The 56,739-nt window shown below is 63.5% G+C and carries 50 protein-coding genes, 1 other RNA gene and 1 pseudogene (2 of these 52 running past the window's edge); 18 read left to right on the top strand and 34 right to left on the bottom strand.

The genetic code is table 11. The annotated features are described in order from the left end of the window. Positions 1-240, bottom strand: the 5' portion of a protein-coding gene (locus AC5ZGW_RS07500; protein ID WP_130227676.1) for a YciI family protein. 114 nt of this gene lie to the left of the window's left edge; only the first 240 of its 354 coding nucleotides appear in the window; its start codon is at positions 238-240; its stop codon lies off the left edge, out of view. Positions 241-389: 149 nt separating this feature from the next. Here AC5ZGW_RS07500 and rnpB point away from each other — a divergent pair. The 3 genes from rnpB (at position 390) to AC5ZGW_RS07515 (ending at position 2,770) form a co-directional block, all read left to right on the top strand. Next, positions 390-815, top strand: an RNA gene (rnpB, locus tag AC5ZGW_RS07505) — RNase P RNA component class A. Between the two features lie 202 nt (positions 816-1,017). Next, positions 1,018-1,761, top strand: a complete 744-nt coding sequence (locus AC5ZGW_RS07510) for a sulfite exporter TauE/SafE family protein (RefSeq protein WP_130227688.1) — start codon at positions 1,018-1,020, stop codon at positions 1,759-1,761. Between the two features lie 73 nt (positions 1,762-1,834). Further along, on the top strand, positions 1,835-2,770 hold the full coding sequence (locus tag AC5ZGW_RS07515) for a DMT family transporter (RefSeq protein WP_130227689.1): 936 nt from the start codon (positions 1,835-1,837) through the stop codon (positions 2,768-2,770). Positions 2,771-2,842: 72 nt separating this feature from the next. Here AC5ZGW_RS07515 and AC5ZGW_RS07520 read toward each other — a convergent pair whose 3' ends face one another. The 3 genes from AC5ZGW_RS07520 to AC5ZGW_RS07530 form a co-directional block, all read right to left on the bottom strand. Further along, positions 2,843-4,645 (bottom strand): ABC transporter ATP-binding protein, encoded by a 1,803-nt coding sequence (locus tag AC5ZGW_RS07520; RefSeq protein ID WP_130227677.1) that lies wholly within the window; start codon positions 4,643-4,645, stop codon positions 2,843-2,845. Positions 4,646-4,960: 315 nt separating this feature from the next. Next, positions 4,961-6,547: a DHA2 family efflux MFS transporter permease subunit gene (locus tag AC5ZGW_RS07525; protein ID WP_130227678.1), complete on the bottom strand. Its 1,587-nt coding sequence runs from the start codon at positions 6,545-6,547 to the stop codon at positions 4,961-4,963. Positions 6,548-6,589: 42 nt separating this feature from the next. Further along, entirely contained in the window at positions 6,590-7,888 is a 1,299-nt protein-coding gene (locus tag AC5ZGW_RS07530; RefSeq protein ID WP_130227679.1) for an HlyD family secretion protein, read from the bottom strand. Between the two features lie 186 nt (positions 7,889-8,074). Here AC5ZGW_RS07530 and AC5ZGW_RS07535 point away from each other — a divergent pair, with 186 nt between their 5' ends. Further along, the gene (locus tag AC5ZGW_RS07535; RefSeq protein WP_130227680.1) at positions 8,075-8,716 is read left to right on the top strand and encodes a TetR/AcrR family transcriptional regulator; all 642 of its coding nucleotides are present in this window, start codon (positions 8,075-8,077) and stop codon (positions 8,714-8,716) included. Between the two features lie 288 nt (positions 8,717-9,004). Here AC5ZGW_RS07535 and AC5ZGW_RS07540 read toward each other — a convergent pair whose 3' ends face one another. The 7 genes from AC5ZGW_RS07540 to AC5ZGW_RS07570 all read right to left on the bottom strand — a co-directional run bounded on the left by AC5ZGW_RS07540 (position 9,005) and on the right by AC5ZGW_RS07570 (position 18,121). Further along, entirely contained in the window at positions 9,005-10,060 is a 1,056-nt protein-coding gene (locus AC5ZGW_RS07540) for an ABC transporter substrate-binding protein (protein WP_130227681.1), read from the bottom strand. A gap of 4 nt (positions 10,061-10,064) precedes the next feature. Beyond that, positions 10,065-10,397 (bottom strand): hypothetical protein, encoded by a 333-nt coding sequence (locus tag AC5ZGW_RS07545; protein WP_130227682.1) that lies wholly within the window; start codon positions 10,395-10,397, stop codon positions 10,065-10,067. Then, on the bottom strand, positions 10,394-11,152 hold the full coding sequence (locus tag AC5ZGW_RS07550) for an ABC transporter ATP-binding protein (RefSeq protein WP_028168081.1): 759 nt from the start codon (positions 11,150-11,152) through the stop codon (positions 10,394-10,396). The genes AC5ZGW_RS07545 and AC5ZGW_RS07550 overlap by 4 nt, the downstream gene beginning before the upstream one ends. Continuing rightward, the gene (locus tag AC5ZGW_RS07555; RefSeq protein ID WP_130227683.1) at positions 11,149-11,955 is read right to left on the bottom strand and encodes an ABC transporter permease; all 807 of its coding nucleotides are present in this window, start codon (positions 11,953-11,955) and stop codon (positions 11,149-11,151) included. Before AC5ZGW_RS07555 ends, AC5ZGW_RS07550 begins: the two co-directional genes overlap by 4 nt. Then, a complete protein-coding gene (locus AC5ZGW_RS07560) occupies positions 11,952-12,773 on the bottom strand; it encodes an ABC transporter permease (RefSeq protein ID WP_130227684.1) in 822 nt (273 codons plus the stop codon). The genes AC5ZGW_RS07555 and AC5ZGW_RS07560 overlap by 4 nt, the downstream gene beginning before the upstream one ends. A 248-nt stretch (positions 12,774-13,021) precedes the next feature. Next, positions 13,022-14,245 (bottom strand): extensin-like domain-containing protein, encoded by a 1,224-nt coding sequence (locus tag AC5ZGW_RS07565; RefSeq protein ID WP_463327849.1) that lies wholly within the window; start codon positions 14,243-14,245, stop codon positions 13,022-13,024. A gap of 348 nt (positions 14,246-14,593) precedes the next feature. Beyond that, entirely contained in the window at positions 14,594-18,121 is a 3,528-nt protein-coding gene (locus tag AC5ZGW_RS07570; protein ID WP_496113893.1) for an autotransporter outer membrane beta-barrel domain-containing protein, read from the bottom strand. A 223-nt stretch (positions 18,122-18,344) separates the two neighbouring features. Here AC5ZGW_RS07570 and AC5ZGW_RS07575 point away from each other — a divergent pair, with 223 nt between their 5' ends. Beyond that, positions 18,345-19,175: a tetratricopeptide repeat protein gene (locus AC5ZGW_RS07575; RefSeq protein ID WP_245474756.1), complete on the top strand. Its 831-nt coding sequence runs from the start codon at positions 18,345-18,347 to the stop codon at positions 19,173-19,175. 253 nt (positions 19,176-19,428) lie between these two features. Then, a complete protein-coding gene (locus AC5ZGW_RS07580; protein ID WP_130226436.1) occupies positions 19,429-20,388 on the top strand; it encodes an amidohydrolase family protein in 960 nt (319 codons plus the stop codon). Between the two features lie 206 nt (positions 20,389-20,594). Here the strand turns inward: AC5ZGW_RS07580 and AC5ZGW_RS07585 are convergent, their stop codons facing one another. From AC5ZGW_RS07585 to AC5ZGW_RS07595, 3 genes are all read right to left on the bottom strand, one after another. Then, complete coding sequence (locus AC5ZGW_RS07585) at positions 20,595-21,011, bottom strand: ester cyclase (RefSeq protein WP_130226437.1); 417 nt, start codon at positions 21,009-21,011, stop codon at positions 20,595-20,597. 82 nt (positions 21,012-21,093) lie between these two features. After that, complete coding sequence (locus AC5ZGW_RS07590; RefSeq protein ID WP_165435258.1) at positions 21,094-21,489, bottom strand: tetratricopeptide repeat protein; 396 nt, start codon at positions 21,487-21,489, stop codon at positions 21,094-21,096. Between the two features lie 232 nt (positions 21,490-21,721). After that, complete coding sequence (locus AC5ZGW_RS07595; RefSeq protein WP_130226439.1) at positions 21,722-23,317, bottom strand: hypothetical protein; 1,596 nt, start codon at positions 23,315-23,317, stop codon at positions 21,722-21,724. Positions 23,318-23,837: 520 nt separating this feature from the next. Here AC5ZGW_RS07595 and AC5ZGW_RS07600 point away from each other — a divergent pair. The 4 genes from AC5ZGW_RS07600 (at position 23,838) to AC5ZGW_RS07615 (ending at position 28,353) form a co-directional block, all read left to right on the top strand. Further along, positions 23,838-24,824: an MBL fold metallo-hydrolase gene (locus AC5ZGW_RS07600; RefSeq protein WP_130226440.1), complete on the top strand. Its 987-nt coding sequence runs from the start codon at positions 23,838-23,840 to the stop codon at positions 24,822-24,824. Between the two features lie 310 nt (positions 24,825-25,134). Beyond that, a complete protein-coding gene (locus tag AC5ZGW_RS07605) occupies positions 25,135-27,483 on the top strand; it encodes a TonB-dependent receptor (protein WP_130226441.1) in 2,349 nt (782 codons plus the stop codon). 164 nt (positions 27,484-27,647) lie between these two features. Beyond that, positions 27,648-27,908, top strand: coding sequence for a GlsB/YeaQ/YmgE family stress response membrane protein (locus AC5ZGW_RS07610; RefSeq protein WP_028168090.1), 261 nt, complete (start codon positions 27,648-27,650; stop codon positions 27,906-27,908). A 52-nt stretch (positions 27,909-27,960) separates the two neighbouring features. Next, positions 27,961-28,353 (top strand): hypothetical protein, encoded by a 393-nt coding sequence (locus tag AC5ZGW_RS07615; RefSeq protein ID WP_349645087.1) that lies wholly within the window; start codon positions 27,961-27,963, stop codon positions 28,351-28,353. Between the two features lie 26 nt (positions 28,354-28,379). Here the strand turns inward: AC5ZGW_RS07615 and AC5ZGW_RS07620 are convergent, their stop codons facing one another. Both AC5ZGW_RS07620 and AC5ZGW_RS07625 read right to left on the bottom strand, forming a co-directional pair. Continuing rightward, positions 28,380-29,042 carry a hypothetical protein gene (locus tag AC5ZGW_RS07620; protein WP_035692188.1) on the bottom strand — a complete coding sequence of 221 codons (663 nt, stop codon included), beginning with the start codon at positions 29,040-29,042 and terminating at the stop codon, positions 28,380-28,382. Between the two features lie 53 nt (positions 29,043-29,095). After that, complete coding sequence (locus AC5ZGW_RS07625; RefSeq protein ID WP_028168093.1) at positions 29,096-29,284, bottom strand: hypothetical protein; 189 nt, start codon at positions 29,282-29,284, stop codon at positions 29,096-29,098. Positions 29,285-29,534: 250 nt separating this feature from the next. On the opposite strand from AC5ZGW_RS07625, the gene AC5ZGW_RS07630 reads away from it, so the two are divergent. Further along, entirely contained in the window at positions 29,535-29,867 is a 333-nt protein-coding gene (locus AC5ZGW_RS07630) for an SMR family transporter (RefSeq protein ID WP_130226442.1), read from the top strand. A 14-nt stretch (positions 29,868-29,881) separates the two neighbouring features. Here the strand turns inward: AC5ZGW_RS07630 and AC5ZGW_RS07635 are convergent, their stop codons facing one another. From AC5ZGW_RS07635 to AC5ZGW_RS07660, 6 genes are all read right to left on the bottom strand, one after another. Continuing rightward, positions 29,882-30,577 (bottom strand): ABC transporter ATP-binding protein, encoded by a 696-nt coding sequence (locus tag AC5ZGW_RS07635; RefSeq protein ID WP_028168095.1) that lies wholly within the window; start codon positions 30,575-30,577, stop codon positions 29,882-29,884. After that, positions 30,577-31,326 (bottom strand): ABC transporter ATP-binding protein, encoded by a 750-nt coding sequence (locus AC5ZGW_RS07640; protein ID WP_028168096.1) that lies wholly within the window; start codon positions 31,324-31,326, stop codon positions 30,577-30,579. Before AC5ZGW_RS07640 ends, AC5ZGW_RS07635 begins: the two co-directional genes overlap by 1 nt. Next, positions 31,323-32,627: a branched-chain amino acid ABC transporter permease gene (locus AC5ZGW_RS07645; RefSeq protein WP_130226443.1), complete on the bottom strand. Its 1,305-nt coding sequence runs from the start codon at positions 32,625-32,627 to the stop codon at positions 31,323-31,325. Before AC5ZGW_RS07645 ends, AC5ZGW_RS07640 begins: the two co-directional genes overlap by 4 nt. Further along, entirely contained in the window at positions 32,624-33,571 is a 948-nt protein-coding gene (locus AC5ZGW_RS07650) for a branched-chain amino acid ABC transporter permease (protein ID WP_130226444.1), read from the bottom strand. The genes AC5ZGW_RS07645 and AC5ZGW_RS07650 overlap by 4 nt, the downstream gene beginning before the upstream one ends. 131 nt (positions 33,572-33,702) lie before the next feature. After that, positions 33,703-34,935 (bottom strand): branched-chain amino acid ABC transporter substrate-binding protein, encoded by a 1,233-nt coding sequence (locus tag AC5ZGW_RS07655; protein ID WP_130226445.1) that lies wholly within the window; start codon positions 34,933-34,935, stop codon positions 33,703-33,705. Positions 34,936-35,204: 269 nt separating this feature from the next. Next, a complete protein-coding gene (locus AC5ZGW_RS07660) occupies positions 35,205-35,918 on the bottom strand; it encodes a hypothetical protein (RefSeq protein WP_130226446.1) in 714 nt (237 codons plus the stop codon). Between the two features lie 245 nt (positions 35,919-36,163). Here AC5ZGW_RS07660 and AC5ZGW_RS07665 point away from each other — a divergent pair. Further along, positions 36,164-36,298, top strand: a pseudogene (locus AC5ZGW_RS07665) (DUF2147 domain-containing protein); the annotation flags it as partial. Positions 36,299-36,478: 180 nt separating this feature from the next. Further along, positions 36,479-37,801 carry a FecR domain-containing protein gene (locus AC5ZGW_RS07670; protein WP_130226447.1) on the top strand — a complete coding sequence of 441 codons (1,323 nt, stop codon included), beginning with the start codon at positions 36,479-36,481 and terminating at the stop codon, positions 37,799-37,801. Positions 37,802-37,939: 138 nt separating this feature from the next. Here the strand turns inward: AC5ZGW_RS07670 and AC5ZGW_RS07675 are convergent, their stop codons facing one another. Next, positions 37,940-38,656 carry an NUDIX hydrolase gene (locus AC5ZGW_RS07675; protein WP_130226448.1) on the bottom strand — a complete coding sequence of 239 codons (717 nt, stop codon included), beginning with the start codon at positions 38,654-38,656 and terminating at the stop codon, positions 37,940-37,942. Between the two features lie 189 nt (positions 38,657-38,845). After that, the gene (gene asd, locus AC5ZGW_RS07680) at positions 38,846-39,715 is read right to left on the bottom strand and encodes an archaetidylserine decarboxylase (RefSeq protein WP_130226449.1); all 870 of its coding nucleotides are present in this window, start codon (positions 39,713-39,715) and stop codon (positions 38,846-38,848) included. A gap of 34 nt (positions 39,716-39,749) precedes the next feature. On the opposite strand from asd, the gene AC5ZGW_RS07685 reads away from it, so the two are divergent. Further along, the gene (locus AC5ZGW_RS07685; RefSeq protein ID WP_130226450.1) at positions 39,750-41,414 is read left to right on the top strand and encodes an aminotransferase class III-fold pyridoxal phosphate-dependent enzyme; all 1,665 of its coding nucleotides are present in this window, start codon (positions 39,750-39,752) and stop codon (positions 41,412-41,414) included. A gap of 227 nt (positions 41,415-41,641) precedes the next feature. Here the strand turns inward: AC5ZGW_RS07685 and AC5ZGW_RS07690 are convergent, their stop codons facing one another. From AC5ZGW_RS07690 to AC5ZGW_RS07700, 3 genes are all read right to left on the bottom strand, one after another. Further along, positions 41,642-42,271, bottom strand: coding sequence for a hypothetical protein (locus tag AC5ZGW_RS07690; RefSeq protein WP_130226451.1), 630 nt, complete (start codon positions 42,269-42,271; stop codon positions 41,642-41,644). A 283-nt stretch (positions 42,272-42,554) separates the two neighbouring features. After that, positions 42,555-43,247, bottom strand: coding sequence for a class I SAM-dependent methyltransferase (locus tag AC5ZGW_RS07695; RefSeq protein WP_130226452.1), 693 nt, complete (start codon positions 43,245-43,247; stop codon positions 42,555-42,557). A gap of 126 nt (positions 43,248-43,373) precedes the next feature. Then, a complete protein-coding gene (locus AC5ZGW_RS07700) occupies positions 43,374-44,429 on the bottom strand; it encodes a glycosyltransferase family 4 protein (protein WP_130226453.1) in 1,056 nt (351 codons plus the stop codon). Positions 44,430-44,564: 135 nt separating this feature from the next. On the opposite strand from AC5ZGW_RS07700, the gene AC5ZGW_RS07705 reads away from it, so the two are divergent. Beyond that, positions 44,565-45,998: a TAXI family TRAP transporter solute-binding subunit gene (locus AC5ZGW_RS07705; protein ID WP_496113894.1), complete on the top strand. Its 1,434-nt coding sequence runs from the start codon at positions 44,565-44,567 to the stop codon at positions 45,996-45,998. A 134-nt stretch (positions 45,999-46,132) separates the two neighbouring features. Here AC5ZGW_RS07705 and AC5ZGW_RS07710 read toward each other — a convergent pair whose 3' ends face one another. The 5 genes from AC5ZGW_RS07710 to AC5ZGW_RS07730 form a co-directional block, all read right to left on the bottom strand. Beyond that, entirely contained in the window at positions 46,133-46,840 is a 708-nt protein-coding gene (locus tag AC5ZGW_RS07710; RefSeq protein WP_028168965.1) for an ABC transporter ATP-binding protein, read from the bottom strand. Continuing rightward, positions 46,827-47,570, bottom strand: coding sequence for an ABC transporter ATP-binding protein (locus tag AC5ZGW_RS07715; protein ID WP_130226454.1), 744 nt, complete (start codon positions 47,568-47,570; stop codon positions 46,827-46,829). Before AC5ZGW_RS07715 ends, AC5ZGW_RS07710 begins: the two co-directional genes overlap by 14 nt. After that, positions 47,567-48,496, bottom strand: coding sequence for a branched-chain amino acid ABC transporter permease (locus tag AC5ZGW_RS07720; protein ID WP_028168963.1), 930 nt, complete (start codon positions 48,494-48,496; stop codon positions 47,567-47,569). Before AC5ZGW_RS07720 ends, AC5ZGW_RS07715 begins: the two co-directional genes overlap by 4 nt. Further along, a complete protein-coding gene (locus tag AC5ZGW_RS07725; protein ID WP_028168962.1) occupies positions 48,496-49,350 on the bottom strand; it encodes a branched-chain amino acid ABC transporter permease in 855 nt (284 codons plus the stop codon). The genes AC5ZGW_RS07720 and AC5ZGW_RS07725 overlap by 1 nt, the downstream gene beginning before the upstream one ends. Positions 49,351-49,431: 81 nt before the next feature. Next, positions 49,432-50,646, bottom strand: coding sequence for an ABC transporter substrate-binding protein (locus AC5ZGW_RS07730; RefSeq protein WP_130226455.1), 1,215 nt, complete (start codon positions 50,644-50,646; stop codon positions 49,432-49,434). A gap of 279 nt (positions 50,647-50,925) precedes the next feature. Between AC5ZGW_RS07730 and AC5ZGW_RS07735 the strand changes: the two genes are divergently transcribed. The 3 genes from AC5ZGW_RS07735 to AC5ZGW_RS07745 all read left to right on the top strand — a co-directional run bounded on the left by AC5ZGW_RS07735 (position 50,926) and on the right by AC5ZGW_RS07745 (position 54,929). Then, positions 50,926-51,612 (top strand): L,D-transpeptidase, encoded by a 687-nt coding sequence (locus AC5ZGW_RS07735; protein ID WP_028168960.1) that lies wholly within the window; start codon positions 50,926-50,928, stop codon positions 51,610-51,612. A 284-nt stretch (positions 51,613-51,896) separates the two neighbouring features. Continuing rightward, positions 51,897-53,465 (top strand): DUF4403 family protein, encoded by a 1,569-nt coding sequence (locus AC5ZGW_RS07740; RefSeq protein WP_130226463.1) that lies wholly within the window; start codon positions 51,897-51,899, stop codon positions 53,463-53,465. Between the two features lie 252 nt (positions 53,466-53,717). Next, positions 53,718-54,929: an ABC transporter substrate-binding protein gene (locus tag AC5ZGW_RS07745; RefSeq protein ID WP_130226456.1), complete on the top strand. Its 1,212-nt coding sequence runs from the start codon at positions 53,718-53,720 to the stop codon at positions 54,927-54,929. A 53-nt stretch (positions 54,930-54,982) separates the two neighbouring features. Here AC5ZGW_RS07745 and AC5ZGW_RS07750 read toward each other — a convergent pair whose 3' ends face one another. Next, entirely contained in the window at positions 54,983-55,900 is a 918-nt protein-coding gene (locus AC5ZGW_RS07750; RefSeq protein WP_165435259.1) for an MBL fold metallo-hydrolase, read from the bottom strand. 174 nt (positions 55,901-56,074) lie between these two features. Then, positions 56,075-56,739, bottom strand: partial view of an acyl-CoA dehydrogenase gene (locus AC5ZGW_RS07755; RefSeq protein WP_028168956.1) — the 3' portion only. Its footprint extends 550 nt past the window's final position; the window shows 665 of its 1,215 coding nt (coding positions 551-1,215); its start codon lies off the right edge, out of view; it ends in the stop codon at positions 56,075-56,077.

A 56,739-nucleotide genomic window follows, 5' to 3' on the forward strand; every position in this document is an offset into this window, starting at 1 on the left:
GCCGCCGAGTTGCTCGCGCGTCTCCGCGAACGGGCCATCCGTCGTCAGCGCCTTGCCGTCGCGCACGCGCACCGTGGTCGCGGTCGTCGTCGGCCGCAGCCGGTCGCCGGCCTTGAAATTGCCGCTCTGGATGATGGACTGGGTGAACTTGCCGTATTCCTCCATCATCTTCTGACTCGTTGCCGCGTCGAGTTTCGCGTACTCGACCTCATTCTGGTAGATCATCAACAGATACTGCATCGCGAAGTCTCCTTTTCATCGGCTGGATCGCCGACATCCAGTCGAGCGGGGCCGACGCAAAACGACATCTTCAGGATAGTTTATTTTGAGGGTTCCGCAGGCCGCTTTCGCCTTGACCTTGCGGCCACAAACCCCCATGCCTACTGGCGTCAGTCGGCCGGACGGCCGCTCCCGCAAGCGCCGAAAGGCCGCGGGGGAGGAAAGTCCGGGCTCCATCGACATGCGGTGCCGGATAACGTCCGGCGGGGGCAACCCCAGGGAAAGTGCCACAGAGAACGAACCGCCCGCCTTCGCCCTTCGGGGCTCCGGCGCGGCAAGGGTGAAAAGGTGCGGTAAGAGCGCACCGCGTTTCCGGCAACGGAGACGGCATGGCAAACCCCACCGGGAGCAAAACCGAATAGGGACGGCACCGCAGGCTGTTCGCGCAAGCGATAACGCTGCAGGGCGATGTCAGGCCCGCCGTCCGGGTAGGTTGCTCGAGGCCGTCTGCAAAGGCGGTCCCAGAGGAATGGCCGTCACGTACCATTCGCGAGAATGGTGCCCTACAGAACCCGGCTTACAGGCCGGCTGATGTTCTAAAGCGTTTTCAAGCGAAGTGGGTTTCCGGTTCGCGTGAAGAAAACGCCTCTTGGTGGACCAAATGAGGGGTTCGGCGCAACACGCCGGACCCCTCGCCATTTTTGGGGCGCCGTGAAATGACGTCGCGAGTCACGGCCATGGTACCTACCGGGCACGTCGTGTAAACGTCGGGCCAATGACAATGAGAACAAGACGATGATGGGCGGATTCGCGCTGGCGGTGCTGTTTGTCGGCGCGTTGGCCGGGGGCTTCGTATCCGGCCTTGCCGGCTTCGGCACCGCGCTGATGGCGCTGGGGATCTGGCTCTACGTTGCGCCGCCTGCGGTTGCCGTGCCTTTGGTCCTGATCTGCTCGGTCGTCGGCCAGCTCACGACCCTGCCCTCGATCTGGCGCTCGATCGATTTCAGGCTGGTCTGGCCATTTGTGGTCGGCGGGCTGGCCGGCGTGCCGCTCGGCACGCTGCTGATTGCCCATGCCGATCCCAGCACCTTCAAGCTGACCATCGGCGTGTTTCTGCTGGTCTTTCCCACCGCGCTCTATTTTCAGCGCAGGCCAATGGCGATCAAGTTTGGCAGCAAGCCGTTCGACGGCGCCATCGGATTTGCCGGCGGCATCCTTGGCGGCCTCGCCGGCCTGTCCGGCCCACTTCCGATTCTTTGGGCCAGCGTGCGCGGCTGGACCAAGGAGCAGCGGCGCGGGATTTTCCAGACCTTCAACTTCACGGTGCTGGCGACGGCGCTGGTGCTTCAGGCATTCGCCGGCTTCGTCACAAAGCAAGTTCTCACGCTGGCTGTCGTGACCTTTCCGGCGACGGTGGCCGGCGCCTGGCTCGGCGCGCGAATCTATCACGCGCTGAGCGACCGGAATTTCACAAACATCGTGCTCGGGCTTTTGTTTCTCTCCGGGATCGGGCTGGTGTGGAGCGGAATTGCTCCGAGGTAGCGCGCGCATGGCTGCCATATGCACCGAGTAGATTGCTGTACGCGGGGCAGTGAACCCGCTATCCACGCCTATCATGTCCTCGTCCTCCTCGCGCGAACGTTTCGGCCTGTTGCTGGGCTTCATCGGCATGGCGATCTTCGGCGGCACGCTGCCGGCGACGCGGCTTGCCGTCGCGGAAATTGATCCGATTGCCCTGACCGCGATCCGCACCACAATCGCCGGTCTATGCTCGCTCGCGCTCCTGCTCGTGTTGCGGCGGCCGCTGCCGCGGCGGGCGCTATGGCCGCAGCTTGCGCTGGTGATGCTGTGCGTCGCCATCCTGTTTCCACTGCTGATGGCCGAGGGCATGCAGCGGGTTGACGCCTCCCATGGCGGCGTCGTGCTCGGCGTGCTGCCGATCGCGACAGCGCTGGTGGCGGTCGCCATCACCCACGAGCGGCCGCGGCCGTTGTTCTGGGTCGCCGCTGTCGTCGGCGCCGCGCTCGTGATCGCCTTTGCGCTGCGTGACGGCGGCGGCACGCTGTCGACGGGCGACCTCTTCCTGTTCGCCTCCGTTGCGGTTTCCGCCGTTGGCTATGCCTTCTCCGGACGACTCACCGCGGAGATGCCGGGCTGGGAAGTCATCAGTTGGGTGCTGGTGATTGCGTTGCCGTTCGCGCTGCCGGCGGCGGCGCTGACGATGCCGCCCGATCCGATGCACATCTCGCTTAAACCCTGGCTTGGTCTGCTCTACGTCGCGCTGTTCTCGCAATGGATCGGCTTCTTCGCCTGGAATGCCGGCATGGCGATGGGCGGGATCGCGCGGGTCTCGCAGGTGCAATTGTTGCAGCCCTTCGTCACCTTCGTGCTCGCCTCGCTCTTCAACGGCGAGACGATCACCCCGCAGGTCGTGCTGTTCGCCGCCGCCGTGGTGGCGACGGTCGCGATCAGCGCGCGCACGCGGGGGCGAAAGGCTGTCGTTCCGGGGCGGCGCAAAGCGCCGAACTATGGTGCGCACTTGCGCACCTGAGAACCTCGAGATCCTCAGATGCGCAATTGCGCATCGTAGTTCGCGCTCACGCGCGCCCCGGAATGACGGCGACTACTCCGCCGCGGAGACCTCGTCGAACTCCATCGCCTGCCGCTCGAACAGGCTGCGATAGATGCCGCCCGGCCGCGCGGTCAGCGTGGCATGGGTGCCCTGCTCGACGATCTCGCCGCGATCGAACACCAGGATGCGGTCGAGGCCGCGCACCGTCGACAGCCGGTGCGCGATCACGATCGAGGTGCGGCCCTTCATCAGCCGCTCCATTGCTTCCTGGATCAGCGCCTCCGATTCCGAATCCAGGCTCGAGGTCGCCTCGTCCAGGATCAGGATCGGCGCGTCGGCGAGGAACGCGCGTGCCAACGCGACGCGCTGCCGCTCGCCGCCGGACAGCTTGACGCCGCGCTCGCCGACCAGCGTGCCGTAGCCTTTCGGCAGCCGCATGATGAAGTCGTGCGCATTGGCAAGCCGCGCCGCCTGCTCAATTGCCGCCATGCTGGCGCCGGGCCGGCCGTAGGCGATGTTCTCCGCCAGCGAACGGTGGAACAGGATCGGCTCCTGCTGCACGATCGCGATCTGGCTGCGCAGCGATTGCTGCGTCGCGTGAGCGATATCCTGGCCGTCGATCAGGATCCGTCCGCCCGAGACGTCGTAGAGCCGCTGCACCAGTTTCACGAACGTGGTCTTGCCGGAGCCGGACCTGCCGACCAGGCCCACGCGCTCGCCGGCGCGAATATCGATCGACAGCGCGTCATAGAGCGGCGTGCGATGCCCGCCGTAGAGGAAGGTGACGTTGTCGAAGGTGATCCTTCCACCCTGGACGTCGATCGGCTTTGCGTCGGGCGCATCGACGATGCCAAGCGGCTCGCCATGGATGGTGACGAGCTCCTCCATGTCGTTGACCGAACGCTGCAGGTTGTTGATGTGCATGCCGACGTCGCGCAAGTAAGCGTGGATGACGTAGTAGCTCGTCAGCACATAGGTGACGTCGCCCGGCGAGGCGCGCCCGGCAAGCCACAGCAGGATGGCGCCGCCGATCACCGACGCGCGAAAGCACAGGAGCACCGCGAGCTGCGCCATATTGGTTGCGTTGTAGCGCAGCCAGGTGCGCAGCACCCGCCTGCGCCAGCGGGCGATGACACCGGCAAGCCGCACATCCTCACGCGCTTCCGCGCCGAACGATTTCACCACCGCGTTGCAGGTGAGCGCGTCCGCCAGCGTGCCGCCGACCTTGGTGTCCCAGGCGTTGGAGACGCGCGCGGCCGGTGCAATATAGTTCACCGAGAGCACGATGGTCATCGCGACATAGACCACCGCGCCGACACCGATCACGGCGCCGAGCACGGGCCAGTGCAATCCGAGCAGGATCATCGAGCCGACCAGCACCATCAGCGACGGCAACAGCGCCATCAGGACGGTATCGTTGAGCAGGTCGATCGCCCACATGCCGCGGGTGATCTTGCGCACGGTCGAGCCGGCGAACGAATTGGCGTGCCAGTCGGTCGAGAACCGCTGCACCCGCGCGAATGCCTCGCGCGCCACATCCGACATCGTCGTCAGCGTGAACGGCACGATCGCCTGCAACCCCATAAACCGCAGGATGATCGACAACAGGCCGAGCGCGACGATGCCGCCGAATGCAACCATCGCCGCATGCCGCGCCGCCTGGTCCGCGGTGCCGAGCGTAAGCGCGTCGACCAGATGGCCGGAATAGACCGGCATGAAAAGGTCGGCGACAGTGGCGCCGAGAAAGCCGACCAAGACGGTCGTGGCGCGATAGGGCTGCCTCAGCCAGTGGCGGAATATGAACGGGATCACGACGCGGATCGCGGCGGGACGTTTGTCAGTTTGAATAGTCATGGCGCAATCCGGCCGCGCTCGCGCGCAGGCCGGCTCCATCTGAATTGACGCGCGACGGCGCAAAAGCGCGCGACAGTGGCGTCGTTGAAAGATCGATAAGTTGTTGGGAGGCTTGAAGGACCGGGACGTCAGCCCCGGTCAGAACTGGTGGTCAGTGGTGCGACCGAATACCCAGCACAAGCATCGAACGGGGGCGCGCGATCTGCGAATAAGCCAAAATCATGCAAATCTCCCCGGTTCGAGCGACGACGCGTTGCTTATAAATGCGTCACGCCTGATTTGCAAGATGACAAAGCCGTGAGCTGCGCCTTCGCGCTAATGCCCGCCGCCGCCAGGTGCCGCCGCCGACGGCTTGTTCAGGAGCAGCACGAGAAGACTGAGGCCGACATAGAACACCGTCAGCATGAAGAAGGCGTCGCCATAACCCATGACCGCGGCCTGGCGGTGCACGATCTGCGACAATTGCTTCAGCGCCATCATCGCGGAATCGCCCATGCCCTGCATGCGCTGGGTGAACATGTTGAGCGTCTCGACCGCCGTCGCATTGCCCCAATGCACCCGATCGTGCAGACGCGAAATGTGCAGGTCGGTGCGCTCGTTCAGCACCTGGTTGATGATGGCCAGTCCCACCGCGCCGCCGAGATTGCGCATCAGGTTGAACAGGCCGGAGGCATTCTTGACCAGATGCGGCGCCAGCGTGCCCAGCGCAATGTTGTTGGTCGGCACCATCGCGCACATCATGCCGATGCCGCGCAGGATCTGCGGCACCAAGAGTTCGTAGAAGTCATAGTCGCGCGTGATCCAGGTCATCTGCCAGGAGCCAAGCGCGAAGGTGACGAGGCCGAAGGCGATGATGTAGCGCAGATCGACCTTCTGCATCAGCTTCCCGACGACCGGCGCCATCAGGAACATCGTGATGCCGGAGACGAACATGGTCTCGCCGATCATCAGCGCGCTGTAGCCGCGAACCTCCGCGAGATAGCGCGGATAGATATAGGTCAGGCCGTAGAGGCCGATGCCGATGCAGAACTGCAGCACGCAGCCGATCGCGAAATTGCGGTTGCCAAACGTCCTGAGATCGACGATCGGCTCATCGACGCTGAATACCCGCCAGAAGAAAGCAATCGCTGAGACGAAGCAGACCGCGGCGAAGATCGCGACCGACGTATCCTGCAGCCACTCATATTGCGGTCCTTCCTCCAGCACATATTCGAGCGAGCCGAGGAAGCCCGCCATGAACAAGAGGCCCCACCAGTCGAAGCGCTCGAGCAATGCGAAATTCGGCTGATCGAAATCGATCAGCGCGAGGACGCCAAGCGTGATGCCGATGCCTGGCACGATGTTGATGAAGAACAGCCAGTGCCACGACATCAGGTCCGTGATGTAGCCGCCCACCGTAGGTCCGACGGTCGGGGCCAGCGTCGCGACCAGCCCGATGATCGGCGCGACGATGTGGAACTTCGAGCGCGGAAAGATCGTGTAGGCCGAAGCGAACACCGTCGGGATCATGCCGGCGCCGAGAAATCCCTGCAGGGCGCGCCAGAGGATCATCTGCTCGATCGAGGTGGCAAAACCGCACAGGAAGCTCGATACGGTGAAGCCGAAGGCGGAGATCGCGAACAGCAGCCGCGTGCCGAGCGCGCGCGACAGGAAGCCGGACAACGGAATGGCGATGACCTCGGCGATCAGATAGGCAGTCTGCACCCAGGAGACTTCGGTCGAGCTCGCCGAGAGGCCGGCCTGGATGTCCGAGAGCGATGCGGAGACGATCTGGATGTCCAGGATCGACATGAACATCCCGAACACCATGATGACGAAGGCGACCACCCGCTTCGGCTCGATGCGCTCGCTGGCGGCCGCGGCATTCATCATGTTCGGCGAAGCGGTGGTGGCGTCGGCCATATCTGCTCACCTGCGCGCGGAGCGTTCTCCGGGCTCAAACTATCACTGCGGATGAATCATCATCGGTGCATCGAGATCGGCATCATTGTCGGCGTCGTGTGCACCCTCGCTTGTATCCACGGTGGTGTAGACCGACATGCCTGCGCGCAGCAGGTTCTGTCGCGCGACGCTCTTCGGCACGCGGATGCGGACCGGCAATCGCTGCACGATCTTGGTGAAATTGCCGGTGGCGTTGTCCGGCGGCAGCAGAGTGAACACCGAACCTGCGGCCGGTGAAATGCTGTCGACCACGCCCTTGAACTTGCGGTGGCCGTAGGCGTCGACCGAGATCGTCACCGGCTGGCCCGGGCGGACACGCTTGAGCTGCGTCTCCTTATAATTGGCGTCGATGAAGACATCGTCGAGCGGCACCACATTGCCGAGCCGCTGGCCGACCTGGATGAAGTCGCCGACATTGACGAGACGGTTGGAGAAGGTGCCGTCGACCGGCGCGCGCACCGTGGCGAAATCGAGATCGCGCTCGGCCTTGGCGAGCTGGGTCTGCAGTTCGGCGAGCGTGGCGCGGGCCTCGTTCTGCTGCGCCTTGGTCACCTCGACATTGTCGCGCGCAGCGTCATAGGCGGCCTGCGCCGACTTCACCGCGGCAACGCCCTGGTCACGGTTTGCCTCCGAGACTTCGAAGGTGGCGCGCGAGGCAAAGCCCTTGGTGCTCAGCGCCTGCTGGCGGTCGAAATCGAGGCCGAAGCGCTTCAGGTTCGCTTCGGCGGAGGCGAGTTGTGCCTGCGCCTGCTCGACTGCGCTTTCCAACGCGGTGACCTGGCGGCCGATGCGCTCGATGGTCGCCTGCTGGGTGGCGATCCTGCTGCGCGCCGCGTCGACCGCGATCCGGTAGTCGCCGTCGTCGATCCGGAAGATCACTTCGCCGGCGCGAACGATCGCGTTGTCGGCAGGCAGGATCGCCGCCAGATGGCCGGAGACACGCGCGCCGAGCATGGAGTTGTTGGCGCGCACATAGGCGTCGTCGGTCGAGATGTAGAAGCGTCCGGCAACGAACCAGTAGACGCCGTAGCCGACGGCGGCGAGTGCGAGCAGGCCGAGCACACCCATCATGACGAATCTGCGCTTGGCGGGTTTTGGCGCGGCGGCGGCCTGTGCTGGTGGCGCTGCCGGCTGCTCCGGTGCTGGCGCGACCGGCGTTTCGGCAGGCCGGCGCTTGGCTTCTTCGGGAGCGGGGCCACGAAGCTGCTCTGCCGGCTGAGCTGATGTGTTGCGCACGGACTCGCCCTCGACCTCCGGCTCGGAGCGAACGACGCGTGCAGCCTGATCTCTCGCCGCGGCCATAGCCGGACTCCTCATTTACCCCGTCACGACGCAAGCGAGGCCCGGCGGCCGCTGCGGCATCGTGTCTTAACATCTATCATTGACCGAACGGTTCGGTCAAGTTACATTACTTTGGAGGAACCCTAAGGAGAAAATCGCTTCCGGACAGTAGCCCGGACGGAAAATGTTCTCCGAGAGACTAAACCAATGGTTGCAGGCCGGACATCCCCGCTTCAGATCGTTGCCGAGGAGGACTCCTCCAAGCGGCGACAGATTCTCGACGGTGCCCGCAAGGTGTTTCTGGAATTGGGTTTCGACGGCGCCAGTATGGGCGAGATCGCCCGCGCCGCCGGGGTCTCCAAGGGCACGCTTTATGTCTACTTCGACGACAAGTGCCGGCTGTTCGAGGCGATCGTCGAGGAAGAGAAGATCGAGCAGAGCAAGGCGGCTTTCAATTTCGATCCGCAGCGCGACGTCGATACCACCCTGCCCGAATTCGGGCGGGCCTACATCGCGCTGCTGTGCCGGCCGGGCGGCGGCTCGGCGATCCGCACGGTGATGGCGATCGCCGAGCGGATGCCTGAGGTCGGCAGCCGATTTTACGAACAGGTGATCGCGAGCAACGTCAAACGCTTTGCGACCTATCTCGAAGCTCGCACCGGGCACGGCGAGCTTGCGATCGACAATTTCGAGCTCGCTGCCTGGCAATTCATGCAGATGTGCCAGGCGACGCTGTTCCAGGCTTTCATCTTCCAGGCTAAGCCCTCGCCATCGCCCGAGCAGATCGCCACCGTCGTCGACAGCGCAACGCGCGTGTTCCTGGCGGCGTATCGGCCGAAGCCGGCGTAGCGGCGACGCCGGTTTTGCCCCTCATGGTGAGGAGCGCGTAGCGCGTCTCGAACCATGAGGCCCCGCTAGTGGCCTCGCCCTTCGAGACGGCCGCTGCGCGGCCTCCTCAGGGTGAGGAGATAGACTGGGGTCGCAACTCTCTCCATCGTCCCTGTTCGCAATCACCGAGAGCCGTCATTCCGGGGCGATGCAAAGCATCGAGCCCGGAATCCATTTCGTCGCTTGCGCCTGTGGCCTGATGGATTCCGGGCTCGCGCTACGCGCGCCCCGGAATGACATCGGAGGTGCTCACGGCTTGAAGACGTAGCCCGAACCGATCGCCGCGGCCTCCGGGATTGGCGGCAGGTCGGAGAACAGTTCGGGGTGATCCTTCATCACCTTCAGGATGTATTTCGGCTCGATATGCTTGTTGACGTCGAACGTCGCCTTGATGATGCCGAGCCGCGACAGACGGTCTTCGGCGCCAAAGAGCGCGCGATAATTGTTCGCTGACAGACGGCGGTCCGCCTGCTGGATGTTGAACTGCATCGCGGCTTCGGCGATTTCCTGCTTGAGGCCAGGGATCCAACGGGTTGCGACCTGCGCGGCCTGCTTCGGGTTCTTGCGCATCCACTGGTCGGCCTCGGAGACCGCAGCCAGGAATTTCTCGATGGTGTCGCCGTTGGCCTGCACCCATGGACGCAAGGCGACGTTGAAGCCGAGATAGGAGATGACGTCGCCGCCGCGGATGATCTCGACCGCACCGGGCACATCCTTGCCCGCAACGATGGGCCACGGATCCCAGCCGGAGAAAGCGTCGATGCCCTTGGCGAGCAGCGCGACGGTCATGTCCGGCGGCGGCGTGTTCACCAAGGTGACCTCCTCCGGCTTCAGCCCGGCCTTCTCCAGGATGCCGAGGATATAGAGGTGGTTGATGGTGCCGAAGGATGCCGCGATCTTCTTGCCCTTCAGGCTGGCAAGGTCGCCCTTGACGATCCCTGAGCCTTCGCGTGCGACGATCGCCATGGTCGCATCCGAGCCGGCCTTGGTTGCGTTGCCGCTGTAATTGCCGAGCGCAACGAGATCCATGCCGCGCAGCACCGCACCGATCATGGGCACGCCGACCTGCACGATCTCGCTCTCGCCGGCCTGCAGCGCGTTGAGGGCATCGACGCCTGTGGCGTAGGGCCGCGCGATGGTGACGTCGAGGCCGTATTTCTCGAAGAAGCCGCGCTCGAGCGCGATCGGCAATCCGATCTGGTCGATGCCGGTGACCATGCCGGCCTTCAGCTTGGTCAGCGTCTGCGCGCCCGACGGCGTGCAGAGCAGCGCGAACGCCATCGCGAGCAGCAACAATCGTTTCATTCTCCTACCCTCCCGGTTTTATCGGCCCCACCGCCCTCACCCAGTACGGCCGGGCGACGGCGTTGAGGTCCGTTCGTTTGACGCCACGCAATTCAATGGAATGCTCATCAGTGCCCGAGACACGTCCATATTGCTGGAATGCGAGCACGTGGAAACGCTCGGGCGTGAATGGCAGCTCGATCTGCACATTGACCTTCTCGGACGTGCCGGCGAGCTCCGCCGAAATCTTGCCGGGCGCGGCCAGGGTCAGCCAAAGCTGAAAGCCGGCCCAGGCGGCGATGACGCCGAGCACGATGCGGCCCTTGGTCGAGCGGAAGGCTTGCGCGACGAGGCTCATGCGGCGCGCACCATCTGCAGCACGCGCGCGGAGAGCTGTTTGAACTTGTCGTCCTTGACCAGATCATCCCACACCCGCGGCCGCGGCAAATCGATCTCGATCTGGTCGAGGACGCGCCCCTTCGAAAGCACGACGACGCGGTTGGCAAGGAACACCGCCTCCGGCACGTCATGAGTGATGAAGAGCACCGTCGGCTTGCGCTCCTGCCAGATCCGCGTCAGCTCCTCCTGCAAGGTCATGCGCGTCTGCGCGTCGACGCTGGCGAAGGGCTCATCCATCAGCAGCACATCCGGATTGTTGGCGAGCGCGCGCACCACGCCGACGCGCTGCTGCATGCCGCCGGACAATTCATTGGGGTAGCGATGCGCCGCATGCGAGAGGCCGGCGAGCGCGAGATATTCGCGCGCGATGCGGTCGCGCTCGGCCTTCGGCACGCCGCGCATCTTCGGGCCGAAGCCGACATTGTCGAGCACGGTCTTCCAGGGAAACAGCGCAAACGACTGGAACACGACGCCGCGCTCCGGGCCCGGTCCCTTGACCGGCTTGCCGTCGAGCAGGATCTCGCCGCCGGTATAGGGAATGAAGCCAGCGATCATATTGAGGATGGTGGTCTTGCCGCAACCGGACGGGCCAACGACGGAGACGAACTCTCCCTGCTCGACGTCGATCGAGACGTCGTGGACCGCGTTGACATGCGAGCCGGCATAGGGATCGAAATAGGTCTTTGCGAGGTTCTTGAGCGAAAGCGTCTTCATGATGTCACCAATCCCCAGCGCTGGCCGGTCGCGCGCTCGAGCGGCGCGAGGATCCAGGCGTCCACGATGTACCAGAGCAGTCCGAGAATGATCATGCCAAGCAGGATCTCGACAGTGGAGCCGGAACGGCGCGCATCGAACATCATGAAGCCGATACCGCTGGTGCCGACGATCATCTCGACCGCGATCAGCGCGCGCCAGCCATAGCCGAGGCCGTTGCGTAGGCCCGTAATGATGTTGGGCAGCGCGCCGGGCAGCGTCACCTCCCAGAGCACGCGCGCCGGCGAGGCGCCGAGACTGCGTGCGGCGCGCGCGAGATCGCGCGGCACCGATTCGACGCCGAGCACGGTGTTGAGCACGACCGGGAACAGCACGGTGTAGACAATGACGAAGGTCATCGTCGTGAGCCCGAAACCGAACCAGATCAGGAGGATCGGCAGCCAGGCGATGTCGCCGATCGCTTGGAAGAACAACAGGATCGGCCAGCAGATGCGATGCGCCCAGCGGCTGGTGCCGATCAATACGCCCAAGGGAATCCCGAGCGCCATGCCGACGGCGGCGCCGGTGAACAGGCGGATCACGCTGTCGCCGAGATAATCCGGCAGGATGCCTTTGTAGGTCAGCGTGACGAAAGAGTTCACGACATCGACCGGGCCGGGGAAGAACGCACGCGGAAAGATGCCGGCTGCGGCAACCGCGCTCCAGAGCGCCACCACCGGAATGAAGGGGATGATGGCCGCGAGCGCTGGCCAGCGCCGCGTCATCCGTGCGTAACCGCTCCAGCACTGCAACAGAACATTCATGCGCGTCTCACCATGCCCCAGCGCTCGATGGTCGCGCGCTCCAGCGGGACCAGCAGCAGACGGTCGATCAAGAGCCACAGCACGCCGATCACGATCATGCCGAACACGATGACCTCGGTGCGGTAGAAATCGCGAGCGACGAACAGCATGTAGCCGAGCCCGACATTGGTCGCGATCATCTCGGCCGCGATCAGGCCGCGCCAGGCAAAGCCGAGCCCGGTGCGAACGCCGGTGACGATGTTCGGCAGCGCGCCCGGCAGCAGCACTTCCGTCAGCAAGGCCCAGCGGCCGGCGCCGAGCGAGCTTGCGGCGTTGCGCAGCGTGTGCGGGATGGTCTTGACGCCGAGCAGCGTGTTGTAGGCGACGACGAAGAACACGGCGTTGAAGATCACGAAGACGATGGCGCCGAAGCCATAGCCGAACCAGAGCGTGGCGATCGGAATCCAGGCGATGCCGGCGAGCACGGAGAAGAAGCGGAACAGCGGCGTCAGGAACGCGGCAACCGTCGGGCTCACGCCCATCGCGATCCCGAGCGGTACGGCGGTGACGACGCCGATCAGCGTGCCGAGGCCGACGCGCAGCAGGCTCGCGCCGACATGGGCAAGCAGCGTGCCGTCGCGGATCGAATCCATCGCGGCCGTGCCGACCGCGCCAACAGAGGGGAAGACCCGCGGATTGATATCGAACAGCGGAACGACGATGGCCCAGATCGCAACCAGCGCAAGTAGCGGGGCAACGAACATCGCAGCCCCCGCGAGCGAATTGACGCTGCGCGCAAGCCACGGCGATCGCCGCTTCAGACTGCGCGTCACCTCCATGCCGCCTCCCCTGATATGATGCAGCCTTTGCCGGCCTTTATTGTCGTTTATCGCGTCCGTGCCGCCTTAGACACGCGACGCCATGCCTCATGTTGCGCAAATTGTGATGTCGCGCAATCGCCTATCCTGCGTAGATCACCCAGGCGGGAGCCGGACGCCCGGTAAACAACCAAAGGATGTGCGCAGCATCGGATCTCGGCGATCCCTGCACTGCCTCAGCGCGCTACCCTCACACAAGCGAGCAAAGGCTATTCGTCGGTGAATTCATCTTCTTCGTTGACCTTGGCCTTGCGGCTGAACCAGGAGGACTTCTTGCCGCCGAGCGAGCCCGTGACATTGGGGTCGCGCGAGGCATAGGGGTTGCGCGAATTGGCGCGCGCGGCGATCTGCTCGCCGGAGACGGCGGCGGGCTCGCAGATGACGCGGCGGCTGGCGCGGCGCATCAGGTCAACGTGAATGTGATCGTAGTGGAAGCGGTTGGAGCCCGGCGCCAGCACGGTGTTGAACTGCTGGCAGGCCCCGCCCTGGACGTCGCGCAGGAATCCCTGCTCTTCCGGCAGGCCGCGCCAGCCATCCTTCACCGAGATGCGGCGGCCGTCGGCGAGCGTGAAGCCGGCGATGTCGAGCGCATTGCCGAAGGCGTGCTCGGAAATATGCGCACTCGGATTGCCGTTCATGCCGCGGCAGGAATAGGCGGAAATCTGCTTGATCTCGACCACGCGCGCGCCGAACCAGCGCGTCGCCGCGGGCTGCACGGAATCGGCAAGCCAGCGGTCGAGCGCGGAGACGATCGGACAGGCGAGCGTCGCGGTCGGCTTCAGCGTGACCGGGCCGACCGCAGTGACGGGATTGCCGCGCTCCGGCCCGAGCCGCGGCAACGGCGCGGCGGCGCCTTGCGACGGCGAATAAGGCCCGGGGGAATAAGGTGCGGAAGCGCGATCGCGCGGCGGATAGCCTTGCGGTGTGCCATAGGCCGGACCGCCCGGCGGCTCCGGGGAGCCCTCCGCCGGCAAATCGATGTCGTCCTGCTGCGGCGCGACGCCGGGAGCGCTCAGCGAGATCGGCCCGTTCGACGGCGCGCCGTAGCTCGGCTGGCTTGGCGTCGAGTTTGAATAATAAGGCGCCTGCTGCGGCCGCGGGGCCGGTTGCGGCGCGATCGGCCAGCGCGGCTGGCTCCGGCTCGAGCCAATATCGGCCGGCGGACGCAGATCGTCGGCAAAGCCAAAGCTCTGGCTGCCCTCACCGAGCGCAGCGACCTTAAGCGGGAATTGCGCACCGCACGCGCCGGGACCCGAGATCGGGTCGATGCGCACGAGGTCCGGCCCTTCCTTCACCGCTCCGGATTTCAGGCAAGCGACTTCGGCCTCGGCCCGCCAGGGTTCGCGCTCGGCCTGGAAGAAACCGCGACCGCAACCTACCAGCGAAACAAGGACGACGGAGCCGACGAGATACAAACGAACTCCACGCGTCATGCGCGGCAGATTCGGCGAATTTATTTAAGGACTCTTCAACGCGTTGTTTTTACACATCTTTAACCATACGGCCGCCGGCCCGAGACGCCTCAGGCAGGACGGACAGCATCGCTGGCTTTTTCGGCCGGGAACGGTTTGGTAAATTTCTGCGTTCTATGCGGGCAGGCGCAAACGCTGGGAGCGTTCTCGATGGCTATGAGTCTTCTCGTCAGCCGGCTGAGTGTCGTCGCCGCCTATGTTGCGCTCGCCTTTGTCGGCGCGATCGTGCTTGGCCTGCTGTAGGCTTTCCCTGGAAACCTGGATTGGACTTGCGCCCGGCGGCTCTCCCGCCGGGCGCCAGCTTGATTGCTACCAGCTATAACGCACGACGCCCTTGCCGGCGTAGGAGCGCGTAACGTCGGAGAACTCGCCCTCGAAGGTCGCGGCTGCCGACCAGCCGTTCATCCAGTTCAATTCGGCAGACGCGGTGGTGAGCGCGGCATCATGCGCCAGCGCCGCGCCGCCTACGACAAAGGACGCGCCGGGCAGCGTCTGGAAGGTCGCTGCGACATTGCGATCGGTGTTGAAATCATGCGCCCAGGCAAGGCGGCCACGCAAGGTGAGGACCGCATCCGGTATCGCGAAGGACTTGTCGGTTCGCACGCCCAATTCGCTGCGCGGCGCCGTGACGGTCTTGGCGCCGTAGGCCAACGCGAACGCGCCCATGCCGGCCACGACCTGCTCCGCATAGGCCGGCAGATCGAACGTCGTGAACTGTGCGGCGGCATAGGGCGTGACCGCTCCGATCCACGGCGTCAGCAGCCGATAGCCGCCCTCGATGCGGCCCGAATAGGCATTGGCGTTGAACTCAGCGTGCAATCGATGGAGGCCGGCGCCGATCACGGTGCGATCGGTCGTGATGTCCTGCCAGCCATAGGCGAGCGCGCCCAGGACATAGGCCGCACCGACATCGTGGCGCGCGAAGACGCCAGCCTGAAACAGGTCGGAGCGACCGCTGCCGAGCGAATTGGCGACCGAGAAATTGGTGCCACCGCCGGCGAGCGTGAAGCCTACAAGCGTGTTCGGCGCGATCCGGTAGTCGGCGCCGACAGCCGCGCCGTAGATGCGGCTGGACGTGTTGTTCGATCCAAGCGCGGCGTTGCCGTCGGTCGTCTGCGAGCCGCCGAAGCCGGACGCCCAGACACTCCAGCGTTGCAAGGCCTGCACCGGCGGCGGCGCCTTCCGATACACGGCGGTATAGGCATCGCGTTCGGCGCGCGATCGCGGCTTCCGCGCCGACGCATAGGCGTTGGCGCTCTCGGAATCATCATCGGCGAACTGCGCAGCGCCGGGCGATGGAGATACCTTGTCGCCACGTCCGGCGATGGTGGGATCTGTCATGATCCCCATGAACATGTTCATCGCGTTGAAGGTGGTCTGCTGCGAGCCGGTCGACGTCTCGCCTGAGGCCTGCGTCAACCCAGCCGGCGTCAGGCCGCCGAAAGCGACGGGGATGCTGCCGCCGGCGTTGAAGAAGCCGGTCAGCACGTTCGCCAGCCTGGCCTGATTGATGTTGAGGCCGGAGTTGGGCGCAAAGTTGAGCGCAAGGTCCAGATAGACGTTGTTGGCGTCATAGTTCAGGCCGCCGCTGACCGAAGGCAGGTTCGTCGCGACTGATGAAGCAAAGGTGCCGCTGACGCCGCCGCTCGCGTTCAGGATGGTGTAGTGCTTCTGCAGGGACGCACCGAGCAAGGACACGTTCACAGCCGCGCCGCCCGGCGTTGCGGTGCCGGTGACGTTGGTTCGACTGGCGCCTGTGCCGTCGACCTGCACCAGATAGGTCGAGGCCGCCGTGAAGCTGAGATTGCCCTGCACCGTGAGCGTGCCTGACGTCGTGGTCCCGGGGGCGAGGACACCGCCGCTGACCGCAGTGTTGCCGACACTGCCGATGCCGCCGAGCGTACCGCCATTATTGACCGTCACGTCGCTGGCCAGCGCGCCGTTCACGAGCAAGGTGGCGCCGGCGAACACGCCGGTGCCGTTCTGATAGGTCTGTGCGTCGGTGATGGTCCACCTGCCGCCCTGCACGTTCAACGCCTGGAAGTTGATGACGTTCGACAGCGTGCCCGAGCCCGGGCCGAACAGGTTGATGGTGTTGGTGCCAACGCCGCCGTCGATCCGGCCGACGATGCTCGAGCCGCCGTACAGATTGAGCGTGTCGTTGCCGCCTTCCATGCTGATGGCACGGCTGGAATTGCCGATGATCACGCCGTAGTTGGAGAGAACGTCATCGCCCTCGCCGGTCTGGATCGCCGCGCCGTCGCCGCGAATGAAGCGGGTCGAGCCGGTGCCGGTATAGGTCACGCCATTGAGCGTGCCGACCGAACCGGGATCGGGATTGCCGTTCTGCAGCAGCGTCGTTCCGTTCGGGTTCGGGATCGTGCCATTGCCGATGATGGTGCCGTAGTTGACGATGGTGTCCTTGTCGGCGGCGGTACCGGTCTTGTTCTCGGAACGGATTGCATAGCTGTTGTTGCCGACAACTATGCCGCCGGCATAGTTGACCAGATCAAGCGCGGACGATCCGCTGCGCGAACCATCGGGATTGGAATCATTGTTGACGACGATACCCGCAGCGGCCCCCGAAATGGCGCCATAGTTGCGAATCGTGCCGCCGCCGATCGCAAGACCTTCGCTGTTGTTGAAGCGGAGGCCATCATCCGCGCCTTTCGCGCCCGTGCCCTGGATGGTGCCGTAGTTCGTCAACGTGAGCGCGAAGTCGACATCGATGCCGTCGCCGTCGCCGCGCGCCGACGTGGTATCGATCGCGCCCGTGATGGTACCGTAGTTGGTCACGACAGCATTGCCGCCGGACCCGACGCCCGAGCCGTCGCGGCCGATGATGGTGGCTCCGGCCTCGTTGTAGACTGTGATGTTACTGCCGACGTCGCCAGCGGTGCCACTCTTGGCGCCCGAGATCAGGCCGCCCGCGTAGTTGTAGACGGTGCCGCTATGCCCGAGCTGCAGGTCGATGCCGTCGGCGCCGGGACGGTCCGTCGGCTCTGGCGCCGAATTGGCGACGATCTGGCCGTAATTATAGACCGTGAAGTTCTGGCCCGGCCGCATCGCGTCGGCATTATCGGAAGTGATAAGGCCGCTGGCACGGTTGGTGATGGTGACCGTCGCAGCGCTCGAGGTCAGGTTGTCGAAGTCGAGCGCCTGGCCGGTCGCCGACTTGATGGTGCCGGCGTTGTCGATCGAGAACGATGCCCTCGTGCTCGAATTGGTGCTGCCGGAGCCGTTGATCTGGATGGCATCGTCAACCGACTGGATGATCGCACCGGCATTGTTGACGATCGCGAGCGAGGCGACGTTGTCGAGGTTGGTATTCGCGCGAATCGCGCGGGCGGAGCCGTCGATCAATCCGGAATTGGTGATGGTGGTGGTGCCCGCACCGATCCGCATCACGTCATTGCCGAGCGCCTTGAGCGTGCCGCCGGCTTCGTTCGTGATCGAGAACACCGCCGCGTTCGAGGTGACCGAGTTGAAGTCGAACACACGACCGTTGTTCGTCGACTGGATGGTCCCGAAATTGTCGACCTTGACCGTTCCGCTGGTGAGACCGCTCTGGATCCGGAACGCATCGTTGGACGATGTGAACAGCGCATCCTTGTTGTTGATCAGCGTGAAGTTGCCACTGATCGCGCTGTTGGAGGTATCGATGCCGCGCGACGTCGCGGAAATCGTGCCGTCGTTGGTGATGACCACGCCGGGCGAAGCAAGCCCGGTGGTCCATGTGATCGCCGTCCCGATGACCGAGAGCGTGCTTCCATCCGCGACAAAACCGGTATCGGTATTCGAGACCGTCTTCGCGGTCGCCGGATCGTCCGGTGGCACACTGAAGCTTGCAGCTAAGGCAGAACCAAACGCGATAGACGACGCAGCAACAACCAATGCGAGCTTGCTCGCATGGCTCAACAATTCAACTTTCACCACCAGTCCCCTGAAACCTGCGGTGCGCGGCAATCTGGAGTCTGCATGTAACAGTTTGATAACAACGCATTTGCGTGTAAGACATGCGTGACACTTGTGATATAATTACAACGAGCGAAGATCTGACTTGTCTTCAAAGCCTGAACGACCCGGCGTCGCCGACCAGACGTTGCAGCGCGCCGCGTTGGCGCTGCAGATGCAGCGGCCCGACGAGGCCGCGAGATTGGCGGCAGCGGTGTTCAAGGCGAACCGCGGCAACGTGGCGGCCGCGGCGCTGCTTGGCCGCGCGCTGATGCTGCAGAACCGCTTCGATGAGGCGATCACTCCGCTGCAGAAGGCCTCGCGTCGCGGCGACGACCCCGCATCCGAGACCCTGCTTGCGGCGGCGTTTGCGGCCACCGGCCGGCGCGACGACGCGCTTGCTCTCCTGCGCAAAGCGATCACGCGACGGCCTGCCTTCCCGCCGGCTTTCCTTGAATATGCCGGCCAGCTCGCATCGGGCGGAAAGATCGACGAGGCGATCGCCGCGCTCGAACAGGGTCTTGCGCTCGCGCCTGGAATCGTCGAGCTGCAACTTCGTTTGGCAACCCTTTACATCGGCCGCAACAAGCGTGCCGAGGCGCGCGCGTTGCTGCAGCAGTCGGCAGCTGCCGCGCCTGCGCGCCCCGACGTGCTGGCCGAACTCGCGCGCGTGATGGTGCTGGACGGTGACTACGCCGCGGCCGTCGATGTCTTCCACCGCGCCCTCGCGCTGCGCCCGGATGATGCGCCAACGCGCGCCAATCTAGGCATCTGCCTGATGGAGATGGGTGAGCGCGCCGCCGGCGAGACAAGCCTGCGCGAAGCCGCACGCGGCAGGCCGGACATGACCGGTCGGGCGATCATGTCGCTCGCCGCTTCCTCGCACGGCCGCTTCTTCCTGCGCCCCAGCGCCGCGGCGAAATTCTTGACCGGCTAGCGCCTGTACGGACAAATCCGGTTCTGCGCGTCAGAAACTCACCAATCGCACCATCGCTTGCTTGCGGCGTATGACCGATGAAACGATTGGTCCGAGCAAATGAAATACTTCAGCAACAGCATTTGTGCAAAAAGCAATAAAATCGGGAGCTCGGCGACAACTGCAGATATGCCGAGACGCTTTACGATGTGACGGCAGCGTTGGGGCGATATCTCGTCCAGATAGCCGCAATCAGCGATGAGGCAGGTTTTCGGTGAGCAGCTTACGAAACATCATCGACGTTCATTCGCATCCCATTCTGCCCATTGGCAAAAAATTACCCGTCGGCTCGCCAGAAAAGATGCCTCAGTGGTCGGTCGAACGCGCGCTATCTTTTATGCAGGAACACGGCATAGCCGCTTGCATTCTCTCAGTCCCGGATGCGGCCAACTACGCAACGGGCAAAGATGGGCGTGATATCTCGAGACGAATAAACGAAACCTTGGCAGACATTGTCTCGCGACATCCAAGCAGATTCGGAGCGCTCGCCACCATACCCGGCTTGGATGCTGAAGCAGCGTTGGCCGAGATTGAGTATGCGCTAGATGCACTGAAAATGGACGGTGTCGCGACGTCAACGAGCATCAATGACGTGTATCTCGGCGACCGGCTATTTGATCCTTGGTTCGCAGAGTTGGATCGGCGGGGCGCAACCCTGTTTGCTCACCCCACGTTCACGAAGGCGTCACAGCCGGTGCTGAATGGCTTGAACCCTAGCGTGCTTGAATTTGTGTTTGATACCACGCGCATGGTCACGAACTTGGTCGTTACCGGCACCAAGAAACGCTTCTCAGACGTCAAAATCATTGCGACACACGGCGGCGGCACAATTCCATTTCTCGCATCAAGGATTCAGGTACTTGAACACACGTTTGGAGTGGGACCCGGACTGCTTGAACTTTCCCCACAGGATGTGAACGACGGTCTTGCCTCATTCTATTATGACTTAACGGGCGCTACGTCCGAGGCTCAATTATCAGCGATTCTAAAGCTCGTTCCGGTCTCTCAATTGTTAATTGGCCTTGATTTTCCTCTGATGCCGCGGTTTGCGCCGGCGCTCGATGACATAGCCGGATATCCACAGTTCGACGCAGATGATTTGCAGAGTCTTTGTTTCGGCAATGCCGGACGATTGTATCCAGCCTTAAGGGCGCGGGTGGAGCGACAACGTTAGCGCGAAGCGAGCCTGCGAAGCATGCGCGGCAGGCCGGAGATGACAGACCGCGCGATCATGTCGCTCGCCGCCCCCTCGCGCGGCCGCTTCTTCCTGCGCCCCAGCGCCGCGGCGAAATTTTTGACCGGCTAATCCGGGAAGCCTGCTGAGCCGAACCAGACCTGTTGCGTGCTCAGTGCAGCGGCGCGATCACACGAACGGGGCGCTCAAACCCAGCCCAGTTCCTTCAGCGCCATGCCTGAATGCCATATCTTCGTCATATGGCTGATCTTGTCGCCAGTAAATTCCATCACGTAGACGTAGTCCGAATTCGTCTTTTTGCCGGTCGGCTCACATGGACCACCGGGACCGGTATGGGTGCCCGAAAAGACGGCATAGGCTGCGACGTTGTTCCGTTCGGTGTCGGTGGCGAAGGATTTCACCTGATAGCTGCCGTCCGGCAAAGTGGTCATTACCCCCTTCATCCAGTCAGTATATTCCGCAAGAGTCTTGATACCGGCAAGCGGTTCGGCCTGAGCGGCGAAAGTCGCATCTGGAGCACAGTAGATCTTGCAGATCTCCCAACCCCTTCCAGTTTCGCAAGCGGCAAAGAAATCCTTGGCAATTGCCGTGATGGACGCCATGCTGCTTCCCCTGTGTGCTTGGATGGATGTCTCTTGTTTGGCACTTCGGCCATGTTGCTGGCCGCAAGCAAATCGAGGTTGATCAGCGTTTCGCGACCTTGTCGTAGGTTGCAATGATGCGCTTCAAGTCATCATATTCGTTGCATTGTATCAGGCAGATCCGTTCGAGAGCAGCGAGATGCTCATTGGCTTTGGCAGGATCGCCTTGGGTCAAGTAGGCTTCGCCCAAATGTTCATGTGCGCTGCGGTGCCGGGGATTTAACGCTAGAGCCTGCTGATAATGCCGGATTGCCGGATCGAACTGCCGCAGGCGCCGATAGGCGTAACCAAGGTAGTTCTGAATGTCGGCATTGCGGTCATCACGGAGCGCAGCGGATGTAAGCGCCTTGATTGCTTCATCCCATTCGCCCGCGACGATCGCTCGTTTCCCCGCCGCGAAATCCGGATCGAGCACCGCCCAATCCGCGGTCTCCACCATCGATCCCATCGTCGAGCAGATCGGCCAGGCGTCGACTGCAATCGCCGCGTCGGAACGGACCGCGTCTCCGCGGACGGCCGCGACCTGATCGTGGCGACCGGATGCGGTCAGGATGTACGCCGCCGCCACTGCGGTCATCACGCCCATCACGGCGGCGATTAGGATTGATCGCATCATGGTCATCATGCCGGTTAGCCGGTTGCCGCACATCTGTGCGCGGCAACCGTCCCATTCACTGCTGCATCAACGATGCCTTGGCCTCGCTGATCTCCAGCCGATCCGTGTCCGCGTCTTTCGTCATCTCGGCAAGCTTGCGGTAATACCGCGCGGCTTTCTCCGGCTGATTTATGGCCTTCGCCGCGGTGGCTGCACCGTACAAGCCGCGCAGCCGATTGGGCGCCGACACCAGCGACGTCTCGTACTCCGTCAGCGCTGCTCCCGGTTGCTGCTGTTGAAGCAGCAGGTCGCCCAACAATTCCCGCATCGGATACAGTCGGTTCTCCATCGCGATGTGCTTCTCGCTGTCATCCTCCAGGTCCGCCGCCGTTCGCATCAGCTTCACCGACGTCTCCCTCTCCCCCTTGGATTGCGCAATCCAGGCCGACGCCGCCAACATCTGGATTTCGACTTGGTTCGCCCAATAAGACTGGCTTGCGTTGTCCAACGCAGCGTGAAGCTCCTTAAGTTTGGCGACATCGCGCTCGGCTGCGGCGAGGTCGCCGCTGCGGGCCGATCCCATGGCGCGGGCAAAATAGGTGATGGCCTCGGCCTGTGGAAATTGGCTGCCTCTCGGCTCGAGCACTGCCGCTTCCGTCCATGCCTGACGTTCCAACGCAAAGCGCGCCGGCACCGCCGCAAGAGCGGTATAGCTGGCGAGATAGTCAAACCCGAGCTTCTTTATCGCATTACTCTCGTCGCGTAGCTGCTTCGCTGGTCCCTCCTGTCCCATCTGCAGCAGGGCGTACTCCATGAAATCCAGATGGTGCGGCTGACCTGGATGTGCCGCCCCAGGCCAGAGCTTGGCGGCTTGCGCTTCGGCGAGCGCGAGCGATTTCGTGTTCGATGCGACCGATTGCGTCCACATCCCGAGCATGGAATAGGTGTGCGAAGGCATGTGCTGGGCATGCTGAGACGCGGGGGCGACCTCGGCATATCTGTTGGCGGCATCAAGACCGCGCTGCGCAAGCGTCGGATAATCGTAGGTGTGGATCAGGTAGTGCAGCACGCCCGGATGCTCCGGCAGCTTCGCCTCGACCTTTTCGAGGATCGTGCCGGCCTTGAGCTGATTGGCAAAGGTCTTGTCGCTGTGCAGGGCCGTCTCGTTGAGGGCGAGCGCATAAAAAACGGCCGCCTCCGGATCATCCGGATATTTCTGCATCAGCGCTTCCATCGCCTTTTCGTAGGCAAGCCCGCGCTTGGTTTGATCGACTTTGTCAAAGTCCTTGTAGTAAACCTCGATCGCGTTGAGCCAGTCGCGCTCGCGCTCGGTCTTGGCACCGATCGCCTTGCCCTTCTCCACCGCCTCCCATCCATTCTTCAAAGCGGCGGCGGTGAGCGGCAGGATCAATGGGTTGGGACGGCTGCTTATGGCGATGCCCCAGTACGCAATGGCACATTGCGTATCGGCGGTCGCCGCTTCGGTGAAAACCTGGATGCTGTCCGGATAAAAGAATGAATGCACCATCGCCAGGCCGCGATCGAATTTCTCTTGCGCCTGCGGCGTACACGAGGTCTCGAAGTGCACGCGGCCAAGTCCTTGCGCCCAGGCCGCGGTGGCGAAGGTGCTTGCCAACAGCGCTGTGACGAACGTTCCCAAATTCGGTCTCATGGCGCTCTCTCCTTTGGGTCGAAATGGCAGTTTCAGCGCAATCACCGCCGCGCGGTCGTGCGCAGTGCAAATGCTCAGTGAGAGACCGGCATAAAAGGATTGTCGGTTTTAGGAGCGTGCGATGCTTGCCGACAGCATCTTTCGCTGCCCATTCGGCTCTAACGGAGACGTCGGCAAATCCCGTCTCGAAAGGCAGCTCTAGGAAAGGAGGGTACACGATCTCGCGCCCAGCCAAAAGAGGTTGCATGTCGTGCCGGGCGCGGCCTATTCGACCGAACTGATAGCCGAAACGTCCATTGGGGCTCAAAAGGCGAAGCGGGCGGGCGCGTCTAACGAGCACAGTCTCTGATGTCGTGCATTCAGAAAATCGCAGCGTTCACTTTCGGAGTAAGCTTGATGATCCTGGCTGCCGGTCTGAGCGAGCTGGGCCTGTAGCACGACCGTCGCCTGCGAGTGGCTCACGATCGGGCGACGAAGATGAGCTTCAAGACATCCATCGAGTTCAACCGAAGGAGTTAGCATGTCCCCGCTCACCTCGCAGATCCTCTCACGGCGCGGCTTCTGCGTATGCTGTGCCGTCGCCGCCGGCTTCGCCACCAGTCGTGGTTGGTTGAGGCCCGCCGAAGCCTTCGCGGAGGCGCGCAACATCGTCGATACGATCCGTGACGCAGCCGCGACGATGCCCATCGAGGTCCACAAGCTGCGCGGCAATGTGACGGTCATCGAAGGCTCCGGCGGCAATATCGCCGTTCTCACCGGCGAGGACGGCAAGCTGTTCGTCGATGCCGGCATTACCGCGACGCGACCGCGCATCCTGGAGGCTGTCAACAGCCTAAGCCGCGATCCGATCAAGCACCTGATCAACACCCACTGGCACTTCGACCACACCGACGGCAATCAGTGGCTCAACGAGGAAGGGGCCGCCATCCTGGCTCACGAGAACACACACAAACATCTGCTGTCCACTCAGAGAGTGGAGGATTGGGACTACACGTTTCCTTCTCCGCCCTTGGCCGCGGTGCCGACCGAGGTGTTCTCTTCGGAAAAGCGCATCAGCATCAACCGCTCCACGCTCAATCTGAAGCACTATGGCCCGGCGCATACGGACAGCGACATCTCGGTCAGCTTCGCCGAGGCTGACATCCTGCATTGTGGGGACACCTATTGGAACGGCATCTATCCGTTCATCGACTATTCGACCGGCGGCAATATCGACGGGATGATCAAGGCGGCCGAGCAGAACATAGCCGCCGCCGGAAGCAACACCATCGTCATCGCCGGCCACAACCTGCCCAACCGTGCCAGCGCCGTGAGCAACAAGGACGAGCTGATCGCCTATCGTGACATGCTCGTCGCCATCAGAGAGAAGGTCGCAACGCTCAAGCATTCGGGCCGCGCGCTCGATGAGACTATCGCAGCCAAGCCAACCGAGCAGTTCGACGCGAAATGGGGCCAGTTCCTGATCACGCCGGCCCTGTTCACCCGGCTGGTCTACGAGGGCGTCTGATACCCCTCAGCGCAGGAGCGTTGCTAGCACGCTCGGCTCGCTTTGAGGTGCAACGAGCTCAAGCTCGGCGCCTCCTCGATGCGGATGGTTTGGACCAGAAGGCGATTTCAGGCGCACAAACTGTGACGCGCAGCGCTCGGTTGTTATCTTAGAATAGTTCTTATTTCTTTTCGCACTCCTCGCCAAAGCAACTTCGAACGATTCAAAATTTCGGAGGTGGAATTGCACCGTTCGCCTCGTGTTTAAGTGTTGGTCGCCGCGCGCCATGAAGCTCGCGGCCAACAAGATTATTGGGGCGTAGAGAAACATGATGAGAGTATCGCAGGCGAGGCTTCGGCTATTCGCCTCGGCCAGCTATGTCGCGTTCTATCTGTCCATCGGCGCAGCGGACGCACAGGCACAGACAGCACCGAGCCAAGGGGGAGCATCCTCTCTGCCTGCAGTTACAGTCGACCCGCCAGAGACGCGGCGACGTCCTGCGTCGCCGGCCGCGCGCAGTTCCACGAGCGCAGGACGGACGCGGCGGCCCCAAGCTGCACGCCGGAACGAAACCGCGCCGGCCGCGAGCCCGCCCCCGGCGGCCAGTTTCGGCCCGAGCCAGGACGCTCGCACCGGCACGGTCGGCGTCTATGCCAACAGCACGTCGGTCGCCACGAAGACGAACACGCCTTTGATCGACATCCCGCAGTCCGTCAGCGTCGTGACCAAGGAGTTCATCCAGGACCAAGGATTTCAGACCCTGACCGATGTGACGCGCTACGTTCCCGGCGTGGCCATCCACCAGGGCGAGGGCAACCGCGACGAGCTTGTCATTCGCGGTGTGGACTCCAGCGCGAACTTTTATGTCAATGGCTTCCGCGACGATGTGCAGTATTTCCGCGACCTCTACAACGCCCAGAGCGTCGAGGTGCTGAAAGGGCCGAGCGCACTGACCTTCGGACGCGGCGCCGGCGGCGGTCTCGTGAACCGGACGCTGAAGGAGGCGGATGGCACGAGAATTTACCAGGCGGCGGCGCAGACCGGCTCCTACAACGACAGGCGCGTGTCACTCGACGCGGGACAGGCCGTGAACGAGAACGTCGCCGTACGGCTGAACACCTTCTACGAGAACAGCGATACGTTCCGCGACTACGGTCACTTCGAGCGATATGGTTTCAATCCGACCGTGACGCTGAAGCCGACCGACGACACCAAGATCAAGCTGAGCTACGAATACTACCACGATGAGCGCCTTGCGGATCGCGGTAACCCGTCGCTCGGTATTCCAGGCGGCGCCACGCGCTTCAACCCGACGGTACCGTTCGCGCCCAATGGCGATTTGACGACGTTCTACGGCAGCCCAATCTACAACCAGGCAAGGGTCGACGTGCAGACCGGCATTGCCGTGATCGAGCATGATTTCGGCAACGGACTGACGGCAAAGAACTCCACGCTCTACGCCGACTACAACCGTGGCTATCGCAACGTCTATCCCGGTGGCACCGGCGGCGGTCCAGGCGGCGGCGCGGTGACGCCGGATCTTACGCAGGTGTCGCTCAACGCGTACCAGAACGACACCCCCCGCGAGAACGTCTTCAACCAAACCGACTTCATCTACAAGACGGCGACGGGGCCGGTCTTTCATACCGTCGCGTTCGGCACCGAATTCGGTCGAGAGACCGGCCTGTCCAGGCGCGACTCCGGCATCTTCCCCAACAACGGGAACAGGGCTTTCGATGTCGTCAATCCGTTCAACCCGACCTATTTCGGACCGGTGCTGTTCACCCATCTTCCGAGCGACGCCAACAGCAAATACCGGCTGAATATCGCCTCAGGCTATGTGCAGGACCAGATCGAGGCCACCCGCTGGCTGCAATTCTTCCTCGGTGCCCGCTACGACAGCTTTGACCTGTCGGCGTTCGATTTCAATACCAACATCAACCGCAGCAGGGTCGATGAGAAGGTCTCTCCGCGCGTTGCAGTTATCGTGAAGCCAATCGACAACCTTTCCGTCTACACCGCCTACAGCACCTCTTTCTTGCCCGCGTCCGGAGATCAGTTCAGCGCGCTGAGCCCTGGGACGCTAATCTTGCAGCCGCAGAAATTCGAGAACACCGAGGTCGGGGTCAAATGGAACATCCAGCCCAAGCTGCTGTTCACGGCGGCCCTGTATGAACTCAATCGTACGAATGTGCCGATTGCCGATCCCAACAACCCCGGCTTCTTCTTCGCCAACGGCGCCAACCAGATCCGCGGGTTCGAGACTGCGGTCACGGGTTACATAACGCCCGATTGGCAAACAGTTTTCGGCTACGCCTATACCGACGCGCGCGTCACCAGCGCGACCTCGCCAACGATCGTGCCCGGCAATCGCGTGCAGCTCGTGCCCTTCAATCAGTTCGCCTGGTGGATCAAGTATCAGATCGATCAGCGATGGGCGGCTTCTCTCGGCATCATCTACTTCTCGGATTCATTTGCCTCGTCTGACGATACCGTGCGGCTGCCGGGCTTCTGGCGTTTTGATGCGGGCCTGTTCGCCAAGATCGACGAGACGTGGAGCGCCCAGCTCAATGTCGAGAACATCTTCAACACGGGCTACTGGGCGACCGCCGACGGCAACAACAACATCTCGCCGGGCCAGGGTCGCACGTTCCGCGTGCTGGCGCGGGCGAGGTTTTAGCTTCGCTGCCGGTCGCATCGTGTTCACAGCCTTAATCCCGGCCGGCCGCGCCGCATAGCGGTCGGCAGGAATGCGCATGACTCCTGTGCAACGCACACCGTTTGTACCAGCGAATCGGCGGGGCGTTGTGATAATATCGGCCCACAATCACGGGGAGTATCCAGATGCCCGAAGCAGAGATTGGCTGGATTGCAGCAATCATAATTGGTGGCTTGGCCGGTTGGTTCGCCGAGATGTTCATGAAGTCCGGCACCGGCATTCTGATGAACATCATCCTTGGTATCGTTGGCGCCGCGTTGGCAAACTGGCTGCTCGGCCTGTTTGGCATCGCGCTCGGCGGATGGATCGGCTATCTGATCGCCGGATTCATCGGCGCCTGCATTATCATCTTCCTGTGGCGGGCAATCAGGGGCCGCACCGTTTAGACGCCAGGACTTCGGTTCTGGTTGAATCAGAACCGGACTCTCGATTCGTCTTTTGACGCGTTTCCTTCACGCGAACGGCATCCACTTCGCTCGAAAGCGCTCTGGCTCTGCATCTGAACAACTCAAAATCGTTCTACGCGGCACTCAAGGGGAGGATTTCGTGGAGCAGATTCTTATCAATCTGGTCGCGGGTGCGATCGGCGGAAACGCGGTGGGAAAGGCGTCCCCGAACTTCGATTTGGGCACGCTGGGCAACACGATCGCCGGCCTCGTCGGCGGCGGTGTTCTGGGTCAGATCATCACGCTCGTATGGCCGGCGATCGCCACATCGATCCAGAGCGGGAATTTCGACATTGGGTCAGTCATTGCCCAGCTAGTCGGTGGCGGCGCAGGTGGTGCGATCCTCACGGCCGTCGTCGGAGCCATCAAAAACCGATCCGCCTGAAAGCTGAGGCCAACGGCGAGCGCGCGCTATTCTTCTGGCGCCAGACGGACGATCTGGCGCCCGCCATTCATCGCCTTGAGATTGTTGACGTACTCCTCAGGACGCTGCCAGCGGTGAGGAACTTTCAATCCCATGAAACTGGCGATTTCACCGATAAACCCGGTGCAATTGAATGTTTCAGCGTTCCAGACCGGTGAATTGGCCTGCAATTTCTTGATGTATGCGAACACGCGTTGTGCGTCCGCCTCATTCAGGTAAACCCGGTAATTCGCGGTCAGATAGTCCGGATCAAGATCGCCATAGCTTGCCCCGGTCTCTGCTGGCACCAAGGTCAAATGACCGAGGACATAGGCAAAGGTCTCTCCCGCAGGGGTCAGGCCCGCAACCTCGACCGCCCGCTCGCTCGTCTTTCCATACCAGACGAAAGCGTGCCCCCAGCTCGCCGCCGTTCGGGCTCTGAAATCAACGTAGTATGGACCCTTTTCGGATCTCGACGCCGACTTACGTGTCGACCGCGGCGCCGGTTGCGATTCTGTGACCGCGTCATTGGAAACAAGCGCATTCGCGTTGGCGGTGCGCTTGTAGGCCTCCTCCTGAGCAGAAGCCGATTGGATCGTGGTTGGGAGCAAAACAGCGAGAGCTAATCCCGCAAGTAAGCATCGTCCTGATCTCGTCAGGCTGTTTACCACGCTTTGCCCCCTTAACCGTCGACGATAAAGCTCAGGATTCAACGAGAGCCGAATCAGTAGCGCGGCGCGACGATAGGCGTCTTGCCGACGGGGGTCTTCCCGACCGGGGTCTTGCCAATCGGCATCTTGCCGATCGGAGCCGCCGGATAGGCGGGCACGGGCTCACGGCGCGGAAGGTCGGCCGCGCTGGCGGCGGTCACCAGGGCGAAGGTCGCGCCCACTGCAATCATAATCTTCTTCACGGTACTTCTCCCCAACTTAGAACGAACCAGGCGGTAACCTGCGCTCCTCCCGACCATGCACGACGGAATGCGACGGCAGTGCGGCAGATCGGACCGGTTTGAGGAATAGCTTCACAGTGCGGCACATATGACACACCCGTCACGCCATCCTTGCGCGGGCAAGGCGCGGTAGCGACACTCACGCAACAGTGAACGTGACGATTGGAGGGATTTCTGATCATGGGTGCCTCCAGATGAATGGAGGTTTGGAATGCCCCCCTACGCGGTCCTCGCGCTCGCTATTGTCGTCGAGGTTGTCGCAACGAGCGCGATGAACGCCTCCGCGGGATTCACCAGACTGGGCCCTTCTCTATTGGTGGTAATTGGCTACGCTCTCGCCTTCGTGTTACTCGCCAAGACCCTTGATCGCATACCGCTCGGCATCGCCTACGCTGTTTGGGCGGGCGGCGGTATCGTATTGGTCGCGCTCATTGCGTGGGCGATCTATGGACAGCGCCCCGATTTTGCGGGTTTTGTCGGGATGGGCCTGATCGTGGCCGGCGTCCTGGTTCTGAACCTTCTGTCGAAGACATCCGTCCACTGACCGGCCGGGAGCTACTACACCTCAAGCCATTCCTTGCGGACGGCTTCGTTGGCCCTGAGCTCGTCCGGCGTGCCTTCGAACACGATCCGGCCATGGCCCATGATGTAGACCCGGTGCGAAATCCTGAGCGCGATGGACAGCTTCTGCTCGACCAGCAGGATGGCAACGCCCGCCTTTGCGATATGCGCGATCAGGTCACCGACCTGCTGCACGATCAGCGGGGCCAGTCCTTCGGTCGGCTCATCGATCATGATGAGCTCTGGGTCTCCCATCAGCGTCCGGCAGGTCGTCAGCATCTGCTTCTCGCCGCCGGACAGCACACCGGCGGGCGTATCGGCGCGCGCCGCGAGGTTGGGGAACATGTCGAGCATGTCCTGCAATCGCCATTTACCGGGTCGACGCGTGTTCTTGATGCCGAGCAGCAGATTCTGGCGGACTGTCAGCCCGGGGAAGATGTCGCGATGTTCCGGCACATAGCCGAGGCCTAAGCGCGCGATCTTGTGGCTCGGCAGCCCGGCAATGTCCTGGCCCTTGAAACGGATGGTCCCCTGCGGCGCCACCTCGCCCATGATCGCCTTGACGGTGGTGGAACGGCCGACGCCGTTGCGGCCAAGCAGGCTCACCACCTCCCCGGCTGCGATGTCGAGATCGACACCCTGCAGGATGTGGCTCTTGCCGTAATAGGCGTGCAGATCCCTGACCTCGAGCATCAATGCGCCTCTTCGCCGAGATAGGCTTCCTTGACCTTCGGGTTGGCCCGGATCTCCTCGGGCGTGCCGGAGGCGATGATATGGCCGTAGACCAGGACCGAGATGCGGTCGGCAAGGCCGAACACCACGCTCATGTCGTGCTCGACGATCACGAGCGTACGCCCCTCGGTGAGGCGGCGGATCAAGGCGACGGCGCGTTCGGTTTCCGCGTGGCTCATGCCCGCGGTCGGCTCGTCCAGCATGATGACATTGGCGCCGCCCGCGATGGTGATGCCGATCTCGAGTTCGCGCTGTTCGGCGTAGGTGAGAAGTCCCGCCGGGACGTCGCGGCGGTGGCTTAAGTGAATGTCCTCCAGGATTTCGGCGGTGCGTCGCCGCACCTCCGGCAGGTCGTCCACATTCTTCCAGAATGCGTAACGATGGCCCGTGGCCCAGAGCACGGCGCAGCGGACATTCTCCCACACCGTCATGCGGGCGAACACGTTGGTCACCTGGAACGAACGCGACAGGCCGCGCCGATTGATCTCGAACGGCCGCAATCCTGAAATCACATTGCCATTCAGCCGGATCTCACCCGAACTCGGGCTGAGATAGCCGCTGATCAGGTTGAATGTCGTGGACTTGCCGGCGCCGTTCGGACCGATGATGGCGTGGCGCTCCCCCTGCGCGACGCTCAGATTGAGGTCCTTGATGATGCTCACATTGCCGAAGTGCTTTTCGACGGCACGAACTTCGATGGCTGGCGTCACGCGAGATACCCCCGGTCACGGGCGATGCTGGCGGCACGGTCCCAGGCCTCGGCGATGCGCCGCCAGGTGATGCGGGCGACGATGAAGCCGCCGACGACGAGGACGGCCGCTATGCCCCAGGTCGCAGGCGCAGTGGTGTTGAAGGGAATGCCGAGCAGCTTGACGATGTTGCCTTCGCCGCCGGTGACCGTGTAACGCGCCACGGTCTCGATCGACAGGATCACGCCGCAGGCCAGTGCCAGCGTCGGCAGCGCCGCGACCAGATAGGACGGGATCACCATGCCGAGCGTCCCCGCGCGGATCAGCGGCCGGTGCATCATCAGGAGGCCGGCGATGCCGCCCGGCGCGAACATCACGATGCCGATGAAGATGATGCCGAAATAGAGCTGCCACACGCTGGTCAGGCTGGTCAGCCCGAGTTGCAGATAGGTGACGAGGATCGCGCCCAGGATCGGACCGAAGAAATAGGAAGCGCCGCCGATGAAGGTCGCGAACAGCACCATGCCGGACTGCACCGCGCCGAGATAGGCGGAGTTCGCGATCTCGAAATTGATCGCGGCGAGACCACCGGCGATGCCGGCGAAGAAGCCAGCGAAGCAATAGGCGAGATAGCGGACGACGTGAGGATCGTAGCCGATGAACTCGACCCGCCCGGGATTATCGCGGACCGCGTTGCAGATCCGCCCGAGCGGCGTGCGGGTCAGCGCGTACATCGCCACCGCCGACACTAGCACCCAGAACGCGATCAGATAATAGACCTGGATTTGCGGCCCGAAGGTCCAGCCGAAGATATGCGGCAGCGCCGTGCGATCAGTGCTGATCCCGGATTCGCCCCCGAAGACGCTGCGCAGGATCAGCGACGAGGATGCGACCAGTTCGCCGATGCCGAGCGAGATCATCGCGAACACCGTGCCGGCGCGGCGGGTCATCACCCAGCCGATCAGGAGCGCGAAGGCGAATCCGCCGAGGCCGCCGACCAGCGGAATCAGGGGCAGCGGGATCGGCCATCCATGCGCGGTGACCGCATTCATGGCATGGACGGCAGCAAAGCCGCCGAGGCCGTAATGAACCGCATGGCCGAACGACAACAGCCCGGTCTCGCCAAGGAGGATGTTGTAGGACAGCGCGAAGATGATCGCGATGCCGATCAGGCTGAACGAGGTGAGCGAACCGCCGGAGGAGAAGATCAACGGCAATACGACGAGTGCGATCGCGGCGATCACCCACAGGCCGTAGAAGCGCAGGTTTTGGCTGGATGGCTTCGGAGTGATATCAGACGCGGAGGTCACGGTGCTGGTCATGTTTCGCGCGTCCCGAGCAGGCCCATGGGACGGACGATCAGGATGACCACCAGCAGCACATAGGGCAGAACCGGCGCGATCTGGGCGATGGTGACATTCCAGATATCGGTGAGGACCGAAGGCCCGATGCTTGGATCCAGCGGCCCGAACGCGCTGGCGAGCGAGCCGTTCAGCGCAACCGCAAAGGTCTGCACCAGCCCGATGAAGAGCGAGGCGATGAATGCGCCCGGTAGCGAACCGAGCCCGCCGAATACGATCACGACGAACAGGATGGGGCCAAGAAGAGCGGCCATGTCGGATTGCGTCACCAGCGCCGGACCGGCGATGACGCCGGCAAGACCGGCAAGCGCGCTGCCGACGCCAAATACAAGCATGAAAATGCGCCCGACATTATGGCCGAGATGCCCGACCATGTGGGGATGCGTCAGCGCCGCCTGCACGATGAGGCCGACCCGGGTGCGCTTGAGCGCGATCAACAGCGCGACGAAGATCAGCACCGAAATCGCCAGCATGAAAATCTTGTAGGCGGGATAGTTGGTGGAGAAAATCGTGAAGGCCGGAAAGTCGAGCGCCGCCGGCACCCGATAGTCCACCGGGCTCTTGCCCCAGATCATCGAGACGATTTCCTCGATGGCGAAGGCGAGCCCGAACGTCAAAAGCAATTCGGCGACATGTCCGTGCTTGTGGGTGTTGCGCAGTCCGTAACGCTCGACTGCCATGCCGACCGCACCCACCAGTAACGGCGCCAGCACCAACGCAGGCCAGAACCCGATCCACTTCGTGAGCTGATAGCCGAAGAACGCGCCCAGCATGTAGAAACTGGCGTGGGCGAAATTGAGCACGCCCATCATGCTGAAGATCACGGTCAGGCCGCTGGACAACAGGAACAACAGCATCCCGAACAGGACGCCATTGAGCGTGGAAATCACGATCAGCTCAAGCACGGTTCATCCATTAGCATCTGTCCCAGCGTGATCGCTGGGCAGAGACTCGAAGGCCCCCATTCACTCCGGCAAACAGCCGGCGGCGCAAACGTCCGTCCCGCTCCGATATCGGAACGGGACGGATGCGCCTATCACGGCCGCGTCATCTTGCAGGTGGTCGGCAGCATGGTCTGTGGCGTGTCGATCTTTGCCGCCAGCCGCCAGCCCCAGCCGGTGTTCTCCTCGTCGAACGGCTCCTTCTCGCTGCGGGTGCCGAATGAGGAGATGTAGATCGGCTGGAAGAACTGATGGTCGTCCTTGCGCATCACGCCGCTGCCGCCATCGAGAACCTCGAACTTCAGGTCCTCAAGCGCGGCGGCGACCTTCACCGGATCGATCGAGTTGGCTTTCTCGGCGGCGGCCTTGAACATGCGCATCTCGTTCACCGCGCGCGGATACCAGAGCGACAGGCCGACCTTGGCGCGGAACGCCTTCTCGAATTCCATCGCCGCCGGGTTGTCCGAGTTCGGGATGCCCTCGCTGATCTGGAACACCTGATGATCGAGACCGGTCTGCTTGATCGCAGTCGGGCCACCGGCGCCGCCGGCATAATAGGTGTACCAGTTGACCTTGAGCCCGGCATCGGCGGCCGCCTTGAGCAGCAGCGCGAAATCCTGTCCCCAATTGCCGGTCACCACGCTATCGGCGCCCGAGGCCTTGATCTTGGCGATGTAGGGCGAGAAGTCGGTGACCTTGAGCAGCGGGTGCAGCTCGTCGCCGACGACCTGGATGTCGGGCCGCTTCTCTCCCAGCATCTTGCGGGCCTGGGTCCGTACCGACTGGCCGAACGAATAGTCCTGGTTGATCAGGTAGACTTTCTTGATGGCCGCATTGCCCTTCATGTAGTTGGTCAGCGCTTCCATCTTGACGTCCGAGTTGGCATCCCAGCGGAAGTGCCAGAAGCTGCACTTCTCGTTGGTCATGCTCGGATCGACCGCGGCATAGTTGAAGTAGAGCACTTCCTTGCCGGGGTTGCGCGTGTTGTGCTTGGTCACGAAGTCCGCCAGCGCCGCGCCGACCGAGGAGCCGTTGCCCTGGGTGATGTAGTGGGCGCCTGCATCGATGGCCTTCTGGGCCTGGATGAGGCTTTCCTGCGGATTGGTCTTGTTGTCGAGCGGTATGATCTCGACCTTGTGGCCGAGAATACCGCCCTTGGCGTTCAGCTCATCGGCCAGATATTGGAACGTCTTCAACCCGCCTTCGCCGACACTGGCGCCGCCTCCGGAGAGAGGATCGATGTAGCCGATCTTGACGGTCTCCTGCGCGTAGGCGGCACCACCGAGCATCGGCAGGGCCAGGGCAATGACCCTCGTTATTTTGAGCATTTTTTGTTTCCTCGCTTGCGTCTACTCTAGCGCTAGCGCCTGTTGCGCAGCACAATTTCGGTCATACTGAGCAGAATGATCCTGCGTTGACAAGCCCGACGTCGGGCGGATTCCACTACCGCGGGCAGAATGGCTCGCGAGGGATCTAAATGGCGTAGCTCTATCGGTAGTTCGCGTGCCGTGACCTCGCAATCGCGAGGTGCGAGCGCCGCCCATCCCGAGTGGATGACGTCAGCGGCAGCGGTTCAGGCGCGTGCCCCCAGTCTGGCTCACGCTCGAAACTGGCGTCGGTAGAGGCCGGGTTCGCGATCGATGCGGGTGGTGAGGTCGTGCGCCCGCTGCGTCTCTTCTGATGTGAACGGCACGGTGCGCGCCGTCCAGTTCTCGCGCCTCACCGGAATGCATTGCGCGATCGGCGTGCCCTTCGGCAGCACGCCGCAGAAATTCACGTCGTGCCAGTAAGCGGGAAAGTGAATCCAGTTGTCGTGATAGCGATCGCAATCGACGAGGCCCGTCAGCGTGGTGAACGGCAGGTCGGGGCGATTGAACGGATGCGTAAAGAGCACCGCATAGCCTTCCGGCGCTTCGATCGTCCAGAGATTGTGGAATTTGATCAGGAAGCGATCGGCCTCGAACAAAGGCGTGCCTATCACCTGGCTCGCATCATGAAATCCGATCGGCGAACGCACGAAGCTGACCGAGCCGCCCGGTGGCAGCTCGTTGTCCCAGGTGATCTCGCCGTTCTCGAATCTGAGATCGCACATCAGCGGGATCAGGAAGCCTGAGGTCATGGCATCGACAAAAGGCGGACAGCGCTTGACGGTGTTCTCTTCGCGCAGGTTGAGCGCGTTGAATGCCTGTGCAGGCATCGTCTTCAGCCAGTCCGGCAGCCCGAGCGCGGCGCGGATCGGCGGCGGCAACACGCCTTCCAATTCCGCGGGGCAGCGGAAGGTCAGCGTCTGGGAGAGATCGGTATCGGGCACTTTTCTTGGTTATCGTTATGTGCGCTGTCGCTGGTTCGGCGCGCGACGAGGCTGCGCTGCTCCGGAAATCCGCGGCATACTGCCACACGCGGAACCGGACGGAAGATGGGGAGGCGTGAGGCCTGCCATGCGTGAGGCACGCCGAACATGAATTGTCGGTAATGAAATCCGCGGCAGCGGTCGCGCTTGCGGCTGGCGAGAGTCCGGGCAGAGGTAACGCAGGGTGGATGCGCATGGCCGCCGACCGCATCCATGATCCCGACAGCGGCCGCAACTACGACTCGACGATCGCGATGAAGGGTGCGAACGCGCTGCGCGTCCAGGGCTGCGCCTTCGGCGGCATGCTCTGCGGCGGCCAGACCTGGAAGCGCGTGAGCTGATTGCTCCCACATCGTCATTGCGAGCGCAGCGAAGCAATCCATCTCTCCGCGCAAGTGCAAGCATGGATTGCTTCGCTGCGCTCGCAATGACGGCTGAGGGGTGGCGCGCCCATTCATCCGGCGTTCAGCCCCGCGCGGCTGATATCGCTGCCCTCGCCTGTGGTCTCTCGGGGATCTCTTGTGACGCCGCATCGGTTTTCTCTCGCACTCCTGTTTGCGATCGGCTTGTTGTTGGGCGGCACGGTGCACACGCCAGCCGCCGCGGCCGATTCGACGCAGCTCACGCAGACGCAGCCCGTCCCTGCTCCAGCGCAGGCGCCGGCAACACAGGCACCGGACGCGCCGGCGGCAGATGCGCAGCAACCCACCGCCGAGCCGATCGGCAATGTCGCCGATCTCACCGGCAGCGCCAGCGTTATCAGAAACAACGCGACGACGGCGCTGCAGATCAGGGACGACATCTTCGCGGGCGACGTCGTGGAGACACGGGCCAAGTCGACGCTCGGCATTACCTTCAACGATGCCACGACGTTCAAGCTGTCGGCGAGCGCCAGGATCACGATCGACCGCTATGTCTATGACGAAGGCGGCAAGCAGAATGCCGGGATGTTCGACGTCGCCAAGGGCACGGTCGCCTTCGTTGCCGCTGGCGTCGCCAAGACCGGCGACATGCGGATATCGACGCCGACCGCGACGCTCGGCATTCGCGGCACCACCGGTTTGGTCGAGGTGCCCGAGGGCGCGACCGCGACGTCCAACAACGTCGCCATCAAACTCTATCCGGACGCCGACGGCCGCGTTGGCCGGATCGAGATCAACGACCGCGGCGGTGCGCAACTCGGCACGCTGACGCGCGGCGCCAGCGGTTTCACGATCCGGCCCGACAGAGTTGGTGGTGCGCGCTTCGCCGCGGTGCCGCTGACGATGTCGGCGCTGCAGATTCAGCGCGACCGCGGCTTCGTCCGCCAGCTCTACACCACGCAGAATTTCGGCCGGCAGCTTGTCAACGAGCAGCGCGCATTCCGCCGCGCCAATCCTGGCGTGCCCTATCCAAACCGCGGCCAGCCGTTCCGGCCGGGCCCGCAACGGCAGAATATGTTGCCGGGCCAGCAGAACCGTCCCGGGCAGCAACCCGGCCAGCAGAATCGTCCGGGCCAACGGCAACCGGGCGCGCCTGATCGGCAGGGCTTGCAGCAGCGTCCCGGCGGACCGCAGCAGGCGGGTCCGTCGCGCACCGATCAGCACAGACTGCCCGGACAACCCGGCGGCACACCACTCCCGCGTACGGGACAGCAAGGCGCTCCGCGGCAAGGCGCAGAGCCGTCACGCGCGCCACAGCGGGTTGGGCAACCGCCCTCGATCCGCGAGGGACAACCGCAGCGCGGCGGATTCAGGCAGGGAGCACCCGGCGTGCAACGCCCCGGATTGCTGAACCGCCCCACGGTGCAACCACGGCGGCAATTTCCATTGAGAGACGGCAGGAGAGAACGGCGCGGCGATTGAAATTCCGCTCGGAACTCAGCCCGGGTGCAGCGAACGCGTAACCTGGGACATCTGCGGCAACGTTTACGAGCGGTCCCGGGTTACGCTGACGCTCCACCCGGGCTACGGCGCAGTTCGTGTGGAGAGAGTTTGGCGCGCTCAGGCTGCGCGGCGGAGCCAGTCCCTGACGCGATCGATGAAATTCCTGCGCGGACGGTGGGCATCGATGACAACAGGCTCGATGTCAGGCGCAAACGACGGCTCGAGCTCGGCCTCGGGCGCTGGAGCCGACATCGCGGGCTCCACCGCCTCGGTGGCAGAGAGCGGCTCCTCCTGCGCGATGGGCGCATCGAGCTGCGCGGGCTCGGGCACAGTTGTCGGTTCGCTGACCGAAGGCGGCGTGACTGTGCGACGGGGCCGCCGCGTTGCCGGCTTGGCCGCCTTGCGTCGCGTGGCTTCGCTGAGGGCCGCGGCCTGCAGCGCGATCGGACCGACATTCTCGAGGAACGCACGCTCATGATCGCGCGACAGCCGCTCGAGAGCTTCGTCGAGCGGCAGCCAGTCGACCGCCTTGATGTCATACATCAATTCGTAAGCCTGCTCGTCGCCCGCTTCCATGCGCCAGTAATGCACGACCTTGTAGCGACCGCCGGAATCGTAGACCAGCGTGCCCAGGAACTCGTGCACGGACACCTCATGCCCGGTCTCTTCCAGCACCTCGCGCTCGGCGGCCGCGCGCGGCGTCTCGCCGTCGTCGAGCTTGCCTTTGGGCAGCACCCATTCGTTCCGCTTGCGCAGGCGCACGACCGCGATCAGCGGCGTCGCTTGCCGCCGCAGCACAATGCCTCCCGCCGCCAGAACAGGCGCCCGTGCCATCCTTGCTCCCGAATTGCCCGAATGCCGAATCGTGTCGGGAGCATATAGGAGCTTCCAGCAGCAAAATCGAGATTGGATTCTCCGTCATTGCGAGGAGCGACAGCGACGAAGCAATCCACGTTTCCGCAAGTGGCGGCGTGGATTGCTTCGCTTCGCTCGCAACGACGGGAGAGAGTGAGTGCCGCGGCTCTACGCCAAAGGCTTTCGTAGCAGCGGCTCGCCCGCGCGGATGCGGGCGCCGTCGGTAACGTTATCGCAAAATTCGAAATGATCGGGGGCGAGCACGATGATGGTGGAGCCGTGCTCGAACCAGCCGAGCTCGTCGCCCTTGTGCGCACTGGCGTCGCACGGGAACGTGACCGGGCCCTTGGTCTGCGCATTCAGCGTGCGATCCAGGAAATGCAGGCGGATGCTCGCGACCAGGATCGCGGCGACCGGCACCAAGGTCAGCGGCTCGCCGGTGGAGAGGCGGGCCTCAAGCACCGCGCGCTCGTTCTTGCAGAACAGACGCTCGACCCGCTTCAGCGCGATCGGATTGACGTTCCAGACGTCGCCATGGATGAAGGTGACCTTCTCGATCCGGCAGTCCGCGGGCGCATGGAACCGGTGATACATGCTCGAGGTCAGCCGCAAGGTGATGAAGCGGCCGTTGCGGTGCTGCTCGACCAGAGCGGGATCGCCGAGCAGGTCGAGAAGCGCATAGGGCGCGCCCTTGATCTGAAATAGTTTGGAGTCCTCGATCCGGCCATGGGCGCCGATGATGGCGTCCGACGGGCTGGCGATGACCGCGGGGTCGGGATCGAACGGCCGCAGCCCGGGCCGCAACTCCCGCGTGAAACAGTCGTGCAGGCTCTTGAATTCGGTCTTCTTGGCCTCCGACAGGTCGAGGTCGGAGAACAGCCGCCAGCAGGCGATCGAGAGGTCACGCACCACCGGGTTCTCGATCTTGGAGAACCAGCCCATGAAACGGGTCACGGCCGCCCGGGGGATGCGGTTGGTCAGCAGGAAATTCAGGTCCTCCTGCTGGGTTATCGACGAAATCAGGCCTCTGACTGTCATGAATCTGTTAGCTGCCGACGTTAGCGCTTCTGGCATGGAAACATCCCTTCCGATTCTCTCGCTGTCCGCCGCCGCGATTGCCGGCGCCGCTGCAGCTTTCCCCAAAATTCAGGCCCGCCTGGCGCTGTCGCGTGCCAAGCATCGCTCGCTGACCGGACATTCCAAGATGTCCAAGATGGTCGCGCGGCTGGTGCCTCATTACGAATTCGACATCGACAAATTCTTCGCGGTCGATGGCGCGCCGCGCGAGATCGCGATGCAGCGGCAGGACGGCTTCTTCCGCCTCGCCGGCCTCTACGCCCAGCGCTATGCCAAGGGCCGGCAGATGACGGCGGAGGCCGCGCAGCACATCTCCGACCTGCAGTTCACCGAGAGCTACCGCGTGCCGTTCCAGTTCAGCCGGCTGGTGCGCGAGCATCTGAGCACCAGCTCCTTCATGCAATCGTCCTCGGGCCTCACCGTTACCGATGTCGACGGCAACGTGTTCTACGATCTCACCGGCTCCTACGGCGTCAACATCTTCGGCAATGACTTCTACAAGGAGTGCATCGCCGAGGGTGAGAAGCGCGCCCACGCGCTCGGGCCGGTGCTCGGCCCCTACCACCCTGTTATCCTCGACAACGTCAAACGGCTCTGCGCGATCTCGGGCCTCGACGAAGTCTCGTTCCACATGTCCGGAACGGAAGCCGTGATGCAGGCGGTGCGGTTGGCGCGCTACCACACCCGCCGCACGCATCTTGTCCGCTTCGCCGGCGCCTATCACGGCTGGTGGGGCGACGTGCAGCCCGGCGTCGGCAACCCGGTCTCGCCGCACGAGACCCACACGCTCGCCGACATGTCGGAAAAGACGCTGCATGTGCTCCGCACGCGGCGCGACATCGCCTGCGTCCTGGTCAATCCGCTGCAGGCGCTGCATCCGAATTCCAACGCGCCCGGCGATTCGGCCCTGGTCGACAGTTCCCGCAGCGGCAGGTATGACCGCGACGCCTATACCGAATGGCTGAAGAAGCTGCGCGAGGTCTGCACCGAGCGCGGCATCGTCTTGATCTTCGACGAAGTATTTGTCGGCTTCCGTATCGCCGCCGGCGGCGCTCAGGAATATTTCGGCGTCCGCGCCGACATGGTGACCTACGGCAAGAGCCTCGCCGGCGGCCTGCCGGTCGGCGTGGTCTGCGGCCGCAAGGATTTGATGCGGCGCTTCCGCGACGACAGGCCCGCCGACGTCTGCTTCGCCCGCGGCACCTTCAATTCGCACCCCTACGTGCTGACGGCGATGGATGAATTCCTGAGCCGGCTCGCCAGCCCGAATTTCCGTTCGGTCTATAACGGGCTGGACGAGACCTGGAACGGCCGCGCCAAGCAGCTCAACGACCGGCTGACCGCAGCGGAACTCCCGGTCCGCGTCTCCAATCTCTCGTCGATCTGGATGGTCCATTACACCGAGCCGTCCCGCTACAATTGGATGCTGCAGTACTACCTGCGGGCCGAAGGGCTGGCGCTGAGCTGGGTCGGCACCGGGCGCCTGATCTTCGGCCTGAACACCAGCGACGCCGATTTCACCGAAGTCGCCGACCGCTTCGTCGCCGCCGGCGAGAAGATGAAGCGCGACGGCTGGTGGTGGCAGAAGCCCGGCGTCACCAACAAGGACATCAAGCGGCAGATCCTGCGCGAGATGGTCGCCGGAAAGTTCGGGCGCTAGGCGCCTTTCTCTCCCCCTTCGCTTGTCATTCCGGGGCGATGCGAAAGCATCGAGCCCGGAATCCATTGCGCCGTCCGCGCCTGCCGCCAGATGGATTCCGGGTTCGCGCTGCGCGCGCCCTGGAATGACGGTGCCAGTGACAGGGCCTGAGACAAGCATGCCCGGGACTGGCCCGGGCATGACGCGAGTGAACACAGCGAAGTCAATTTGTTATCGGCGGTAGGCGCTCAGGCGTGCTTCTGTTCCAGCTCGCCAGCGAGGTGCAGGCCGGGATCGATCAGCTCGCCCTTCAGGAGCGCCAGCGGCGCCTTGTGATAGAGCATCAGGTCGTGGAAGGGGTCGGTGATGATCTTGGCCATCCAGACCAGGCCGGTCTCGATGTCGCGGATGAAGAACAGGTGCACGGTGCGGAAGAGGAGACCGCCGATGCCGACCGCTAGCCAGATCTTGGCGACTTGACGGGTGAAGTCGAACACCGTTTCCCAGGGCGCGAACAGGCCGAACAGGGTCGGATCGGCGAACAGCACCAGCGGCGACAGGGCCCAGATCGCCATCAGCACGACCTTGCGCTGCAGGTTGTAGCCGACCTTGATCTCTTCCTTGTGCTCGTGGGTGGCCTGGTTGATGTGGTCATAGCCCCGCGGCTCGAAGAAGAAGTGGCCGGCCTGGCGCGAGGTCATCGAGACCAGCCAGCCGACCAGCGCCGAGATCGCCGGATCGAAGAACAGCATCACATAGGCGAACAGGAAGCTCAGGGCGCTGACGAAGTGCAGGCTCTGATTGATCCGGCTGTGATGATAGTAGCGATGGTCATCCCAGCGCTGGGTACGCAGTTCCTGCAGAAAATTCTTGATCATTCTTTCCCCCAAGAGGATTTCGGGACGTGCTTACAGAGATTCGATGTACGCCGTGTGACATCATCATAATGACATATGACACGACGCAGCGACGCGGTGACGCAATGAGGCGATGGACTCCCCTCATCAAGGACTGACTCTCTCCCCTCATCCTGAGGAGCGCGGAACGCGCGTCTCGAAGGATGAGGCCACCAGCGGAGCCTCATGGTTCTCTAGGCGAAGCGAAGCTTCGTCCGGAGACGGCGCCCAAAGGGCGCCTCCTCACCATGAGGGTCAGGCAAAGTCAGGCGGCCTTCGCGACTTCAGCCTTGCGGAAGCGGACCAGCGAGAAATGGCCGAGCGGCGGGATCAGGCGGCGCTCCGCCAGCTCCACGCCCTTGGCGCCGGCAAGCCACTTGGTGTAGCGCGACCAGGCGAACTCGGCGGTGCGGAAGCCGAGCGGACGCACGACCGGCTGCAGCTTCTGCTCGATGAAGCGGCGTACGCCGGCATCGGCGCTGACGCGGGTCAGGATGATGAGCTCACCGCCCGGGCGCAGCACGCGCGCGAATTCGTCGAGCGCGGCTTCCGGATTCGGCACGGCAGTGACGACATATTGCGCCATCACCACGTCGAACGAGTTGTCGGGGAATTCGAGCTTCTCGGCGTCCATCACCGCGAGCCCCTCGATATTCTTCAGGCCGAGTTCGGCAACCCGCTTCTTCGCCTTCTCCAGCATCGCCTCCGAAATGTCGGTGCCGAAGATGCGGACATGCGGCGCGTAAAGCGGCAGCGAGATGCCGGTGCCGACACCGACCTCGAGCACACGGCCGCCGATCTTGTTGGTCGCCTGGATCGCCGCGGCCCGGCCCTTCTTGAACACGCCGCCGAACACGAGATCGTAGACCGGAGCCCAGCGGTCATAAGCCTGCTCGACCGTCTCGCGATCAAAATCCAACTGGCTGCTTCCGTCGAGTTTGATGATGTTATCTGCCATCGAAGATACGCCTTCTAGTTCGAGAGCGGGGGTGACTCTTCTGCGAAACGTCGTCCCACTCTCTCCTCTTGTTTAAGCATGATCTCTTCGGAAAACCGGTTCCCGCTTTTCCGGATCATGCTTGAATTAACCTTGCACCGCACTCCGGCCGGCGACGCGCCGGGTCGAACGCAACACCCTGCTCGGCTGCAACGCCGAGAGATTGCCGATGAATTGCCGCGCGCTGTTCTCCCAGGAACGTTGCAGCGCGAAGTTCCTGCACGCCGCTCGCGACATCGTGAGCGCGCGCAGGCACGCGCTGCGCAGATCGTCATCGATCGCGCCGATCGGATGATCCGAGATCACGTCCTTCGGGCCGGTGACCGGAAACGCCGCCACCGGCGTGCCGCAAGCCAGCGCTTCGAGCTGAACCACGCCGAAGGTGTCGGTGAGACTCGGGAAAACGAACACGTCAGCCGCGGCGAGGTGCGAGGTGAGGTCCTGCCCGGTCTTCTCGCCGAGGAAGACGACGTTCGGATATTTGCGCGCGAGTTCCGCTCTCTGCGGGCCGTCGCCGACCACGACCTTAGTGCCCGGCAGATCCAGCGACAGGAACGCTTCGAGATTCTTCTCCACCGCCACACGCCCCATGGCCATGAAGATCGGCCGCAGCAGATCGAGCTCGGCCGGATGATCGGGATTGAACAATTCGGTATCGACGCCGCGCGTCCAGAAGCCGAGCTTGCGAAAACCGCGTTCCGCCAGTTCCTGGCGGAGCGAGACTGTCGCCACCATCGTCATGGCGCCAGCCGCATGGAAGCGGCGCAGTATCCAGTAGCCGACGCTGGCCGGAAGCCCTGTACGGACCGACACATATTCCGGAAAGCGCGTCGTGTAGGAGGTCGTGAAAGCAAGCTTGTGGCGCAGGCAATAGCTGCGCACCGCCCAGCCGATCGGACCTTCGGTCGCGATATGGATCGCCTCCGGCTCGGCCTCCTCGATCCGCTGTGCGATCTCGCGCCGGTTCGGCAGCGCCATGCGCAGCCCGGGATAGGTCAGCACGCCCAGGGACGGAAACCCTTCCGGTGTCAGGAAAGTGATCTCGGCGCCGAGGCCTGCCGCGCTACGCTGCAGCGACGTCAGCGTGCGCACCACGCCATTGACCTGCGGATGCCAGGCGTCGGTTGCAACTAATATCCGCATCTCGAAAACCCGAAGTGTTAATGATTCTTCGGGGCAGAAGTTCTGACATTGATATTTCAGGCGTATGACGTCATCGATATGTAAGGAAGGTTTTTCGGGCGGCTCACACGCTTTTTCGGCCAACATGACAGAACGATGTCAGAGACAAGCGAAGATCTGGCTCCAAAGCGCCCGCGGCGGAAGCGAAAAAACTATTCGCTGCTGATCCTCGCGGCCGGCCTCTTCCTGTTCGGCGTTGCCGCCAGCACGCTGTATTATTTTCTGCGGCCCGTGACGCTGACGATCGCGGTCGCCCCTCCCGGCAGCGACGACCAGAAGCTGATCCAGGCGCTGGCGCAGACCTTCGCCCGCGATCAGAGCCCGGTGCGCCTGTCGACGGTCGTGACCGAGAACGCCGCAGAAAGCATTGCGGCGTTGACCAGATCGAAGGTGGACATGGCGGTGGCGCGCGCCGACCTCAACCTGCCCGCCAACGCCGATGCAGTCGCGATCCTGCGCAAGAATGTCGTGGTGCTGTGGGCGCCTTCCGGCCTGCGCGCGAAGGGATCGAGGCGATCGCCGACGCCAAAGATCAAGAGCCTCGACGATCTCGACGGCCATCGCATCGGCGTGATCGGACGGACAGACGCCAACGTCACGCTGCTGCGCGTGATCCTGAAGGAGTCCGGTGTCAATCCCGACAAGGTCGCGGTGACGCAGTTCGCTATCAATCAGACCGCCGAAATGGCGCGCGATATGACGCTCGATGCCTACATGGCGGTCGGCCCGCTCGACAGCAAGATCACCGCGGGCGCGATCGCCGCGACGGCCGCCGCACGGGGCGCGCCGAAATTCCTGCCGATCGACGTTTCCGAGGCAATCGCCGCGAAGCATCCGCTCTATGAATCGGCGGAGATCGCGGGCAGCATCTTTTCATCCTCGCCGGCCTGGCCCGACGACAAGGTCGAGACCGTCAGCGTCGATCATCTCATCATCGCGCTGCACTCGTTCTCGGACACCTCGATCGGCGCTTTCGTCCGCCAGCTCTTCAACGTGCGCCAGCAGCTCGCGCGCGACGTGCCGGCGGCCGCGAACATCGAGAAGCCCGACACCGACAAGGACGCAGCACTGCCGGCACATCCGGGTGCAGCCGCCTATATCGACGGCACCGAGCGCACCTTCCTGGACAAATACAGCGACTACATCTGGTTCGCGATCCTGGGCCTGTCGGGCCTCGGATCGGTCGGCGCCTGGCTGCGGCATGCCTGGCGCCGCAACGAGCGCGACCGCTATCTCGATCATCGCGACAGCCTGCTGGCATTGATCACCAAGGCACGGCAGGCAGAGACGCCGGACGCGCTCGAGAAGATGCAGAGCGAGGCCGATGGCGTGCTGCGCGAGGCGCTCGACTGCTACGACGACGGCGCCATCGAGGAAGGCGACCTTTCCGCGATCGGGCTCGCGCTCGACCAGCTCCACCATGCCGTCGCCGACCGCCGCGCCATGCTCGGCATCGCTCCGCCGGACGCGCCGCGCATGCGCGACGCACTTCCCCCTCTCCCCGTTCTTACGGGGAGAGGGTCGGGGTGAGGGGCTCTCTCCGCGAACGCGGTTGGCGAATGGATTCGCGGAGGCCCCCCTCACCCGAAATTCAAGCTGCGCTTGATTTTCGACCTCTCCCCGCAAGCGGGGCGAGGTGAAGCCGAGCTCGCCCCTCGGCCTGCTCAAACACCCAGATACACCTGCCGGATATATTCGTCGCCGGCGAGTTCCTTGGCGCGGCCTTCGCGGACGGTGCGGCCGTGCTCGAGCACGTAGACGCGGTCGGCGATGCGCAAGGTCGCGGTGGCGTCCTGCTCGACGATCAGGATCGCGGTGCCGTCCTTCCTGATCTTCTCGATGGCGTCGAAGATCAGGCCCTTCAGCCGCGGCGCGATACCGACCGAGGGTTCGTCGAGCAGCAGCAATTCCGGGCGGCCCATCATGGCGCGACCGATCGCCACCATCTGCTGCTCGCCGCCCGACAGCGTGCTCGATTGCTGCTGCTGGCGTTCCTTCAACACCGGGAACAGCGCGAAGACGCGTTCGAGGTCTTCGGCGATCTCGGCCTTGTTGCTCCTGAGATAGGCACCGAGCTGCAGGTTCTTCAGGACAGATAGTTCCGGGAACAGCCGCCGCCCCTCGGGGCAGTGGCAGATACCGCGGGCGACGACGTCATAGGGCGGCAGACGCTCCAGCGTCTCACCCTTGAATTTCAGCGTGCCGGTCGAGCCGATCGCCCGCGAGATCGCTTTCAACAGCGTGGTCTTGCCGGCGCCATTCGGGCCTAGCACGCCGACCAATTCGCCCTTGTCGACGGTGACGCTGACCTGCTCGACGGCCAGCGCCTTGCCGTAGCGGACGCTGAGATCTCTGACTTCAAGCAGAGGCATGCGCGGCCTCCGTCTTCCCGATATAGGCCTCGATCACGCGCGGGTTCCGCACGATCTCGGCCGGCGGCGCGATCGCGATGATCTCGCCGAAATCGATCGCGATGACGCGAGAGACCAGCGCCATGAACTCGCGCAGCTTGTGCTCGATCAAAAGGATCGTCAGCTTCTGCTCGCGGTGCAGCCGCTTGATCAATTGCGCCAGCGGCTCGATCTCGCTGCTGCCGAGCCCCGCGAAGGGCTCGTCAAGCAGCAACAGGTTCGGCTTGGTCGCGAGCGCACGCGCGATCTCCAGCCGCCGCAGATCGCCATAGGGCAGCGTCTCGACCGGCTCGCGCGCCTTGGCGCCGAGCCCGACCTGGTCGAGCAGCTCCTGCGCACGCGCCTCCTTGTCGTGCGCATCGCGCGCCCGCGGCGACAGGCAGGCGACGACGACATTCTCAAGCACCGTCATACCGAGGAAGGGCCGCGTAAGCTGGAAGGTGCGGGCGACGCCGCGGTTGACGATCTTGTGCGGCGCCAGCCCGCGGAGTTCCTGCCCCTCGAACAGGACGCTGCCGGTGTCCGCCGCAATGAAGCCGGTGAGCAGGTTGAACAGCGTGGTCTTGCCGGCGCCGTTCGGCCCGAGAATGCCGGTGAGTTCGCCGGGCTCCAGCGAGAAGCTGACGTTCTTGGTGGCCGTGAGACCGCCGAAGCGCTTGGAGAGTTCTTTGACCTCAAGAATGGCGCTCATCGGAAGCGCTCCGTCAGCCGCCGCCACAGCGGTGCGATCAGCCCGTTGGGCAGGAAGAACAGGATCAGCATCAAGGTCAGCGTATAGACCCAGAGCCGGTATTCGCCGAACGTGCGCAGCAGTTCGGTCAAAAGCGTCAGCATGATCGCGCCAAGCGCCGGCCCATAGATCGAGCCGATGCCGCCGACATAGACCATGATGATCACCGTGATCGACACCACGACCGAGAACAGCGGCGGGCTCACCTGCAACTGGTAATGCGCGTAGAGCGCGCCGCCGAGGCCGGCGAAGGCCGCGCTGATGGTCAGCGAAGCGATCTTGTAGAAGGTGACGTTGATGCCGGCGGCCTGACAGGTCGCTTCGTCGCCGCGGATCGCGCGCAGCAACAGTCCCCAATGCGACTGCGCAAGCGCGGTGAGGATCGCCACTGCCGCGACCAGGATCGCGAGCACAAACCAGTAGTAGTGCAGCGGCGACTGGATCAGCGGATCGAGGCCGTAAAGTCCTTCCTCGCCACCGCTATACTCCCAGAAGATCAGGCAGAGCCGCTGCATGATGGCGGAGGCCGACAGCATGGCAAGCGCAAAATACGGGCCGCGCAGCCGCAGCGTCGGGAAGCCGACGATCAGGCTGAAGGCGACCGCGACCACCACCGCCGTCGGCAGGCTGTACCAGGGATTGGCGTACCAGGCGGTGGCGAGGAAGCCCGCGGTATAGGCGCCGGCGCCGATGAACAGCGAGTGTCCGAAATTCTCGCGGCCGGTGAGGCCGGACATGAAGTCCCAGCTCGCCGCCCAGATCGCGTAGATCACGCAGACGGTGAGGACGCCGGTGAAATAGCTGCTGTTGAGCAGCACCGGCGCGAGCGCCAATAGCGCCACGACGACGATGGCGCCGGAAAGGTCGACGATAGAAAGCTGCTTCATCAGAACGCCGCCCGCCGACCGAGCAATCCGGACGGCTTGATCATCAATGTCGTGACGACGGCGACCAGCGACACCAGTTCGGTCCATGAGGACGAAATGAGGTAGGCGACGATGGTCTCGGAATAGCCGAGCAGGAGCGCGGCCAGGATGCTGCCCGGGATCGACCCGAGCCCGCCGACGATGACGATGGCGAAGGCCTTCACCATCGGCAATAAGCCCATGGTCGGCTGCACCGTGAGGAACGGCGAGACCAGCACGCCCGCCAGCGCCGCGGTCCCGGCCGAGATCGCCATCACCACCGAGAAGATGCGGTTGGTGGGAATGCCCATATATTGCGCGGCCTCCGGATCCTGCGACACCGCGAGGATCGCAGCCCCAAGCCGCGTGCGCTGGATGAACAGCCACAGCAGCAGGAGCACCAGCACGCCCGCGATCAAGGCAAGCAGCCGTTGCCCGCCGATGTCGACGCCACCGATGGAAATCTTGTCCGCCACGAAGGACGGCACGTTGCGGTATTCGGAACCGAAGGTGATGAACAGCCCCTGCTCGACCGCGAGCGACACCGAGAGTGTGATCATGAGGACCGCGAGCTGCGAATAGCGCAGCGGACGGACCAGGAAACGCTCCATCAACACGCCGAACAGTGCAACCACCAGCACCGCGAGCGGTGCCGCGATGAGCAATGGCCAATGCAACAGGCCGGTGAAGACATAGGCCGCATAGGCGCCGAGCGCGTAGAACGCGCCGTGGGCGAGGTTGAGGATCCGCGCCACACCGAAGATCAGGGTGAAGCCGACCGCGAGCATGGCGTAGATCGCGCTCGACACCGCGCCATAGATCAGAATTTCAAGCATGCTATCCCTGTCGAACGTCGCGAGTCAGGGCGACCGGCCACACCACTAGGTGAGCCGATCGACCAACGAGAACAGACGCGATCAGTTGCTCATCCAGGGCGGAGCGATCATCTTGCCGGTGGCCGCTTCCTTTGGCCAGACCACGACGCGCTCGCCGTTCGGCTGCCACTGCACGAACAAGAGGTTCTGCAGGCCGGGGCCGGTCTTGACATCATGCAACTCGTCGAACACCAGCTTGCCGGCGATGCCGACATGGTCGGTCTTCTCAAGTTCCTTGATGACGGCGTCGGCTTCGGTCGACTTGGCGCGGGCAACCGCGTCGGCATAGACGTAGACCGCATCATAGGCGCCGATGCCGGTGTAGACAGGCGCGGTGCCGTAGCGTTTGACGAATTCATCCCAGAACGGAATGGTCTTCGGCGTCAGCGGCGCGCGGATCGCGAACATGCCAACCGTTTCGCTGTTGGCCTTGCCGCCGACGCGGCTGAAGAAGTCGGCGTCCTGGCTCTTGACGTCGATACCGCCGATCGGGATCGGCACCTGCGCGTCATGCCACTGCTTGACGAACACGTCCGACGAGGCGTGCGAGAGGATCACGATCAGGTATTGCGCGCCGCTGTCCTTGACCTTGGCAAACAGCGGCGAGAAGTCCGCGGTCGAGGTGTCGAAGAATTCGGCGAGCTTCACCTCGGTGCCACCGTCGATCGCGCCCTTCTTGAGGATCGGCACCAGATCCTGCACCCATTTCGCGTTCTCACCGACGATCGCGATCTTGGTGTACTTCATGTCGTCCTTGAGCTTGCCATTGATGAAGTCGACAAGCGCGCGGGCCTGGTGCGCCGCGTTGATCGGGAAGGCGCGGAAAATATACTTGTAATTGTCGTAGTCGGCCTTCACCTTCGCGGTGATTGCGGGCGAAGCGGCACCGACGCCGATATAGATGGTCTTGGCGCGGGAGATGTGCGGCAATTGCGCCAGCGTGACGCCGGAGGTGTAGCCGCCGATCAGCACGTCGACCTTGTCGTCGGCGGTGAGTTTCTTGATCGCGGCGATCCCCTGCTCCGGATTCTCGGTTTCGTCGGCGACGACGATCTCGAGCTTGCGGCCGAGCACGCCGCCCTTGGCGTTAATCTCGTCGGCCGCCAGCTTCGCTGCATTCTGGGTGTCGCGCCCGACCTGGAGCTGGATGGAGGTCGGCACACCGATACGGATGGGCTGCTGGGCTAAAGCGGTTTGGGCGGAAAAACCGAGACCGAGAATGCTCGCGGCTGCGAGCCATTTCAAGAATGGCTTCATTTCTAAACTCCCTGCCGCAACAGGTCTTTTTGCCTGATGCGTTTGTTTTTCTTTTAATTGGACCAACAGTTTGCCCGCGACGCAAACGGCAAGTCAAGAACGTAGGTTGGGCAGCCGGCGCGCAGCGACGAAATCTTAACGAAACAATTCCTTACCCCCACGAAACCATTTTGGCGATTTCGTGCAAATGTCCCGAAACGCTTGACCTGTATTGGATCAGATCAACGAGGCGCTAAACCGCAAGCGGCGCCACAGGGTGTAGTCAGACAGGGGTCGATAATGTTTAATTCCATTAAGCGAAACTCGCGTCTCGCCGCCGCCGCATTTGGCGCGCTGGCGATTGGCACCATTGGTTTTTCTACATCGAGCGCGGCCGCACCGCTGCCGTTCTTCCCGTTCCTCATGACGCCGCCGACCGAAGCCGCGCCGCCGCCCTCCGTCGAGGCTGCGCCGCCGCAGGGTGAGGGCCGGTTCGAACTGCCCGCGCGTCTGCGCCGCCAGGTGGTCAATTACGCGACGCGTGAAGCGCCCGGCACGATCATCATCGATACCCCGCACACCTATCTCTATTATGTGCTCGGCAACGGCCAGGCGCTGCGCTATGGCATCGGTGTTGGCCGCGACGGCTTCACCTGGTCCGGCGTCCAGACCATCACCAAGAAGGCGGAATGGCCGGATTGGACCCCGCCACCGGAAATGATCGCCCGCCAGCCCTACCTGCCGCGCTACATGGCCGGCGGCCCCGGCAACCCGCTCGGCGCCCGCGCCATGTATCTCGGCGGCACCGTCTATCGCATCCACGGCACCAATGCGCCGGAGACGATCGGCACCCACGTTTCCTCCGGCTGCCTGCGGCTGATCAACGAGGACGTCATCGATCTCTATTCCCGCGTCAACGTCGGAACCAAGGTGATCGTGCTGCCGATGACCGACCGCCGCGCCGATCTCGGTACGACGGTGCGATAAGCGCTGAAAGACTGGATTCAAGAGCGGCTCCGGCATTGGCCGGGGCCGTTTTCATTTCGCGGGCTCTCGTAGCCGGGGTGGAGCGCAGCGCAACCCGGGACGTCTGCATCCGCGCCGCAGGTCCCGGGTTACGCTGACGCTTCACCCGGGCTACGGACGGCCATGTTCAGCCAAACGGCGCGCGACCCAGAAACGCCGCAACACGGACACCGACCCGCCGCACTGGCGCATCTTTCCCCTTCCCTATAATAAGCGAATCGGGGGTTTCTCGATCCGGGGGAATGATGCGTCTGCCGATGCGTCCGAAGACGATAGTGATTGGCGTCGTGGTGATTGCGGCGTCGTTCCTGATCAGCCTGAAGGCTATGGACTGGCTGTCGCCGCATGCCGCGGTGCCGGCACCGCCGCTGGCCGAATTGCCGCCGCTGCCGCCGGCGCCGCGCAGCTCGGTGGTGATGGCGCCGGTCGCCATTGCGCTGTCAGCGATCCGCGACGTCGCCGACCGCGGTACGCCGAAGAATTTCAACGGCAAGGCCGACAATCCGGTGCCGCAGATCCTGCAGAATGCCGATATCGGCTGGACCGCCTCGCGTGGGCCGATCGCGGCGACCGGAGCAGAGGACGTGCTGTCGCTCACTACGCCGCTGACGGGTGCGCTGAACGTCACAGGCTCGCTGTCGGCGAAGGCGACGGGCGCGATCGGCGACGTGCTCGGTAGCCTGCTCGGCGCCAATGCGGCCAAGCAGATCGGCGACATCAACATCAAACAGATCAATGCCAACGCCGAGATCAAAGGCAATGTGGTCGTCACCTCGCGGCCCCGGCTGGCCGCAGCCTGGCGTATCGAGCCAAATCTACAGGCGCAGGTCAATCTCGGCGACACCGGCCTGTCGGTCGCAGGCGTCCGCGTCAACGTGCCGGCGCAGGTCAAGCCGCTGATCGATAAGACCGTCGCCGACCAGTTGACCGCCGTGCAGACGAAGATGCGCAACGATCCGACCTTCGAGCAGAATGCGCGCGCGCAATGGGCGAAAGCCTGCCGCTCGATTCCGCTGCAGGGCGCGGGTGCGGTCGCCAACATGCCGCCAATGTGGCTGGAGCTTCGCCCGATCCGTGCGCTGGCGGCGCAGCCGCGTGTCGACGCTTCCGCGGTAACGCTGACGCTCGGCATCGAAGCGGAGACCCGGATCACGGAGGCGCCGACCAAGCCGGACTGCCCGTTCCCGGCGACGATCCTGATCGGACCGCAGACGCCGGGCCATGTCAGCATCGGCATGCCTGTCGATATGTCCTTTGTGTCGCTGACAAAGCTTTTGGAGGCGCAGCTCGCCGGCAAGACCTTCCCGGAGGATGGCTCCGGTCCGGTCGACGTCACGGTGAAGCACGCGAGCGTGGCGGCCTCCGGTGATCGCCTTCTGATCTCGCTGCTGGTGAACGCAAAGGAGAAGAAGAGCTTCTTCGGCTTCGGCGCCGAGGCCACCGTGCACATCTGGGGACGGCCGGTGCTGGACCAGGCGCAGCAGATCGTGCGGCTGACCGATATCGAGCTGGCGGTCGAATCCGAGGCCGCCTTCGGCCTGCTGGGTGCTGCGGCGCGCGCCGCCGTGCCGCAGCTGCAGCGCGCACTCGCGGAGAAGATGACCGTCGACCTGAAGCCGTTCGCGAGCAACGCCCGCGAGAAGCTCGCCGCCGCGATCGCCGATTACCAGAAGAACGACGACGGCGTGAAGGTTTCGACCGAGATCACGAGCCTGCGACTCGCCGGCATCGCCTTCGATTCCAAGACGCTGCGCGTGATCGTGGAAACCGAAGGCGCGATCGACGTCTCCATCAAGAAGCTGCCGACCCTTTGAGGTTCTCCCTCGCCTCGCTCTTGTGGGGACCGCCGTAGCCCGGGTGGAGCGAAAGCGTAACCCGGGGCGCCGCTCGTCAGTGCTGATACAGACGTCCTGGCTTGCGCTGCGCTCCACCCGGCTACGGGCTGCGCGCGTGCAAACCTCCCCTGCGGCCTTGTTCGCGGTCCAGGGCTTTGCCGCCGTGATGGCACCGGATAGAACTGGCGGCGTTAATAAAAATCCTCAACAAGAAGTTAGGGAGAAGAAACGATGAAACCGCTTGCGGCCGCCCTTGCGGCGGGTCTCGCGCTTGCCGCTTCCGGCGGCGCCGCCAACGCCCAGATTTCCGACGACGTGGTCAAAATTGGTGTGCTCACCGACATGTCCAGCCTCTATGCCGATGCCACCGGCAAGGGCTCGGTCGCCGCGGTGCAGATGGCGGTCGCCGACTACGGCGGCAAGGTGAAGGGCAAGCCGGTCGAGGTGGTCTCGGCCGACCATCAGAACAGGCCGGACGTCGGCGTCGCCATTGCCAGGAACTGGTACGATAACGAGAAGGTCGATGCGATCTTCGACGTGCCGACCTCCTCGGTCGCGCTGCCGATCTCGGCGCTGACGCGCGAGAAGAACAAGATCAATATCAATTCCGGTGGCGGCACGTCCGACCTCACCGGCGTCGCCTGCTCGCCGAACACCGTGCACTGGACCTACGACACCTACGCACTGTCGAACGTCGCCGGCAAGGCGATGGTCAAGCGCGGCGAGGACACCTGGTTTTTCGTCACCGCCGATTATGCGTTCGGCATGGCGCTCGAGCGCGACGCTGCCAACGTCGTCAAGGAAAGCGGCGGCAAGGTGCTCGGCGAGGTGCGCCACCCGCTCAACACCTCCGACTTCTCCTCCTTCCTGTTGCAGGCGCAGGCCTCGAAAGCCAAGGTCGTGGCGCTCGCGAACGCCGGCGGCGACACCACCAATGCGCTGAAGCAGGCCGCCGAATTCGGCCTCACCCAGGGCGGCCAGAAGATGATCGCGCTATTGCAGGAGATCACCGACACCCATTCGCTCGGTATCCAGGCAACCCAGGGCCTGATCGTGACGGATGCCTTCTACTGGGACATGAACGACGAGACGAGGGCCTTCTCGAAGCGCTTCAATGAGAAGGTCGGGCACATGCCGACCATGATCCAGGCCGGGCTCTATTCGGCGACGATGCATTACCTCAAGGCGATCGAGGCCATCGGCGCCGACGAGGCGCCGAAAGTGATGGCGCAGATGCGGGCGACGTCGGTGAACGATTTCTTCGCCAAGAACGGCAAGATCCGCATCGACGGGCGGATGGTGCACGACATGTACCTGTTCGAGGTGAAGAAGCCCTCGGAATCCAAGGGCGAATGGGACCTCTACAAGCTGCTCGCCACCGTGCCCGGCGACGAAGCGTTCCGTCCGCTCGACAAGGGCGGCTGCCCGCTGGTGACGCACTGACGCGCACGACGTAGGCGAATGGCGGATGGACCGCCCCATCCGTCATTTGCGCATCACGCCAACCGGTATGTTCCCCCGATCACCGGATCGCCGTCGGTCGTGACGATCCCTCGGGCGACCAGATCCTCCAGATGCGCCAGCACGGAATAGCCGGCAGCGCCGGTTAGCCGCGGATCGAGGCCGATATAGATCGCCCGCACCATGGTCGGGATGTCGGCTTCGCCCTTGGCGAGGCGATGCAGGATCGAGGCCTCGCGCGCCTTCCGGTGCCGCGCCAGGAAACGGACGTAGCGCGGCCCTTCGGTGATTTCGGGGCCATGACCCGAGAAATAGAGTTCCTCCGGCCGCTGCTCCAGCCGTTCCAGCGAAGCCATGTAGTCGATCATCGATCCGTCCGGCGGCGCCACGATCGAGGTCGACCAGCCCATCACGTGATCGCCGACGAAATTGATGCCGCGCTCGGGCCAGGCGAACGCGAGGTGATTGGCGGTATGGCCCGGCGTCGCCACCGCCTCCAGCGCCCAGCCGGAACCTTCGATCACGTCGCCGCTCTTGACCTCGATGTCCGGCCTGAAGTCGCGGTCGGCACCGGACTCCGGATTATGCTTCTCGCTCTCGAACCGCGGCCGCGAAGCGCGGTGCGGGCCCTCGGCATAAACGGGCGCGCCGGTCGCCTGCTTGATCCGCGCGGTGTTCGGCGAATGGTCGCGATGGGTGTGGGTGACCAGGATGTGCGTCACGGTCTCGCCGCGCACGGCATCGAGCAGCGCCTTGGCATGCGCTTCATCATCCGGGCCGGGATCGATGATCGCGACATTGCCCTGGCCCACGATGTAGCTGACCGTGCCGGTGAAGGTGAACGGGCTCGGATTGTTGCAGAGGACGCGCCGCACGCCGGGGCGGGCTTCGTCGACCACGCCGGGCTGCAGCGGAAAATCGCGGTTGAACGGGATGTCGTCGTTGTCGGCCATGGCTGCACACCTGACGCTGATTCCGTCATGCCCGGGCAAAAGCGCGAAGCGCGTCTTCGCGCAGATGTCCCGGGCATCCACGCGCTTTCTTTCCGGAAGCTCACACGTGGATGGCCGGGACAAGCCCGGCCATGACGGAGCAAGGGGTTACATATCGCTCCACAACATCAGCGCTCACGAGAACGCCTGGATGCCGGTGATGGCGCGGCCCAGGATCAGCGCGTGCACGTCGTGGGTGCCCTCATAGGTGTTCACGGTTTCCAAATTCGCGGCGTGGCGCATCACATGATACTCGATCTGGATGCCGTTGCCGCCGTGCATGTCGCGCGCCATGCGGGCGATGTCGAGGGCCTTGCCGCAATTGTTGCGCTTGACGATGGAGATCATCTCCGGCGCCATCTTGCCCTCGTCCATCAGCCGGCCGACGCGAAGCGAGGCCTGCAGGCCGAGCGCGATCTCGGTCTCCATGTCCGCAAGCTTCTTCTGCACCAATTGCGTCGCGGCGAGCGGGCGGCCGAACTGCTTGCGGTCGAGCGTATATTGCCGCGCACGGTGCATGCAGTCCTCCGCGGCGCCCATCGCGCCCCAGGAGATACCGTAGCGGGCTCGGTTGAGGCAGCCGAACGGCCCCTTGAGACCGGAAACATTGGGCAGCAGCGCACTCTCCGGAACAACCACACCATCAAGCACGATCTCGCCGGTGATGGAGGCGCGCAGCGACAGCTTGCCACCGACCTTCGGCGCGGAGAGGCCCTTCATGCCCTTCTCCAGGATGAAGCCGCGGATCTGGTTGTCGTGCGCGGCCGACTTCGCCCACACTACGAAGACGTCGGCGATCG

Source organism: Bradyrhizobium sp. Crot121 (genome assembly GCF_059512385.1).

What these genes read in the sequence shown, in the direction of transcription:
- AC5ZGW_RS07655 (WP_130226445.1), bottom strand. Translation starts at nt 34,935, where the DNA reads ATGCTCAAAATAACGAGGGTCATTGCCCTGGCCCTGCCGATGCTCGGT.
- AC5ZGW_RS07720 (WP_028168963.1), bottom strand. Translation starts at nt 48,496, where the DNA reads ATGAAGCAGCTTTCTATCGTCGACCTTTCCGGCGCCATCGTCGTCGTG.
- AC5ZGW_RS07545 (WP_130227682.1), bottom strand. Translation starts at nt 10,397, where the DNA reads ATGAGCCTCGTCGCGCAAGCCTTCCGCTCGACCAAGGGCCGCATCGTG.
- AC5ZGW_RS07510 (WP_130227688.1), top strand. Translation starts at nt 1,018, where the DNA reads ATGGGCGGATTCGCGCTGGCGGTGCTGTTTGTCGGCGCGTTGGCCGGG.
- AC5ZGW_RS07745 (WP_130226456.1), top strand. Translation starts at nt 53,718, where the DNA reads ATGAAACCGCTTGCGGCCGCCCTTGCGGCGGGTCTCGCGCTTGCCGCT.
- AC5ZGW_RS07685 (WP_130226450.1), top strand. Translation starts at nt 39,750, where the DNA reads ATGGAAACATCCCTTCCGATTCTCTCGCTGTCCGCCGCCGCGATTGCC.
- AC5ZGW_RS07595 (WP_130226439.1), bottom strand. Translation starts at nt 23,317, where the DNA reads ATGAGACCGAATTTGGGAACGTTCGTCACAGCGCTGTTGGCAAGCACC.
- AC5ZGW_RS07715 (WP_130226454.1), bottom strand. Translation starts at nt 47,570, where the DNA reads ATGAGCGCCATTCTTGAGGTCAAAGAACTCTCCAAGCGCTTCGGCGGT.
- AC5ZGW_RS07725 (WP_028168962.1), bottom strand. Translation starts at nt 49,350, where the DNA reads ATGCTTGAAATTCTGATCTATGGCGCGGTGTCGAGCGCGATCTACGCC.
- AC5ZGW_RS07565 (WP_463327849.1), bottom strand. Translation starts at nt 14,245, where the DNA reads ATGACGCGTGGAGTTCGTTTGTATCTCGTCGGCTCCGTCGTCCTTGTT.
- AC5ZGW_RS07635 (WP_028168095.1), bottom strand. Translation starts at nt 30,577, where the DNA reads ATGCTCGAGGTCAGGGATCTGCACGCCTATTACGGCAAGAGCCACATC.
- AC5ZGW_RS07630 (WP_130226442.1), top strand. Translation starts at nt 29,535, where the DNA reads ATGCCCCCCTACGCGGTCCTCGCGCTCGCTATTGTCGTCGAGGTTGTC.
- AC5ZGW_RS07675 (WP_130226448.1), bottom strand. Translation starts at nt 38,656, where the DNA reads ATGGCACGGGCGCCTGTTCTGGCGGCGGGAGGCATTGTGCTGCGGCGG.
- AC5ZGW_RS07590 (WP_165435258.1), bottom strand. Translation starts at nt 21,489, where the DNA reads ATGGTGGAGACCGCGGATTGGGCGGTGCTCGATCCGGATTTCGCGGCG.
- AC5ZGW_RS07600 (WP_130226440.1), top strand. Translation starts at nt 23,838, where the DNA reads ATGTCCCCGCTCACCTCGCAGATCCTCTCACGGCGCGGCTTCTGCGTA.
- AC5ZGW_RS07690 (WP_130226451.1), bottom strand. Translation starts at nt 42,271, where the DNA reads ATGATCAAGAATTTTCTGCAGGAACTGCGTACCCAGCGCTGGGATGAC.
- AC5ZGW_RS07645 (WP_130226443.1), bottom strand. Translation starts at nt 32,627, where the DNA reads ATGACCAGCACCGTGACCTCCGCGTCTGATATCACTCCGAAGCCATCC.
- AC5ZGW_RS07740 (WP_130226463.1), top strand. Translation starts at nt 51,897, where the DNA reads ATGCGTCTGCCGATGCGTCCGAAGACGATAGTGATTGGCGTCGTGGTG.
- AC5ZGW_RS07730 (WP_130226455.1), bottom strand. Translation starts at nt 50,646, where the DNA reads ATGAAGCCATTCTTGAAATGGCTCGCAGCCGCGAGCATTCTCGGTCTC.
- AC5ZGW_RS07710 (WP_028168965.1), bottom strand. Translation starts at nt 46,840, where the DNA reads ATGCCTCTGCTTGAAGTCAGAGATCTCAGCGTCCGCTACGGCAAGGCG.
- AC5ZGW_RS07610 (WP_028168090.1), top strand. Translation starts at nt 27,648, where the DNA reads ATGCCCGAAGCAGAGATTGGCTGGATTGCAGCAATCATAATTGGTGGC.
- AC5ZGW_RS07705 (WP_496113894.1), top strand. Translation starts at nt 44,565, where the DNA reads ATGTCAGAGACAAGCGAAGATCTGGCTCCAAAGCGCCCGCGGCGGAAG.
- AC5ZGW_RS07560 (WP_130227684.1), bottom strand. Translation starts at nt 12,773, where the DNA reads ATGGAGGTGACGCGCAGTCTGAAGCGGCGATCGCCGTGGCTTGCGCGC.
- AC5ZGW_RS07515 (WP_130227689.1), top strand. Translation starts at nt 1,835, where the DNA reads ATGTCCTCGTCCTCCTCGCGCGAACGTTTCGGCCTGTTGCTGGGCTTC.
- AC5ZGW_RS07605 (WP_130226441.1), top strand. Translation starts at nt 25,135, where the DNA reads ATGAGAGTATCGCAGGCGAGGCTTCGGCTATTCGCCTCGGCCAGCTAT.
- AC5ZGW_RS07540 (WP_130227681.1), bottom strand. Translation starts at nt 10,060, where the DNA reads ATGAAACGATTGTTGCTGCTCGCGATGGCGTTCGCGCTGCTCTGCACG.
- AC5ZGW_RS07525 (WP_130227678.1), bottom strand. Translation starts at nt 6,547, where the DNA reads ATGGCCGACGCCACCACCGCTTCGCCGAACATGATGAATGCCGCGGCC.
- AC5ZGW_RS07750 (WP_165435259.1), bottom strand. Translation starts at nt 55,900, where the DNA reads ATGGCCGACAACGACGACATCCCGTTCAACCGCGATTTTCCGCTGCAG.
- AC5ZGW_RS07735 (WP_028168960.1), top strand. Translation starts at nt 50,926, where the DNA reads ATGTTTAATTCCATTAAGCGAAACTCGCGTCTCGCCGCCGCCGCATTT.
- AC5ZGW_RS07585 (WP_130226437.1), bottom strand. Translation starts at nt 21,011, where the DNA reads ATGGCGTCCATCACGGCAATTGCCAAGGATTTCTTTGCCGCTTGCGAA.
- asd (WP_130226449.1), bottom strand. Translation starts at nt 39,715, where the DNA reads ATGACAGTCAGAGGCCTGATTTCGTCGATAACCCAGCAGGAGGACCTG.
- AC5ZGW_RS07530 (WP_130227679.1), bottom strand. Translation starts at nt 7,888, where the DNA reads ATGGCCGCGGCGAGAGATCAGGCTGCACGCGTCGTTCGCTCCGAGCCG.
- AC5ZGW_RS07520 (WP_130227677.1), bottom strand. Translation starts at nt 4,645, where the DNA reads ATGACTATTCAAACTGACAAACGTCCCGCCGCGATCCGCGTCGTGATC.
- AC5ZGW_RS07550 (WP_028168081.1), bottom strand. Translation starts at nt 11,152, where the DNA reads ATGAAGACGCTTTCGCTCAAGAACCTCGCAAAGACCTATTTCGATCCC.
- AC5ZGW_RS07535 (WP_130227680.1), top strand. Translation starts at nt 8,075, where the DNA reads ATGGTTGCAGGCCGGACATCCCCGCTTCAGATCGTTGCCGAGGAGGAC.
- AC5ZGW_RS07700 (WP_130226453.1), bottom strand. Translation starts at nt 44,429, where the DNA reads ATGCGGATATTAGTTGCAACCGACGCCTGGCATCCGCAGGTCAATGGC.
- AC5ZGW_RS07555 (WP_130227683.1), bottom strand. Translation starts at nt 11,955, where the DNA reads ATGAATGTTCTGTTGCAGTGCTGGAGCGGTTACGCACGGATGACGCGG.
- AC5ZGW_RS07695 (WP_130226452.1), bottom strand. Translation starts at nt 43,247, where the DNA reads ATGGCAGATAACATCATCAAACTCGACGGAAGCAGCCAGTTGGATTTT.